Source organism: Neglectibacter caecimuris (genome assembly GCF_034335015.1).
Taxonomy (GTDB): domain Bacteria; phylum Bacillota; class Clostridia; order Oscillospirales; family Acutalibacteraceae; genus Acutalibacter; species Acutalibacter caecimuris_A.
Genome location: NZ_JAWXXK010000007.1, coordinates 57672 through 115342, shown reverse-complemented (window position 1 = coordinate 115342; position 57671 = coordinate 57672). Strand labels below are relative to the sequence as shown.

Annotated in this window: 44 protein-coding genes and 1 tRNA gene (2 of these 45 cut by a window edge); 10 read left to right on the top strand and 35 right to left on the bottom strand. The window is 52.3% G+C overall.

Features of this window, described 5'->3' with window-relative positions:
- The 3 genes from ftsW to U8T64_RS11040 all read right to left on the bottom strand — a co-directional run.
- A protein-coding gene (gene ftsW, locus U8T64_RS11050) for a putative lipid II flippase FtsW (protein WP_322183507.1) crosses the window boundary here: on the bottom strand, positions 1-912 show its 5' portion. Its footprint begins 369 nt before the window's first position; only the first 912 of its 1281 coding nucleotides appear in the window; it begins with the start codon at positions 910-912; the stop codon falls past the left edge of the window.
- A gap of 101 nt (positions 913-1013) precedes the next feature.
- A complete protein-coding gene (gene mraY / locus U8T64_RS11045) occupies positions 1014-2015 on the bottom strand; it encodes a phospho-N-acetylmuramoyl-pentapeptide-transferase (protein WP_322183505.1) in 1002 nt (333 codons plus the stop codon).
- A gap of 57 nt (positions 2016-2072) precedes the next feature.
- Positions 2073-4325: a penicillin-binding transpeptidase domain-containing protein gene (locus U8T64_RS11040; protein ID WP_322183503.1), complete on the bottom strand. Its 2253-nt coding sequence runs from the start codon at positions 4323-4325 to the stop codon at positions 2073-2075.
- Between U8T64_RS11040 and U8T64_RS11035 the strand changes: the two genes are divergently transcribed.
- On the top strand, positions 4309-4716 hold the full coding sequence (locus U8T64_RS11035; RefSeq protein ID WP_322183502.1) for a hypothetical protein: 408 nt from the start codon (positions 4309-4311) through the stop codon (positions 4714-4716). The two genes, U8T64_RS11040 and U8T64_RS11035, sit on opposite strands and share 17 nt — an antisense overlap.
- A gap of 87 nt (positions 4717-4803) precedes the next feature.
- Here U8T64_RS11035 and U8T64_RS11030 read toward each other — a convergent pair whose 3' ends face one another.
- The 15 genes from U8T64_RS11030 to U8T64_RS10960 all read right to left on the bottom strand — a co-directional run bounded on the left by U8T64_RS11030 (position 4804) and on the right by U8T64_RS10960 (position 15717).
- Entirely contained in the window at positions 4804-4986 is a 183-nt protein-coding gene (locus tag U8T64_RS11030; protein WP_322183500.1) for a hypothetical protein, read from the bottom strand.
- Between the two features lie 83 nt (positions 4987-5069).
- A complete protein-coding gene (locus U8T64_RS11025) occupies positions 5070-5588 on the bottom strand; it encodes a hypothetical protein (protein ID WP_322183498.1) in 519 nt (172 codons plus the stop codon).
- A 113-nt stretch (positions 5589-5701) separates the two neighbouring features.
- On the bottom strand, positions 5702-6637 hold the full coding sequence (gene rsmH / locus U8T64_RS11020; RefSeq protein WP_322183496.1) for a 16S rRNA (cytosine(1402)-N(4))-methyltransferase RsmH: 936 nt from the start codon (positions 6635-6637) through the stop codon (positions 5702-5704).
- A 3-nt stretch (positions 6638-6640) separates the two neighbouring features.
- Positions 6641-7060, bottom strand: coding sequence for a division/cell wall cluster transcriptional repressor MraZ (mraZ, locus tag U8T64_RS11015; RefSeq protein ID WP_322183494.1), 420 nt, complete (start codon positions 7058-7060; stop codon positions 6641-6643).
- Between the two features lie 320 nt (positions 7061-7380).
- Positions 7381-7860, bottom strand: a complete 480-nt coding sequence (locus tag U8T64_RS11010) for an ATP synthase subunit B family protein (protein ID WP_322183493.1) — start codon at positions 7858-7860, stop codon at positions 7381-7383.
- 101 nt (positions 7861-7961) lie between these two features.
- Positions 7962-8453 carry a pantetheine-phosphate adenylyltransferase gene (gene coaD, locus U8T64_RS11005; RefSeq protein WP_322183491.1) on the bottom strand — a complete coding sequence of 164 codons (492 nt, stop codon included), beginning with the start codon at positions 8451-8453 and terminating at the stop codon, positions 7962-7964.
- Entirely contained in the window at positions 8450-9016 is a 567-nt protein-coding gene (gene rsmD, locus U8T64_RS11000) for a 16S rRNA (guanine(966)-N(2))-methyltransferase RsmD (RefSeq protein WP_322183489.1), read from the bottom strand. Before rsmD ends, coaD begins: the two co-directional genes overlap by 4 nt.
- Positions 9017-9094: 78 nt before the next feature.
- On the bottom strand, positions 9095-10984 hold the full coding sequence (gene uvrC / locus U8T64_RS10995) for an excinuclease ABC subunit UvrC (RefSeq protein WP_322183487.1): 1890 nt from the start codon (positions 10982-10984) through the stop codon (positions 9095-9097).
- Positions 10985-11155: 171 nt separating this feature from the next.
- On the bottom strand, positions 11156-11419 hold the full coding sequence (locus U8T64_RS10990) for an HPr family phosphocarrier protein (RefSeq protein ID WP_322183485.1): 264 nt from the start codon (positions 11417-11419) through the stop codon (positions 11156-11158).
- A 329-nt stretch (positions 11420-11748) separates the two neighbouring features.
- Positions 11749-12486 (bottom strand): tRNA (guanosine(37)-N1)-methyltransferase TrmD, encoded by a 738-nt coding sequence (gene trmD, locus U8T64_RS10985; RefSeq protein WP_322183484.1) that lies wholly within the window; start codon positions 12484-12486, stop codon positions 11749-11751.
- Positions 12486-13019 carry a ribosome maturation factor RimM gene (rimM, locus tag U8T64_RS10980; RefSeq protein WP_322183482.1) on the bottom strand — a complete coding sequence of 178 codons (534 nt, stop codon included), beginning with the start codon at positions 13017-13019 and terminating at the stop codon, positions 12486-12488. Before rimM ends, trmD begins: the two co-directional genes overlap by 1 nt.
- A gap of 297 nt (positions 13020-13316) precedes the next feature.
- The gene (locus tag U8T64_RS10975; protein ID WP_322183543.1) at positions 13317-13547 is read right to left on the bottom strand and encodes a KH domain-containing protein; all 231 of its coding nucleotides are present in this window, start codon (positions 13545-13547) and stop codon (positions 13317-13319) included.
- Positions 13548-13606: 59 nt separating this feature from the next.
- Positions 13607-13849, bottom strand: a complete 243-nt coding sequence (gene rpsP, locus U8T64_RS10970; RefSeq protein ID WP_322183480.1) for a 30S ribosomal protein S16 — start codon at positions 13847-13849, stop codon at positions 13607-13609.
- A gap of 108 nt (positions 13850-13957) precedes the next feature.
- The gene (gene ffh / locus U8T64_RS10965; protein WP_322183479.1) at positions 13958-15298 is read right to left on the bottom strand and encodes a signal recognition particle protein; all 1341 of its coding nucleotides are present in this window, start codon (positions 15296-15298) and stop codon (positions 13958-13960) included.
- 50 nt (positions 15299-15348) lie between these two features.
- Positions 15349-15717, bottom strand: a complete 369-nt coding sequence (locus U8T64_RS10960; protein WP_322183477.1) for a DNA-binding protein — start codon at positions 15715-15717, stop codon at positions 15349-15351.
- Between the two features lie 214 nt (positions 15718-15931).
- Between U8T64_RS10960 and U8T64_RS10955 the strand changes: the two genes are divergently transcribed.
- Together U8T64_RS10955 and U8T64_RS10950 are read left to right on the top strand one after the other, a co-directional pair.
- Positions 15932-16975: a threonine aldolase family protein gene (locus U8T64_RS10955; protein ID WP_322183475.1), complete on the top strand. Its 1044-nt coding sequence runs from the start codon at positions 15932-15934 to the stop codon at positions 16973-16975.
- Positions 16976-17002: 27 nt separating this feature from the next.
- The gene (locus tag U8T64_RS10950; RefSeq protein ID WP_322183474.1) at positions 17003-17224 is read left to right on the top strand and encodes a hypothetical protein; all 222 of its coding nucleotides are present in this window, start codon (positions 17003-17005) and stop codon (positions 17222-17224) included.
- A 762-nt stretch (positions 17225-17986) separates the two neighbouring features.
- On the opposite strand, the gene U8T64_RS10945 is transcribed toward U8T64_RS10950, so the two are convergent.
- The 5 genes from U8T64_RS10945 to ileS form a co-directional block, all read right to left on the bottom strand.
- Positions 17987-19000 (bottom strand): DUF4179 domain-containing protein, encoded by a 1014-nt coding sequence (locus tag U8T64_RS10945; protein ID WP_322183472.1) that lies wholly within the window; start codon positions 18998-19000, stop codon positions 17987-17989.
- Positions 18997-19557: an RNA polymerase sigma factor gene (locus U8T64_RS10940; RefSeq protein WP_322183470.1), complete on the bottom strand. Its 561-nt coding sequence runs from the start codon at positions 19555-19557 to the stop codon at positions 18997-18999. Before U8T64_RS10940 ends, U8T64_RS10945 begins: the two co-directional genes overlap by 4 nt.
- A gap of 178 nt (positions 19558-19735) precedes the next feature.
- On the bottom strand, positions 19736-19999 hold the full coding sequence (locus tag U8T64_RS10935) for a DUF4160 domain-containing protein (protein WP_322183541.1): 264 nt from the start codon (positions 19997-19999) through the stop codon (positions 19736-19738).
- A 159-nt stretch (positions 20000-20158) separates the two neighbouring features.
- Complete coding sequence (locus tag U8T64_RS10930; RefSeq protein ID WP_322183468.1) at positions 20159-20440, bottom strand: hypothetical protein; 282 nt, start codon at positions 20438-20440, stop codon at positions 20159-20161.
- 13 nt (positions 20441-20453) lie between these two features.
- Entirely contained in the window at positions 20454-23573 is a 3120-nt protein-coding gene (gene ileS, locus U8T64_RS10925) for an isoleucine--tRNA ligase (protein ID WP_322183466.1), read from the bottom strand.
- Positions 23574-24373: 800 nt separating this feature from the next.
- Between ileS and U8T64_RS10920 the strand changes: the two genes are divergently transcribed.
- Positions 24374-25384: an ROK family protein gene (locus U8T64_RS10920; protein ID WP_322183464.1), complete on the top strand. Its 1011-nt coding sequence runs from the start codon at positions 24374-24376 to the stop codon at positions 25382-25384.
- 57 nt (positions 25385-25441) lie between these two features.
- Positions 25442-26836, top strand: coding sequence for an MATE family efflux transporter (locus tag U8T64_RS10915; RefSeq protein WP_322183463.1), 1395 nt, complete (start codon positions 25442-25444; stop codon positions 26834-26836).
- A 90-nt stretch (positions 26837-26926) separates the two neighbouring features.
- Here U8T64_RS10915 and U8T64_RS10910 read toward each other — a convergent pair whose 3' ends face one another.
- The 3 genes from U8T64_RS10910 to U8T64_RS10900 form a co-directional block, all read right to left on the bottom strand.
- Positions 26927-30460: an immunoglobulin-like domain-containing protein gene (locus U8T64_RS10910; RefSeq protein WP_322183461.1), complete on the bottom strand. Its 3534-nt coding sequence runs from the start codon at positions 30458-30460 to the stop codon at positions 26927-26929.
- A gap of 147 nt (positions 30461-30607) precedes the next feature.
- Complete coding sequence (locus U8T64_RS10905; protein ID WP_322183459.1) at positions 30608-35449, bottom strand: right-handed parallel beta-helix repeat-containing protein; 4842 nt, start codon at positions 35447-35449, stop codon at positions 30608-30610.
- Positions 35450-35769: 320 nt separating this feature from the next.
- The gene (locus tag U8T64_RS10900) at positions 35770-40323 is read right to left on the bottom strand and encodes a S8 family serine peptidase (RefSeq protein ID WP_322183457.1); all 4554 of its coding nucleotides are present in this window, start codon (positions 40321-40323) and stop codon (positions 35770-35772) included.
- 301 nt (positions 40324-40624) lie between these two features.
- Between U8T64_RS10900 and U8T64_RS10895 the strand changes: the two genes are divergently transcribed.
- Positions 40625-40700, top strand: a tRNA-Ala gene (locus tag U8T64_RS10895).
- 553 nt (positions 40701-41253) lie between these two features.
- On the opposite strand, the gene U8T64_RS10890 is transcribed toward U8T64_RS10895, so the two are convergent.
- Positions 41254-43476: a helix-turn-helix transcriptional regulator gene (locus tag U8T64_RS10890; protein WP_322183455.1), complete on the bottom strand. Its 2223-nt coding sequence runs from the start codon at positions 43474-43476 to the stop codon at positions 41254-41256.
- 293 nt (positions 43477-43769) lie between these two features.
- Between U8T64_RS10890 and U8T64_RS10885 the strand changes: the two genes are divergently transcribed.
- From U8T64_RS10885 to U8T64_RS10875, 3 genes are read left to right on the top strand one after another with little or no spacing between them, the layout of a single operon-like run.
- Positions 43770-44711 (top strand): ABC transporter permease, encoded by a 942-nt coding sequence (locus tag U8T64_RS10885; protein ID WP_322183453.1) that lies wholly within the window; start codon positions 43770-43772, stop codon positions 44709-44711.
- An 18-nt stretch (positions 44712-44729) separates the two neighbouring features.
- The gene (locus U8T64_RS10880; RefSeq protein ID WP_322183451.1) at positions 44730-45626 is read left to right on the top strand and encodes a carbohydrate ABC transporter permease; all 897 of its coding nucleotides are present in this window, start codon (positions 44730-44732) and stop codon (positions 45624-45626) included.
- Between the two features lie 47 nt (positions 45627-45673).
- A complete protein-coding gene (locus U8T64_RS10875) occupies positions 45674-47329 on the top strand; it encodes an extracellular solute-binding protein (RefSeq protein WP_322183449.1) in 1656 nt (551 codons plus the stop codon).
- Positions 47330-47801: 472 nt separating this feature from the next.
- Here U8T64_RS10875 and U8T64_RS10870 read toward each other — a convergent pair whose 3' ends face one another.
- The 7 genes from U8T64_RS10870 to U8T64_RS10840 form a co-directional block, all read right to left on the bottom strand.
- Positions 47802-48671 carry an SPL family radical SAM protein gene (locus U8T64_RS10870; RefSeq protein ID WP_322183447.1) on the bottom strand — a complete coding sequence of 290 codons (870 nt, stop codon included), beginning with the start codon at positions 48669-48671 and terminating at the stop codon, positions 47802-47804.
- A gap of 16 nt (positions 48672-48687) precedes the next feature.
- Positions 48688-50400 carry a phosphoenolpyruvate--protein phosphotransferase gene (gene ptsP / locus U8T64_RS10865; RefSeq protein WP_322183445.1) on the bottom strand — a complete coding sequence of 571 codons (1713 nt, stop codon included), beginning with the start codon at positions 50398-50400 and terminating at the stop codon, positions 48688-48690.
- Between the two features lie 486 nt (positions 50401-50886).
- Complete coding sequence (locus U8T64_RS10860; protein WP_322183443.1) at positions 50887-52635, bottom strand: Rqc2 family fibronectin-binding protein; 1749 nt, start codon at positions 52633-52635, stop codon at positions 50887-50889.
- Positions 52636-52699: 64 nt separating this feature from the next.
- Positions 52700-53467: a Nif3-like dinuclear metal center hexameric protein gene (locus U8T64_RS10855; protein ID WP_322183441.1), complete on the bottom strand. Its 768-nt coding sequence runs from the start codon at positions 53465-53467 to the stop codon at positions 52700-52702.
- 30 nt (positions 53468-53497) lie between these two features.
- Positions 53498-54187: a class I SAM-dependent methyltransferase gene (locus tag U8T64_RS10850; RefSeq protein ID WP_322183439.1), complete on the bottom strand. Its 690-nt coding sequence runs from the start codon at positions 54185-54187 to the stop codon at positions 53498-53500.
- A 108-nt stretch (positions 54188-54295) separates the two neighbouring features.
- Complete coding sequence (locus tag U8T64_RS10845) at positions 54296-54499, bottom strand: DUF1858 domain-containing protein (protein ID WP_322183437.1); 204 nt, start codon at positions 54497-54499, stop codon at positions 54296-54298.
- Positions 54500-54654: 155 nt separating this feature from the next.
- Complete coding sequence (locus U8T64_RS10840) at positions 54655-55230, bottom strand: sigma-70 family RNA polymerase sigma factor (RefSeq protein ID WP_322183435.1); 576 nt, start codon at positions 55228-55230, stop codon at positions 54655-54657.
- A gap of 232 nt (positions 55231-55462) precedes the next feature.
- Here U8T64_RS10840 and U8T64_RS10835 point away from each other — a divergent pair, with 232 nt between their 5' ends.
- On the top strand, positions 55463-56992 hold the full coding sequence (locus U8T64_RS10835; RefSeq protein WP_322183433.1) for a YifB family Mg chelatase-like AAA ATPase: 1530 nt from the start codon (positions 55463-55465) through the stop codon (positions 56990-56992).
- A gap of 135 nt (positions 56993-57127) precedes the next feature.
- On the opposite strand, the gene U8T64_RS10830 is transcribed toward U8T64_RS10835, so the two are convergent.
- Positions 57128-57671 carry the 3' portion of a hypothetical protein gene (locus U8T64_RS10830; RefSeq protein WP_322183432.1) on the bottom strand. Its footprint extends 191 nt past the window's final position, so only the last 544 of its 735 coding nucleotides appear in the window; the start codon falls outside the window, past its right edge; the stop codon is at positions 57128-57130.

Sequence of the window (57671 nt, the reverse complement as noted above, 5' to 3'; positions counted from 1 at the left end):
CAGCCCAACGCCCAGCAGGCCGCCTGAGCCAATGGCGTACAGAGACTGCCGGGTCTGCCAGGTATCTACCCCTTCCGGCGGGTCAAAGGGATTCAGCCACCCGGCGATACGATCCACCTGATATCCGCCGGAGGAAAGCACCAGAAACAGCAAAGCGCCTACCACCAGGACCCCGCCAAAGGCAAAATAGCGGAATCTTGTGCCGCCCAGGAACATGAGGATCACGCCCAGTCCCAAAACGATGATGGTGGCGGAAAGGTGATTTTCCAAAAAAATCAAAGCGGCGGGCAGGCCGATGATCAGAATAAACGGCGCCACGCCATGGCGAAAGGTACCCATTTCGCCGACATGCTGAGAAATATAGTGGGCGCACAGGGTAATGACCGCAAATTTTGCCACCTCTGAGGGCTGAAAGCCCAGGGGTCCCAGCTGAAGCCAGCGGTTGGCGTCTCCCTCCATAGGGGCAAGCTTTGTCCCCTTAAAGGCCAGCACCATCAGAAGCAGGAGAATCGCCCCGCCGTAAAGCAAAAACGCCATATTGTGAAAACGATGATAATCAAAGGTGGAAATGACCAGCATAGCGATCACGCCCACAATGGCGAAAACGCCCTGCCGCTGGATATAGTAGTAGCTGTTTCCGCCTTCGTTATAATAGCTGTAGGCATAGCTGGCGGAAAACAGCATCACAAGCCCGATCGCCAGCAGCACCATAATGAAAATAAAGAGAGGCATATCCAGGCCCGTGCCCAGGGAGAACAAGCTGAATTTTTTTGCCCGGCGCTGTCTGCGCTCTTCTCTGGTGGGCTTCGGCTGATTCCGCTCGTCCTCAGGCGGAACGTACTGTGGGATCCTGCGCAGCCCGCGTGTGACGCCGCCTCCGGCTTTTCCTATGGTTTTTCCGATGGAAGCCAATTTGGATCCTCCCTTCTGAATGCTGGATTTTCACATAACCCCAAAAATGAATTTGCTCTTTTTAGGGACTGCCTTCAATATTGTGCGCGAAAAGCTTGCGTTTAGCCAATCGCAACGCAAAGAACGCCCAGCGCGCCGCCTAAAAGAGCAACAAATCCAAACACGGCGCAGATCTTTACCTCACTCCAGCCGCACATTTCAAAATGATGATGGATCGGAGACATTTTGAACAGCCGCTTTCCATGGGTCGCCTTAAAATAAGTGACCTGTAGCACTACGGAAAGGATCTCCGCCCAATACACCAGGCCCATGGGCAAAAGCAGCACGGGCATATCTATCCCAAACGCCAGGGCGGCCACCATTCCCCCTAAGAACAGGGAACCGGTATCCCCCATAAACACTCTGGCCGGGTGGAAATTCCATACCAGAAAGCCGATACAGGCCGCAGCAGAAGCCAGGCCCATTGCAGAAAGTCCGGTCATAGAGCGAATTCCGGCACACAGCGCCAAGGCAAGAAACACAAAGAAGGTCACAGTGGAGTTCAAACCGTCGATCCCATCGGTAAAGTTTACAGCATTGACCAGGCCCACGATCAAAATGGCCGCCAGAATATAATAGCCAAAGCCCAGATCAATTTTCCCCAAAAACGGAATGGTGGTGGCGGTATTTCCGCCAGCCAGAGCTAAAGAGCCCAGATACGCGGCGGCAACGGCAAATTGCAGCACCAGCTTTTGCCGCTCTGTCAAACCCAGATTGCGTTTCTTCACCACGCCGATATAATCGTCCATAAAGCCGATGGCACCGAAGGCCAGGGCCATGCCCAGCCCGGCGAAGAGCTTCACCTTCATGAGCAGCGTTTCAGATACTCCCATAGAGTAGAACACAGGTACGCAGGCGCATACCGCCACGGTAATGCCGATGATGAACATCAGGCCGCCCATGGTAGGGGTTCCCTGCTTTCCCTTGTGCCAGCTGGGGCCGATCTCCCGAATGGTCTGCCCGAAGTGGAGCCGATGCAGAAACGGGATCAAAAATTTCCCAAGCAGAGCCGTAAGGCCGAAAGCCAGAGCCGATACCGCCGTGAATAAAATACTGTTGCTCATTCCTAAAACCCCTCTTTACCGCTTCTTTCTTTTTCAGGGTCATCAGACCCTCAAAGGTCAATCCAAATGGACAAAGGTTGCCGTTTCATCAATGTTATCCAGGAAGGTCAGGGTGATCACAGTTCCCTGCTTTACCATTTCTCCCGGGGAAATATCCTGCAGGCTGACGGTAGCGGAATCTGATACCGCGCCGGACAGACTGATCTGCACCTGGCTGACCCCCGCCAGATAATTGGCGTTGGCAATATCCATACCCTTGAAATCCGGGACCTCCACCATGATATCCTCTTCGCTGTACTCCTTGGTGTACAGCACCACCTTGCCGCCCTTGGGAACAGGAGAACCGCTTTCCGGGATCTGCTGGGTCACAATGGCCTTGCCGTCTTCCTCCACGCCGATCACGCTGTAATCGAGCTCCATGGACTTCAGCTGGTCGTAAGCCTCCTCCAGGGTGATCCCGGTCACAGTGGGAGAAACCAGATCCAGGTTCTCATACTCTTCTTCCGTATACTTCGCTTCGATGCCCAGATAGGGCAGCACTTCGCCCATGATCTTGGAGAAGATCGGGCCAGCCACCGCGTTTCCGCCGGTGAGGCCGCCGTTGCTGGCGCCGTCCGGCTCGTCAAAAAACACCAGCAGGGCGTACTGAGGGTCCTCTGCCGGGGCGAAGCCGCAGTAAGAGGCAATATACTGCATGCCCTTGCTTCTGTCTTCGTTATATTGGGCGATCTTTTCCGAGGTTCCGGTCTTTCCGCATACCCGATAGCCCGATACATAACCGCCGTTGGCCGTGCCGGAGGCGGCGTTGTATTGCAGAATGGAGGTGATGGATTCCGAGGTCTTTTCCGAGATCACCTGCCGGCGGTAGCCTGTATCCGCCGTTTTTACGATATTGCCTTCGCTGTCTACAATGCGGTCCACCACATGGGGCTTTACGAGATATCCCCCATTGGCCACCGCCGCGCTGGCGGTGATCATTTGAACAGGGGTGATACTGAAGTTCTGGCCGAAGGCCTCTGTGGCCAGCTCCGCGGGGCCCATATCCTCCACATCGTGATACAGGCTCCCGGATTCGCCGGGCAGGTCGATGCCCGTCTGCTCTGTAAAGCCAAAGGCCTCCCGGTATTTACAGAAGGTTTCCGGCCCCAGCATATCGCCCAGATGGATAAACCAGGGGTTGCAGGAATTGTACAGCCCTTCCCGGAAGGTTTCTGTACCGTGGCCGCCGTGCTTCCAGCAGCTGATACCGTCTTTTACGCCTTCTACGATCATATTTCCCGTACAGGTAAAGGTGCTTTCTTCCGAAATGACACCTTCCTCCAAGCCCATAGAGCCGGTACACATTTTGAACACGGAGCCGGGATAATAAGTATCGCTGACGGCCTTATTTCGCCATTGCTTGTACCAGGCCGCCGTGGTGGCTTCCTCTCGCTTTTCCTCCGGCAGAGCTTCGATCTCCTTGAGCATATTTTCGTCCCGAATGGTAAAAGGATCGTTGGGATCATAGTTGGGGTTGGTGGCAAGGCCGATCACCGCGCCGGTGTTTACGTCCATCATAATGGCCACCGCGCCGTTTTTTACCTTGTATTTTTCAATTCCCTCCGCCAGATATTTTTCCAGAATGCTCTGTACGGTCTCATCGATGGTCAGCACCAGGTTGTTGCCGTCCTGGGCAACGTTATACTGTTCATATTCAAAGGGCATATCGGTCCCCACCGCGTTTTTGGCGGCGACCAGCCTGCCCGCGGTTCCCCGAAGCTCTTGGTCATAGTAGCGCTCCAGGCCTTCCAGGCCCTGAGAATCCGAACCGGTAAAGCCCAGCACGTTAGAGGCCACTGTGCCGTAAGGGTAATACCGTTTGTAATCCGGGATCATTCGAACGCCGCTTTCAATTTCATTTTCCTTCAGGAATTCGTTGATTTCGTCCCGGATATTGGTTTCCACACGCCATTTTAAGTAAGAAAAGTAAGAGCTCTCTCCGGTTTTTTCATAGATTTTTTCCTCGTCCATCTCTAAAATCGACGCAAGTCCGGCAGAAACCTTTCTGCGCAGCGCTTCATCGTCCTTCAGGTAATTCGGTTCCAGTACCACCGTCCACACGCTGGCGCTTTGGGCCAGTACCTTTGTGCCGGTAGCGTCATAAATCGTTCCCCGCATGGCGGGCACGGCAGTGCTTTGCAGGCTTTGATCGATAGCCTTTGCCCGCAGCTCTTCTCCCTGCACAATCTGCCAGCGAAACAGGCTCATCATGACAAAACCGAACCCCACAAAGATCAGGAGCCCAGTAAGCCACTTGGCACGTTTTGTCATTCTTTCCGTTGTTCCCTTTGCCATCGTTATAACCGTTGCTTTTGCGCCGGCAAAAGCATCCTTTCCACACCGAATACCCGAGAAAAAACACCTGAGCTTTACTAGCAAAACGAGAGTCAAGATTCCTCTTGGCTCTCCTCCCTTCCGCAGCGCCGGAAGTAGCGCATTCTCGCAGACCAGCCCCAGACAGCCAAAAGGCGCCGGGGCTTTTCCTCTGCGGATGTTTCATCGGTCGTCTAGGGGTTTGTTTGAAAATAGAGAAAATGCCGGATTTTTGTACAAGGCGAGACGGTTTCAAGGCGGAGGACCACAAGGATTTCCAACACAGAAATCCGTCCGCATTGTGCAAAAAGACGGCGTTTGCGATTTTTCAAACAATCCCGAATCTTAAACAGCCATTTTATCATATTCCCGCCATGCTTTCCTTATGCCACTCTGAGAAAGGAAAGGCGGCCTTCTGAACGGCTGAGCCCCGGATTTAGCAGGCAGCGCAGTAATACTCTCCCACTGCCATCTCCTCCGCGGCATATTCGGCGGCGATGGGCTGGGGCGTCACATCTGTTCCGTCCTTTTCGGCGGAAACAGCGTATACCGTTACCGCGCCGGATATCAGCGCCAAAACCACCACTGCCGCTACGATCATTCTTTTTGCTCTTTTCATAAATCGGACACCTCCTGCTTCCCTTCCGCCGCGGAATTTTTCCGCAATCAAGTTTTATTTTCCAAGTGACCCAGCCAAACGAGCTAGGCGAACCAACACCGTATCGTTGAGAAAAGCTTATCGATCAGCGAGCCTTCCTGAACCGTTTGCATCACCTGGCCCTTATCCTGCTGAGCCACATTGACATAGCTGATCTGACGGCTGGAAACCTTGCTCATGCCCAATTCATCGGCGGCGTATTTTTCCACCTCGGAGCCGTTCATTTTCTGGGCTGCCCTCATATTCAGCTGTACCTCCAGGCTTTGGCTTTCCGCCAGGTCCTGATTTGCCGCGTTGATTTGCTCGGTCAGCATGGCCAGCTGCTCCTGGCTGTACACCATTGCCACAGCGATGATCACAAACACGGAAAAGCTGAGAACCGCCATCATGGCCCGGAGAGGGTGGCGCTTCGGCTTCGCGTTCTTTTCCAGTTCCTTTTGCGGGAGCTCTACAATATTCGGCGCTTTCCGGGGCTGCTCCCGCTTCGGTGCTCTGGCAGGAGCCGTATTGTCATAATGGGATTCAAACAAGGAAAAATCGTATGCTTCTGAACGGCTTGCCATAGTGTTCTCCTTCTTTCCTGAAATTCTCTATTTGCCTGTCTCCCGGAGGAGCAGCCCGGTGCTGCCCGGCTGCTTCAACTGACTGCTGAAGCCCGCTCCCCCGGAAAACTGAATCATTCTACGCTGTTCTTTTCTATCGCCCGAAGCCGCGCGCTTCTGGCTCTGGGATTTTCCTCCACCTCCCGCTGGGAAGGGGTGAGGCCTCTTTTATAAACCAATTCACCCTGAGGCTTTCTGCCGCAGACGCACACGGGAAAATCCTTCGGGCAAACGCATCCCCGGCACCATTCGTTCATCTGCTGCTTGACGATGCGGTCCTCCAGAGAATGGAAAGTGATCACCGCAAACCGTCCGCCGGGCTTCAAAATGGAAAACCCTGCCAGAAGCCCTTCCTGAAGCCTGTCCAGCTCGCCGTTGACGGCGATCCGCAGTGCCTGAAAGGTTTTTCGCGCCGGATGCCCCTGCTCTCTGCGCACCGCGGCGGGCACAGAGGTCTTTATCACTTCGGCAAGCTGACCGGTGGTCGTAATGGGAGCCTGCTCCCTGGCCCGGCAGATGCCGCTTGCGATCCTGTTGGCGTTTTTTTCTTCTCCGTAGCGAAAGATGATGTGGGCCAGCTCCTGCTGGGAAAGGTTGTTTACCAGCTCTCCGGCAGTAACACCCTCCTGACTCATTCGCATATCCAGCGGAGCGTCATTGTGGTAAGAAAAGCCCCGCTCCGGGGTGTCCAGCTGATAGGAAGAAACGCCGATATCCAGCAGAATTCCGTCCACCGCTTCTATTCCACGCTCCCTTGCGAGCTCATCCATACGGGAAAAATTTCCCTGGGCGATAATGGAATTGGGGTAGGGCTTCAGCCGCTCCCCCGCCGCCCGAATGGCGTCGGGATCCTGGTCGATGGAAAGCAATGTTCCGGTGGTGAGGCGCTTTAAGATCGCTTCTGAATGGCCGCCGCCTCCCATGGTGCCGTCAATATATGTTCCATCAGTCCGAAGCTTCAGGGAATCCAGGGTCTCTTCAAACAAAACCGGCGTATGCTTAAATTCCATGGCTTAGAACTCCAGGAAGCTCATGGAAGCTTCCACCGCTTCATCGGTCTGGCTGTCGTTATAGGCGTTCCACCGGGCGGTATCCCAAATTTCCGCTCTGGTCGCCGCGCCGATCACGGTCACGTCTTTTTCCAGCCCCGCGTGATCCCGCAGGTTCTGGGGGATCAGAATACGCCCCTGCTTATCCGGCTCCACCTCGGCGGCCCCGGAAAAGAAGTAGCGCTGGATCGCTTTCCCCTGGGCCATGGGAATGGCAGAAACCTTCTCCACCAGGCGTTCCCATTGCTCGCTGGAAAGCACGAAAAGGCAGCCGTCCAGACCCTTGCTGACGTAAAACTTGTCGCCAAGGTCTTCACGGAACTTGGAAGGAACCGTAACACGGCCCTTCAGATCCATATTATGTTGATATTCGCCCATCAACATAACGCGCTTATCCTTTTCTCTCTTAAAAGTTCAGCCGGGAAAGAGAGCCTTTTGGGATTGAAGTGTTTTTTCAGTCCACTTCCACCACTTTTAAACCACTATGTGGAACTTTCACCCACTTTCCACCACCTGACAGCATTATTATAGCCTACAGCCCATCAGAAAGCAACTGTAAAAAAGAGGAAGAAATTGGGCGGAAAGCCGCACAGAATCTATGTTCGGCACTACTTCAAGGGGAACAAAAATTCCCCTCACAATATCTTGTGAGGGGAAAACCTACGTTCGTTTTTAGATTGTGTAACTTCGCCAAAAATATCTTTTTAGATTTGTGAATTTCGCTGAGAAGCTTTGATGTTTTGTCTGGTTTTTCGCAGCTCTGCGAGGCTTTCCGACAAGGATTCGTCTGTTCTGCGCATCAGATCCTCCACGTAGTCGTTGCTGGCCTTTCGCATTTCCTTAAACTTGGCCTGGGCCTGGGCAAGCAGCTCATTGGCCTTCGCCTGGGCCTGGCGCACGATCTCGTCCTGCTCGATCAAGGCGTCCGCCTTTTCCTGGGCTGCCCGCAGGATAGAATCGGCCTCTCGGTGGGCCTCTTCAATAATCTGGGTGCGGTCTGCCACAATGGCTTTTGCCTTGCGTACCTCAGTGGGGATCTCTTCCTTGATCTCATCCAGGATCTGGCGCACTTCCTCCCCATCAACGAACACCTTTCCAGCGGAAAGAGGCATTTTCCAGCCCTTTTCCAGCACATCATACATTTCTTCAATAAGGTCTTCAATGGTGGACTGATTGTTGCTCATACTCAAAAACCCGTTCCTTTCTTCCGCCCGATCTCAGAATCTGCCCTGGTTTCCGGCGATTTCCTAAAATTTCGGCAAAGCCCTGCTTCCGCACTGGTCACTCAGGGCGTTCTGCACAGCCGCTCCTTAATGGTTTGCAGGATACAGGCAGGCACAAAGTGGGAAATATCCCCGCCAAAGCCCGCTACCTGCTTTACCATGCTGGAGCTTAAAAACATATTTTCCGCGCTGGTGGCCAAAAACATGGTCTCAAGCTCCGGATTCAGCTTCTTATTGGTCAGGGCCTGCTGGAATTCGTATTCAAAATCCGACATGGCCCGAAGCCCCTTGATAATGGTCATAGCGCCCTTTTCCCTGGCGTAGTCCGCCAGCAGGCCTGTGACCTTGTCGATCTCCACATTCTCAAGACGTTCCTCCGCGCATACCCTGTGCAGCAACTCCATGCGCTCTTCCACGGAAAAGCTGGCTGTTTTGCTGGGGTTTACCGGCACCGCCACGATGATCCGGTCAAAAATGCGACTGGCCCGGCTGATGATATCGAGATGGCCCAAGGTGACCGGGTCAAAGCTGCCGGGACAAACTGCGATCCTCATACCGGGTCTCCCCTTTCTTCTTCAGCTTCCTGCCTGTGGTACGCCGTAAGCAGGATCCTTCCGTAGCGGTATTCCCTGCTTTTGCAAAACTCCCCTGCCCGAGAGGGCAGCTCCTCTTCCCGGGGGTGCTCGCAGAAAATGACTCCACCGGGAGCCATATGCTCTGTTACAAGCGGCAGGGCCCGCTGCAGCAGACCCGTTTCATAGGGCGGGTCTAAGAAGGCGATATCAAAAACGCCCCGCTCACGCCGAAGGAAAGCGGAAAAATCGCTGTGAACGATCTTGGCCTGCTCCGAAAAACCGGAGGCGGCCACATTCCTTTCCACCACCCGAATGGAAGCCGGAAGCGAGTCTACGAACACGGCTTCCCCGGCCCCGCGGCTCAAAGCCTCCAATCCGATCTGGCCGGAGCCCGCGAACAGATCCAAAAACCGCTTCCCCCCAAGGGAAAACTGCAAAATGTCAAACAGAGCTTCTTTAACACGGTCTGTTGTAGGACGCACCTGCATTCCTTCCAGGGCGATCAGCTTTTTCCCTCGTTTTGAGCCTGAGATGATGCGCATAACACAAAACGCCTTTCTTCCGCGCCCGGTGATTTCGAAATCATCTAAGCGCTATTATCCCATTATTCCGGCAATCTGTCAACCATTCGGCAGGATTTCCCCAGAATTTTCCTTCTTTTCCGCCGTTTCCCCATGGAAAAAGCGATATACGCGCAGAGCGGCGGGCTTTGTCATGCCCGGAGCATCCTCCAGCTCCTTCAGATCTGCCTCGCTGACGGCGGCAACGGTTTTGAAATATTTCATCAGCGCCTTTGCCCTGGTTTCTCCGATCCCCTCAATGGAGGTAAGAGTAGAAGAAATGGAGGATTTTTTCCGCTGCTGCCGGTGATAGCCAATGGCAAATCGGTGCACCTCGTCCTGAATGGAGGAAACCAGCGTAAAGGCCCGCCGGGTGGTGCTGATGGCGATCTCGCCGCCGGTTTGCGCGATGGCCCGGGTGCGGTGCTTATCGTCCTTTACCATGCCGAACAGCGGCACGGTGATCCCCATTTCGTCCAGTACCGGCTGGACCGCGGCCACATGGCCCTTGCCGCCGTCCAGTAAAATCAGATCCGGCAGGCGGCCGAAGCCCTCGGTATCTCCCTGTGCCTGATGGGCCCGGTATTCCTCAAAACGCCGCCGGATCACTTCTCGCATGGAGCCATAATCGTCCTGGCCGGATACGGTTTTGATCTTAAATTTCCGATAGGCGGATTTTAAGGGGCGGCCATTTTCGAACACCACCATACCCGCCACATTGTCCGCGCCCTGCTGGTTGGAGATATCGTAGGACTCGATATAGGCGGGTGCCTTTTCCAGCCCCAGGAGCCTGCGGAGCTCGTCCAGGGCGGAGGCGTCCCGCCCCGAGGTGCCTGTGTGCCGGGCAATGCTTTCCGCGGCGTTGCTGCGGCACATCTGTACCAGCTGATACTGTTCGCCCCGCTGGGGGACCGTGATCTTCACAACTCTCCCCCGTTTTTCCGAAAGCCAGCGGGTGATCAATTCCTCGTCCTCCACAGGGCCGTCCGTCACAACGACAGGCGGGATCCTGTCCCGGATCGCGTAATACTGGCGTAAAAATTCAGAACGGGCCTCCGGATCCGGCTGGCAGCCCTCAGTGAGAAAGCTTTCCCGGTCGCTGAGTTTGCCGCCGGTAAAGCGAAACACCTCAAAAGCCGTGTGAGTCTCTCCCTGGGCCAGAGCAAGCACGTCCTGCTCCTTCACACGGCTGGCCACTACCTTTTGCCGCTCCTTCAGCTTATTGATGGCGGCGATCCTGTCCCGCAGCCGGGCGGCCAGCTCAAACTCCATATTCTGAGCGGCCTCTTCCATTTTCACGGTCAACGCTTTTACCGAGGTGGTGCTGCCGCCCTTGATAAAATCCAGAGCCTCCTGAAAGGCCTCGTTGTATTCCTGCTCGCTTATCTTTCCCCGGCAGGGGGCGCAGCACTGCTTGATATAGTAGTTGAGGCAGGGCCTGCCTTTGCCGAAATCCTGAGGAAATTTCCGGCCGCAGGAGGGGAGCTTAAATATTTTCTGGGCGGAATCGATAGTTTGCCGAATGGACCAGAAGCTCATATAGGGGCCGATGTATTTTGCACCATCGTCCTCGACCTTTTTGACCTCGCTGATCCGGGGCCAAGGGCCGCCGCTGATGCGGATATAGCTGTAGCCCTTATCGTCTTTCAAAAGGATATTGTATTTCGGCTGGTTCTGCTTGATAAGGCTGCTTTCCAGTATAAGGGCCTCAAACTCGCTGTCTGTCACGATATACTCGAACCAGTCCACATTGGAAACCATGCGCCTGACCTTTTCCTCGTGATTTTTCTCCGAACCGAAATACTGGCTGACCCGGTTCTTCAAGGCTTTTGCCTTGCCGATATAAATGATCTCCCCGGCTTTGTTGTGCATCAGATATACGCCGGGAAGCAGAGGCAGCTTCATGGCCTTCTGCCGCAGCTCCCGCTTTTTTTCTTCCTGCTCCGTCATTGCCTGCCGCCTCCTGTTCCGCGAAAAAGCGGACCCGGCGAAAACCACTCCGCCGGGCCCGGGCAGATCCTGCCGCTTTCGCCTTTTCTCCCTTTGTCTCTACAAAATGAAAGAGGAACCCTAACGGTTCCCTTTCAAAGCATCAAATATTTTGCTGACAGTACTGAAAGATCACTCCGCAAAGCCGGAATTCACCAGATCTACCAGAGAATCCACCGCCTGCTGCTCATCGGAGCCATCGGCAATGATGCGAATGGTCACACCGCCAACGATTCCCAGAGACAATACGCCCAGCAAGCTTTTGGCATTTACTCTTCTTTCTTCCTTCTCTACCCAGATAGAGGACTTGAACTCATTTGCCTTCTGGATAAAAAAAGTAGCGGGACGAGCATGAAGACCTACCTGATTCTGAACCAGAACTTCCTTCGCGCACATGCAGATTCACTCTCCTACATAATTTGAAAACTCAGTTTACAAGACTGCTCTGAAAAAACAGTCTAACGAACAAAAAGCAACCAGAAATCGATACAATTATAGCATATATTTTGCCGCCGTCAACACAGTTTCCAGATTTTTGGATTCCTGAACAGACCCCCAAAAATTTCAAGCCGCCACTTTGTGCAACTTGCTTACTATGTTGAAAACTTTTTGCTCACTTTGTTGTCCTGAAGCCGGCCGCCACTCCATATCCTGTGGGGAAATTATTTCCTCCCACAAAACAGCTTCGGCCGGTTTCCCTGAAATTATGCAGGAGCGCTCCCCCTTCAGGGAAGTTTTTTCTGTTCCCAGAGAAGTTTTCTGTCCTCCGGGGAAAGCGCCGCCTTCTCCAAAAGATCCGGTCTGTTCCGGGCCGTGATCTCCAGGGATTTCCCGCGCCGCCAGCGCCTGATATTTTCATGGTGGCCGCTGAGCAGCACAGCTGGCGCTTCTCTGCCCCGCCACACCTCTGGGCGGGTATACTGAGGATATTCCAGAAGGCCGGAAAAATGGCTTTCTTCCGTATAGCATTCCTGGTCGGAAAGCACGCCGGGCAGCATTCTGCTGACGGCGTCCGCCAGGATCATGGCGGGCAGCTCGCCTCCGGTAAGCACATAATCCCCGATGGAGATCTCTTCCGCCTCATACTCCTCCAAAAGCCGCTCGTCCACGCCCTCATAGTGCCCGCACAGAACAGTCAGGTTTTCCAGAGCCGCCAGCCGCCTGGCGTCCGCCTGAGAAAGCACCCGCCCTCTGGGGGACATATAAAGTATATGCGGGCGTTTTCCCAAATGTTCTGTCAGGGCGTCGATCCCTCTGGCAAAGGGCTCCGCCGTAAGCAGCATACCCTTCCCGCCGCCAAACACGGTATCGTCTACCCGGCGGTTTCTTTCGTCCGGGGAAAAATCCCGCAGCTGGTGGCAGCAGAGCTGCAAAACGCCTTTTTTTCTGGCCCTGCCTACGATGCTGGTTCCCAGTACTGGAGGGAACAGCTCTGGAAACAGGGTGAAAATATCGATCCGCATCAGGCCTCTACCCCTCCTTCATCAAAAATACCGGGAATGGGCAGCAGCTCAATCACGCCCTCCTCCGGGGCGATCCGCCGGATCATGTGGGGCACCGCCGGAAACAGATACTCTTTCCCGTTCTCGTCCACAATACGGTACACATCATTGGCCCCGGTGGGAAGCACCTCCTGAAGGATCCCATAGCGCTTCCCGGTGTTGGCGTCTACGGCGGCAAGGCCCAGAAGATCCTGAAGGAAATAAGTGCCCGGTTTTAAGGGAGCGTCTTCCCTGGAAAGGTACAGAAGCTTTCCCCGAAGGGCCTCGGCCTGTTCCACAGACCCCACCCCCCGCAGGGTAAGCAGCAGCCTGTCCTGATGGATCCGGGAAGAAATCAACCCCGCGTCGGTTTTCCCTTCGTCAAACCAGAACCTTTTGATCTTTTTCAAGAATTCCGCGGAATCCGCCCAGGGCTCCAGGCAAAGCTCGCCCCGCACCCCGTGACTTTTCACGATCCGCCCGGCTTCTAAATACTGCTTGAGCACGGAAACCACACCCCACTTTCCTTTCTGACCGCCTTGCAAATAAGAACTTGTACCAATAGAATAAAATGTACAGCTTTTCGGCAGATTTTATCGGGAACTGTGTTGTAAAAACTTGAAAATCGCAAGATTTCCTACGTTTTCACGCCTTGTTCCCGGTAAAATCCGCTCGTAAATCTGCACATGTAGCCTATCGGTACAAGTTCTAAAAAAGGGCGGCCCTTTTCTCCAAAGCTTTTGGGGAAAACAAGGCCCAGCCCATTTTCAGGAACCCGCATTCACAACCGGGAATACAGGTTCTATGTTCGGTCAGTCGATTTCGACCATGATCTTTTTATTCTCCCGGATAGCGGCAGCACGCATGACCACCCGGATCGCCTTGGCGATCCTGCCCTGCTTGCCGATGACCCGTCCCATATCGTCCTCTGCCACATGCAGATGGTATACGGTGGCGCCGCTTTCCGCTTCCTCCACGGTCACAGACACCTGCTCCGGCTTTTCCACCAGACCGGAGGCGATCACCTTCAGCAATTCCTGCATATTCATCGCATTCATCCCTTTCTGTACACAATGGAAACGCGGTGCACGGTTTTTCCAGATCAGATCACGCCGTGCTTCTTGAACAACGCCTTTACGGTATCGGTGGGCTGCGCGCCGTTCTCGATCCACTTCTTGGCCTTTTCGGGGTCCACCTTCACCACACTGGGCTCCTCCATGGGGTTATAGTAGCCGATCTCCTCAATAAAGCGGCCGTCTCTGGGGAAGCGGGAATCCGCCACCACAATACGGTAAAAGGGAGATTTCTTTGCGCCCATTCTTCTCAGTCTGATTTTTACTGCCATAGTTCTTTCCTCCAATTTTTGATTCTAGCTTCCAAAACAAACAGGTACTAGATTTTTAATATATAGACAACGGGGGATTCCCGTGATCTTCTGTAAAAAAAGCTTCTCTCAAAGCCCCGGGAACCCGCCGCCCATCATGGGGGGCATTCTCCGCCGCTTCCCCTTGCCGCCGAACTGCTTCATCAGCTTTTGGGTCTGTCGGAACTGGTTCAGGAGACGGTTCACGTCCTCCACCTTCTGACCGCAGCCCGCAGCGATCCGCCGTTTTCGGGAAGCGTCCAACACATCGGGGTGGGATCGCTCATAGGGCGTCATGGAAAGGATAATGGCCGCCGTGCGGTCCATGATCCGGTCATCCAGCTCCACATCGTCCAGCTTGTTTCCCATACCGGGGAGCTTGGAAAGAATTCCCTTGATGGGCCCCAGCTTCTTCACCTGCTGAAACTGCTCCAGCATATCGTTTAAGTCCAGCTTATTGCTCATCAGGCGTTCCGCCGTTTTGGCCGCCGCCTTTTCGTCCAGCTTCGCCTGGGCGTCCTCGATCAGGGTGAGCACATCGCCCATGCCCAAAATGCGGCTTGCCATGCGGTCCGGGTGGAACACTTCGAAATCGGAAAGCTTTTCTCCCGTACCGGCAAATTTGATAGGCTTTCCCGTTACGGCCTTGACGGAAAGGGCCGCGCCGCCTCTGGTATCGCCATCCAGCTTTGTCAGGATCACGCCGGTGATATCCAGCAGATCGTCAAAGGATTTCGCCACATTGACGGCTTCCTGACCGGTCATGGCGTCTACCACCAGCAAAATATCCGTGGGAGCCGCCGCTTCCTTCAGCCTGCGCAGCTCGTCCATCAGCTCTTCGTCGATCTGCAGACGGCCAGCGGTATCGATGATCACATAGTCGTTGCCGTAATCTTTGGCGTGCTTTATCGCCTCCTGCGCGGTCAGCACGGGGTCCTGGGTCCCCTTCTCGAAAACAGGGGCTTCCGCCTTTTCCGCCATGACCTGCAGCTGCTTGATGGCGGCGGGGCGGTAAATATCTCCCGCTACCAGCAGAGGCCTGTGTCCCTGGCTTTTCAGCGTATGGGCAAGCTTTGCCGCATGAGTGGTTTTACCGGCACCCTGCAGGCCGCACATCATAATAACAGCAGGCGGGTGCGCGGGACTTTTCAAACGCTCTTCGCTTCCTCCCATCAGGGAGGTGAGCTCCTCATTGACGATCTTGATCACCATCTGCGCGGGGGTCAGGCTTTCCATCACTGCCGAACCAACAGCGCGCTCCGTCACCTTTGCGGTAAATTCCTTTGCCACCTTATAGTTGACATCGGCCTCCAGAAGGGCCAGGCGCACCTCGCGCATGGCCTCCTTTACGTCTGCCTCCGTCAGCTTTCCCTTGCTTCTCAGCTTCTTAAACGAATTGCTCAGCTTATCGGCCAATCCCTCAAACGCCATGCTTGCGCCTCCCTTCTTTCCGTGCCGTGTTTTTCTTTCCTAAGAACCGCTTATTCCTCGTCGGCGATCTCCTGGGCCTGCGTCAGGATCTTAGCGGCGTTTTCATCGATCCCAGGCACTCCGCCGGCCTGCGCGTTTATTTCCTGAATATTCAAAGCGCAGTCGCAGATGGCGGTCAAAGCCTCCTGCACATGCTGGAAGCGCCGGGCCAGGCCCAGCCGCTCTTCCATTTCAAAAAGCTGCTGCTCCGCCCGCTTTACGGCGTCCCGCACCCCCTGCCGGGTAATTTCCCGGTCCAGGGCGATCTCCCCCAGAGAGAGATCCTGATTGTAGTAGGCCTCCACCATTTCCCGCTGGGGCGCGGTGAGCATATCGCCATAAAAATCCAGCAGATACGATACCTTCAAATCCTTTGCCACGGCGCTCTCTCCTTCTCCAGCGGTTTCGACACGAAGCCTGCCTGTAAAGTTTTTCTCTTTACAACGTTTTGCATTATACACTGCCCTGCTGGGTTTGTCAACAGGAAATCGAAAAAAAAGTTATGGAAACCAAGGGGGTTTTTCACGAAGCGGTTTGCCTTTTCCCGCTCCAGATGATAGAATAAGGAAAAATCACAAAAAGGAAGACGGCCTTATGATCTATTTTAACTGCGATTACAATGAGGGCGGACACCCGAAGATCCTGGAGGCCCTTGCCGAAACCAACCTAGACCAGACCCCCGGCTACGGTGAGGATCTGTACTGCGGCCATGCCAGGGCGCTGATCCGAAAGGCCTGCGGCGCGGAACAGGCCGGGGTACATTTTTTCATTGGCGGTACTCAGGTCAATTTCACGGTGATCCGGGCGGCCCTGCGGCCTCATCAGGGGGTGATCTCTCCGGCAACGGGGCACATCAACGTTCACGAGACCGGCGCGGTGGAGGCCACCGGGCACAAGGTGCTTTCGGTTCCCTGCACGGTGGAGGGCAAGCTGACCGCCGCCCAGGTAGACAGGCTTTGCACGGAGCACTACAGCGAAAGCGTTCCCACGGAGCACATGGTGCAGCCGAAAATGGTATACATCTCTCAGCCCACGGAAAACGGCGCGCTGTACAGCAGAGAAGAGCTTGCCGCCCTTCATGACGCATGCAAAAAGTGGGATCTGTATCTCTTTGCGGACGGCGCCAGAATGGGCTATGGGCTTACCAGCGCCCGGGCGGAATACACCTTAGAAGACATGGCAAAATTCTGCGATGTGTTCACCATCGGCGGCACGAAATGCGGGGCGCTGTTTGGAGAGGCGGCGGTGCTCACAAACCCGGAGCTCGACAGGGATTTTCGTTATGCCATCAAGCAAAACGGCGCGATGCTCGCGAAGGGACGGCTTTTGGGACTGCAATTTGAAGCGCTGTTTACGGACGGAACCTATTTTGAGATTTGTAAAAGGGCCAATTTGCTGGCGGAAAAAATCACCGCCGCCTGCCGGGAAGCGGGCTTCCCGGAATATGCCCCTTCCCCCACCAACCAGCGGTTCTTCATTTTCCCGGACGATGTGCTGAAGCGCTTGGAAGAAAACTATGTGTTTTCCTTCTGGGAAAAAACGGACGAAGTCCATACCGCCGTGCGGATCTGCACCAGCTGGGCCACCGCAGAGGAAAATGTGAACGCGCTGATCCGGGAGATCCGGGAAGCAAAATAAAAAACCATCCGCAAAGGGGAACCCTCCATGAAAAAGAAAGTGATCATCGGGATTTGCGTTCTGCTATTACTGGTGCTTCTGATTCCGATTCCGAACCATTTGAAGGACGGCGGAACCGTTCAATACCGTGCCCTGCTGTACACGGCAGAAAAGGTCCATCGGCTCAATCCGGTAGATTCGAAGCAGCTATACCAGGAAGGGATCATTCTGGAAATTTGGGGGATCAAAGTGTTGAACACCGTGAAGTGAAGAAAAAATAGCGCAAAGGAATCGCCGCAAAACACTTGGTTTTGCGGCGATTCCTTTGTGATTCAGATGTTGGCAACAGGGGGCAATAAATTACAGTTTAGCGGACTAGTTGTTAGTCGTTAGAGAAGAGCAAGCCCTCTTCTTTTGTCATTCCGAGGAACGCAGTGACGAAGAATCTCGTCCTTGATTCCGAGAAAAGGGAGAAGGACGAGATTCTTCGCTTCGCTCGGAATGACAGGAGGGTGGTGTGCAGATAACCGCTAAATTCCAATTTACCGAACAGTTCCCCACTGTCATTCTGAGGAACATAGTGACGAAGAATCCCGACCTTTATTCCGGGAAAAGGGTGAAGGACGAGATTCTTCGCTTCGCTCAGAATGACAAGAGGGTGGTGTGCAGATAACCGCTAAATTCCAATTTATAGAACAGTTCCCCACTGTCATTCTGAGGAACATAGTGACGAAGAATCCCGACCTTTATTCCGGGAAAAGGGCGAAGGACAAGATTCTTCACTTCGTTCAGAATGACAGGAGGGTGGTGTGCAGATAACCGCTAAATTCCAATTTATAGAACAGTTCCCCACTGTCATTCTGAGGAACGCTGTGACGAAGAATCTCGTCCTCGATTCCGGGAAAAGGGTGAAGGACGAGATTCTTCGCTTCGCTCAGAATGACAGGAGGGTGGTGTGCAGATAACCGCTAAATTCCAATTTAGCGAACTTTGCCCTTGCCTTTCTAATTGCTCATTCCTCATTGCTAATTTCTAATTGCCCTTGGGTAAGGGAATTTTTTCTCCCTCAATGACAAGCGACTCCACTTCCTCTAAAGATACTAACCGCGCGAACGCCGCTGTGTAAAAGCATTGGAAGCATTCTTCCCGGGGCTCTGAAATCCCCATCGTGGAGGAAAGCAGTCCGGCACTTTCCTGCTGCTGAGTGCTGGAAAGCACTGTGCCGTCCTTCAGCGTGATGGTGAATTCCAGGTTCTCCCGGCGGGAGAGCTCCACCTCCCCTTCTACGGTATAGCCTACGGCCAGAGATAAGGGAGAAAGTGTGATTTCTTCCAAAACGGCTTCTTCCCCTTCTATGGTCACGTGCTGGCCGGCGGGCAGGCTGAGAGACAAGTCCTGTGCCTCCACAGAAAAAGATAGCTTCCAGCTGTCCTCGATCCTGCTTTCCCGGAAAAGCCTGTGGGGATTCAGCACCAGATTTTCCAGAGTAAGCTCCATAGCTCCCGTGGGGATCGGTTCTGCTTCCTGCCAAGTGATCACATACTCCAGCGTGTCGTCTCCCGAAAGCTGGTCGCTTACACCGGCGCCGCCGCCCTCCAAGGCGCGGGAGCCGCCTATTTCCAGCCGACTCCAGTCAAAGGACAGCTCGTTCCCGTCCAGGCCCTTTTTGTAAACGCTGAGCACCGCTACACAGGTGTGGCGGTCTCTCAGTACAGACCTTACCGTAACGGTGACGCCGCTGCTTTCCACACTGACCCCCACCGGCTGGCCCAGCCTTTCCAGCAGCTCCAGCTCCGGCCCGGTTCCTTCCGGATATCCGGCAAACGCCGGAGAGAACAAATCGGCCAGTTCATAAATTCTTCCTCCGGCGGCTCCCGCGCAAACCGCCAGACTCAGTACCAGCGCGGCAGCGACCGCGATCACCCACCGCGGCCTGCGAAAGCCCAGGGGCCTTTTCTTTTCCTCCGCGGCGGACAACACCAGGCCGTTGTTCAGCCCTCCCATGGCCCGCAGCAGCCTTTCACTTTTTCTGTTTTCTTCTTTCACAGCTCTATTCCCTCCTTCGCAAGATATTCCCGCAATTCTTTTCTCATACGAAACAGCATGGATTTCACCTTTCCCTGGCTCATACCGTATGCCCGGGCGATCTCCCGCAGGGAATCGGCATACCAGTACCTGCGCAGAAACACCAGGCGCTTTTCTTCGGGCTGGGCGTACAGAAAGCGTTCCAGGCACTGTGTGACAGCGCGATCCTCCGCCCCCTGCTCCACGCTGACCACGGCGGGAACGCATTCCTCCAGCTCGGAAAGCAGCAGCTCCCTTTGGCCGCCTCCCCGTTTTTTCCGGGCGGAAAGCTTTGCGCGGTTCAGGGCGATATTCCGAACGGTTTTTCCCAAAAAAGCCTTCAGCTGCTCCGGGCAGGCGGGCGGAATAGCCTGCCACAGCGCCAAATAGGCATCGTTTACACATTCCCTGGCGTCGCTTTCATTGCGCAGAATGTGGTATGCAATAGCACGGCAATAGCCTCCATAGGCTTCCTCGGTAGCCGCTATGGCAGCTTCCCTGCGCTGCTGGTACAGAGAAACGATCTCCTGATCCGTCATGTTTTTCCTCCTCTCCGTAGGATATGAAAAAGCCTTTTCACCTCTAAAGACAACAAAACAAGCAAATGGTTTCGCTGAAACAACAAAAAATTTCCCGGCCGGAAAAGCATTTCCGCCGGGGAATTTTTTAGTAAGATCGTGCAAGCACATATCGATCAACTATAAAAGTTTTTGGTATTCAGCAGTAGTACTCAATTTCTCCAAAATACTCCTGCCACTTATTGATAACATCTAAAACACGAATTTCAATTACGTCCATCAAATTTCGCAGAGTACGAGGGGGAATTTGAGAATGGTTATGACACAACAAGCAACGTCCGGCTTTTGTGATCCATATTTTGGTAGCATTCCCGGTAGGCTTTCCCTTTATTACATGAACGTGAACGGGCTCCAAGGGAATGTTTTCATTCGCCCAGAAGTAAACCCGGGCGTGTTCGCACAAACAGGAGGATACGGATTTTGAGCAAAATTTTGCCAGCTTCAAGATAAAAATTTGCAGATGTACTCCCGTACTTCAAGAATTTTTATCGCCGAAGATGACAAAATTTTGCCAAAAGCTGCGTGCTACCGTTTGTGTAAACACGCCCTATAACCGCCTATCTTAAAAATTTGAGGCATTCCCCTCCACTCCTCCTTCCCGGGCAAAACGGATCAGCAAATGTGCGGAGGACGAAACAATTTCATGAATTTTCTCCATCTCCTGTTGGTCAAACCCCTGAATCCCCGTCCATCGATACTCCGGAAGGCTGCATACGGCAGATTTAAATCCGCCCTCACACGGCTTTTCCACATAAACCTTGACCTGTTCTTTTCCATCAATCATTTGAGCTTCCGAATGAACAATCTCCGTGCCATCTGGCAAAGTTAGAAAAGGATACATCATTGCCGCTGCCTCCTCAAATCTTTTTCACACCGAAGCTGGTTTTTTCGCCGTTTACGTCCCACTCGGCGGTGTAGCCGGAAAGCTCGCCGTAATGGCAGGCTTCTCCCAGCACGTCTCCCAAAATGGCGGCTTCGTTTTTCCTGAGGACTTCTTCGATCTTCTTACTGCCGCTCTGGAACACCTCAATGTGATCGGTGACCACAAAGCCCGCGTCCTTCCGCATGGACTGAAGTTTGGAAACGATCTCCCGGACAAAGCCTTCTTCGATCAGGGCCTCGGTCAGGTTCGTATCCAGCGCCACAGTGAGCCCACGGTCGGAAACAGAGGTGAAGCCCTCCTTCTGGGCGGTTTCGATCAGCAGCTCTTCCTCGGTCAGGGAGATCTCTCCACCGGAAAGGGAAAGCTTCAGAGCGCCGGTTTGATCCAGTTCTTTCTTGGCCGCCGCGCCGTCCAGATTTTGCAGGGCGGTTCTGATCTCGCCGATCTGCTTGCCGTATTTCTGGCCCAGAAGACGAAGCTGGGGCTTGAAGGTATAGGCGATCAGATCTGACAAATCGCTGAGGAAAGAAAGCTCTTTTACGTTCAGCTCCTGCAAAATGATATGGCGGTACAGCTCGCCCAAATCGGAGCGGGCGTCAGTATACAGCGTTTGCAGAGGCTGGCGGTTTTTCCGGTTGGAAAGATTTCTGGCGGCGCGGCCCAGGGTGACCACCTTCAGCACCTCGTCCATATCGGCTTCCAGGGCGCTGTCGATCCGGGTTTCCTCGCAAACAGGGAACTCGCAGAGATGAACGCTTTCCGCAGCGCTTCGATCTACGGAACACACCAGGTTCCGATAGATCTCCTCACTCATAAAGGGGACCATGGGAGCCGCCAGCTTTGCCACGGTGACAAGAGTGGTATACAGCGTCATGTAAGCGGCGGTCTTATCCTCCGTTTCGCCCTGTACCCAGAAGCGCTCCCGGCTGCGGCGAACGTACCAGTTGCTCATTTCGTCCACAAAATCCTGAAGCGCCCTGGCGGCCTCCGGCACGGCATAGGCAGAAAGATTCCTGTCTACTTCCCGTACCGTGGTATTCAGCCGGGACAACAGCCAGCGGTCCATCACCGTCAGCTTGCAATCGTCCAGGCGGTATTTCGTGGGATCGAATTCATCGATATTGGCATACAGCACAAAAAAGGCATAGGTGTTCCAAAGGGTGGAGAAAAACTTCTTCTGGCCCTCTATGACGGCCTTTTCATGGAACTTGCTGGGAAGCCAGGGGGCAGAGTTGGTATAGAAATACCAGCGCAGGGAATCCGCGCCGAATTTTTGCAGGGCCTCCATGGGCTCCACAGCGTTGCCCTTGGACTTACTCATCTTCTTGCCCTCTTCGTCCTGCACCAGGCCCTGCACCAGCACATTTTTATAGGGCGCCTTGTGGAACAGCAGGGTGGAAATGGCAAGCAGCGTATAGAACCAGCCCCTTGTCTGGTCTACCGCCTCGGAGATAAAGTCCGCCGGGAACTGCTGCTCGAACAGTTCCTTGTTTTCAAAGGGGTAATGGTGCTGGGCGAAGGGCATGGAGCCGGAATCGAACCAGCAGTCGATCACCTCCGGCACGCGCTTCATCTGCTTGCCGCAGTGAGGACAGGTGATGGTCACCTCGTCCACATAGGGGCGGTGCAGCTCAATGTTCTCCGGGCAGTTGGGCGACAGCTCCCGCAGCTCCTGAATGCTGCCGACAGCGTGGCGATGACCGCATTCGCATTCCCAGATATTCAGAGGCGTGCCCCAGTAGCGGTTTCGGCTGACGGCCCAATCCTGCAAATTTTCCAGCCAGTCCCCAAACCGGCCCTTACCGATGCTTTCGGGCAGCCAGTTTACCGTGTTGTTATTCCGGATGAGTTCTTCGCGCACATCGGTCATTTTAATATACCAGGATTCTCTGGCATAGTAGATCAGCGGCGTATCGCACCGCCAGCAGAAGGGATAGCTGTGCTCGAATTTGGGCGCGGAGAACAACAGGCCCCGCTCCTCCAGATCCTGCAAAATGGGGGTGTCCGCGTCCTTGCAGAAGGTGCCCGCCCATTTGGTTTCGGCGGTCATTTTTCCCTGGCCGTCCACCAACTGCACCAGGGGCAAGCCGTATTTTCTGCCCACCTTGGCGTCGTCCTCGCCGAAGGCCGGGGCAATATGAACCACGCCGGTGCCGTCTGTCAGGGTCACGTAATCGTCGCACACCACGTACCAGCACTTTTCCTTGGGGCTTACAAAATCGAACAGGGGCTCATATTCCTTGTGCTCCAGGTCCGAGCCCTTGTACTCCTCCAAAATTTCATACTCGCCTTCTCCCAGCACGGTATCGCACAGGGCCCTGGCCAGATAATAGGTTTCTCCCTTGGAGGAAACCTTTACATAGTCCTCCCCGGCGTTGACGCACAGCGCCACGTTGGAGGGCAGCGTCCAGGGGGTGGTGGTCCAGGCGAGAATGAAGGCGTCCTCCCCTTTCACCCGGAACTTAGCCACGGCGGAACGCTCCTTCACGTCCTTATAGCCCTGGGCCACCTCGTGAGAGGAAAGGGGCGTGCCGCACCGGGGGCAGTAGGGCACGATCTTAAAGCCCTTATACAGCAGCCCCTTCTCCCAGATCTGCTTTAAGGCCCACCATTCGGACTCGATAAAGCTGTTGTCATAGGTGACATAGGGATCGTCCATATCGGCCCAAAAGCCTACGGAGCGGGAGAAATCCTCCCACATTCCCTTATATTCCCATACGCTTTCCTTACACTTATCGATAAAGGGCGCAATGCCGTAATGCTCGATCTGCTCCTTGCCGTTGATGCCGAGAAGCTTTTCCACGCCCAACTCCACCGGCAAGCCGTGGGTGTCCCAGCCGGCCTTTCTGGGTACCAGGTTGCCCTTCATAGTCTGGAACCGGGGGAACAGGTCCTTAAAGGCACGGGTCTGCAAATGGCCGATATGGGGACGGCCGTTGGCGGTTGGCGGGCCGTCATAGAAGGTATAGACGGGATCGTTTTTCCGCTGCTCCATGCTTTTTTCAAAAATATGGTTTTCCCGCCAGAACTGCTCCGTTTCCTTTTCCCGCTCCACAAAATTCAGATTGGTGGAGACCTCCCTGTACTTGCTCATACCGATCCTTCCTTTCCAAAATTACCGCATAAAAAGGGCCTTCGCCCCGATGACGGGACGAAAGCCGCAGCTTCGCTATACCACCCGATATCCATCAATATGGGCCCCGGTAACGGCGGGGTGCCGTCTCCCCTACTAAGAGGCCAAGGGCCGCCTTTCAGCTTGCGACTTGGGAGGGATATCGAGGAACCTGCTTTCCACGGATACTCGCACCGGCTCGCACCATGAAACGGCCTTTCCGTTTCCCGCCGGCTCTCTGCAGCTTTCCCGCGCCTCGACCTGTCTCCGTCACGGTCTTTTTCCTTTGACTTTGTTTTACCATAAAAGCGCGGAGAAGTCAAGATAGATTCTGGATGCTGGATTCTGGATGCTAGACGGTGATGGTACCGCTATGCGCAATGAGCAATAAGAAATGAGCAATTAGAAAGGCAAGAGCATAGTTCGATAAATTGGAATTTACGGGTGCACCGCTTACTCCCCATCTATCATTCTGAACGAAGTGAAGAATCCCGTTCTTTGCCCTTTTGTCCTGGAATTAAGGACAAGATTCTTCGTCACTTCGTTCCTCAGAATGACAGTGGAGAACTGTGTGCTAAACTACAATTTATTGCACACTCTTTCCCTTTCACTGCTCATTGCTAATTTCTCATTGCTACTTGTGTTCTCCGTCCGGCGTTTCCTTTTTCAATGTTTCGCTTTTCCTGCCTGTCTCCGAAAATTTTTCTTGACAACCGCGGCTATGGGTTTTATAATTTAGGAAACTTAATTAAGAATACTAAATAACAGGAAGAAGGGATTTCTTGGAATCCATCAATCGTCCGGAACTGGTAAAGGAACACAACCTGAATCTTGTGCGCAAGCAGCTATTTGAGCTGCGGCAGGCTACCCGCCAGCAGCTCAGTGCCGCCACGGGCATCAGCAACGTTACCATGGGCAGCCTGCTTTCCCAGCTTTTGGAAACCGGGGAAGCGCTGGAGGCTGAAAAGATCCCGTCCGCCAGGGGAAGGCCCGCCGTGGTATATTCCTATCACGCTTGCCGCCAGTACGCTTTGCTGCTCTCCGTGGGCTTTGAAAAAACGGAATACCGCTTTCGGGCTGTCCTGATCAATCTGTACGGCGAGGTTGTTTGGGAAGAAACACGTCCCGCCGCCTGTTTGGGCTACGAAGAGACCCTGGAATATCTGAACCGCCTGCTCCGGGTTCGGGAGCCGGTAGGCGCTATCGGCATCGGTTTACCCGGCATCGGTTTTGGGGAATATCTGCACAAGGGGAAAGGGGCTGAGTATCTTTCCCTGGAAGCATTGGAAGTGCTGCGGCAGAAAACCGGGCTCCCCATTCAGGTGGAAAACGACGTGAACCTTGCCGCCATGGGCTATGCGGAGCACAACGGGATCGGCCCCCAAAAAACGTTGGCCTACCTCTACCTGATGCGGGGAACCTACGGCGGTTCCGCCGTTTACTTAAACGGCAAGCTGCACTTGGGAAAAGGCCGGTTTGCCGGTGAAATGCTGCCCCCGCCTTACAATTCCGGCTGGTTTCATATGGACCCGGAAAACTCCGAGGCCATAGAGGAGGCTCTTTTTACCACGCTCCTCCCCTATCTTACCATTCTGGCCCCTCACCATTTGGCGATCGCCAGCGATTATATCAGGGAAGAACAACTCAGGTCGGTAGAAGCCCGGCTGTCCGCCCTGGTAGGCCCCCAGCACTGTCCTGAATTTTCCCCGGCGGGAGATTTCAGGCGGGACTATCAAAAGGGCTTGGAGCGAATGACCCTGGAGCAGCTGCCCTTCCCCATCGGAACGCAATAAGGACGCTTTTTCTGTTCTTCTATTACGAGCACTCTATTTTGAAAGGACTATAGACTTATGAGTACAAAACAAAAAAATTTAGACATGACCCAAGGGAACCCCACCAGGTTGCTGGTTCTCTTCGCGATCCCCATGTGGATCGGCGGTATTTTCCAGCTGCTGTATAATCTGGTGGATACCTGGGTGGTCGGAAAATTTGTAGATCTCAATGCCCTTTCCGCCATGGGCTCCGCAGCCACCACCATCTTTTTCCTGATGATGATGGGTCAGGGCGTCACCAACGCGATCTCTGTTATTCTGGCTCAGGCGGAAGGCGCCCGTCAGGAAGGGCTTATGAAAAAAGCTGTGGCCCACGCCTATTATCTCACCCTTGCGTCTGGGCTGATTCTGGGCCTCTTCTCCTTTTTCGGCGCCCGCCCCATCATGGAGCTTTTGCAGACTCCTTCCGAAACCATAGACCAGGCGGTGCTTTACATTCAGATCGTAGGCGGCCTTTCCATCGGGCAAATCGCCTATAATGCCTCCACCTCTGCACTGCGGGCCATTGGCGATTCCAGAACTCCCCTTTATTTTCTGATTTTTTCCTCGCTTCTCAATGTGGCGCTGGATCTCCTTTTTGTACTGGCATTCCACCGCGGCATAGACGGCGTGGCCTGGGCCACAGTGATTTCCCAGATCGCCTCCGCCGTTTTATGCAGCGCCTACATGCTGAAAAAATATAAAAAGCTTTGTCCCGATAAAGAAGCCTGGCGGTTCGACGGCAAAATACTGCGGGAATATTTTCGCATTGGGATCCCCATGTGTGTGCAGAGCGCCGTGTTGTGCGTAGGGGATATGATCATTACCTCTGTCATCAATTCCCATGGCGCGGACGTTATGGCGGCTTACACCATTGGCAGCAAGGTGCAGCAGCTGGCTACCGTTTCCTTCTCCAATCTGGCCTTCTCCTTTTCTGTTTATTCCGGCCAGAACTTCGGCGCAAGGCAATATGAGCGTGTCAAAACCGGCTTAAAAAAGGGACTGCTTCTTATCGGAGGCCTGGCTCTTGTTTCCACGGTAATTATGCTGATTTTTGCCCCGCTCCTGGCCCCGCTGTTTATGAAGGAGGCGAACCCCTTTGTACTGGACGCCTCCATTTCCCTGACCCGTATTCAGGCGGTACTGTTTGTGGCGCTGGGGGCCATTTGGGCGGTCAATTCCACCCTGCGCGGGGTGGGACAGGTAAACATCACCTTAGTCTCCAGCGTTGTGGAGCTGGCCTCGAAGATCGGGCTTTCGCTGCTGCTGCCCTTTGCTTTCGGCAGTATCGGCATGGCGGAATATCTTGGCATTTGGATGGCCGCTCCCATCGGCTGGGTGCTGGGGCTGATTCCTTCCTTCTTCTTCCTGCTCCATTGGTTTAAGCACCCGGAAAAGAAAAAGCAGTTCGAAGCGGCGCCTCAGGCGGAGTAGCCGTTATATCGCTGTCAAGATCATAAAAAAGCCGTTGCAGTTCATTTCTGCAACGGCCTTTTTATGATCTTGAACATTTCGTGGGCTGGTTCAGCCTATTTTTTCACAATACCTCATCAGCACCGAAGCCACTTCAGCCCTTGTGGCTTTCCCTTGGGGATCGAGAATTCCGTTTCCCTTCCCGGAGAGAATCCCGGTTTCCACTGCCCAGCAAAGGGCCGGTTTTGCGTACTTGCTGGCTTTTTTGCTGTCTGTGAAGGCTTCCAGATTTTCGGTAGTTTTCGGACTTCCCGCATAGCGGTACAGCATGCTGACCAGCTGCTCTCTGGTAACGGGATCGTCCGGGCCGAACAGGGTTTCGCTGTACCCGGCCACAATTCCCTGCTCCGCCGCCCAGGCGATGGCTTCGGAATAGTATTCTCCGGGGTCTATATCGGTAAACGACATAGACGCGTCGGTTTCCGGGTTTCCCTCCAGGCGGTATAGAATTGCCGCGATCATGCCTCTGGTAGTGGCCGTATTGGGTGAGAAGGTGGTTTCTCCCGTACCGGCCATTAACCCTTGCTCGTACATGAACTTTACAGCTTCATAGTACCAGCTGCTTTCCGAAACATCGGTAAAGGGTAATTCAACAACAGGCGGGTCTGGCGGTATGAAAATCGGAGGATTAGGCGGTGTGGGCGGCGTTGGTTCTTCCGGTTTTTCCACCTTTACCGTGCGGGTTATCTCCGTAAGATTTCCCGCTTTGTCAGTGGCGCTGTATCTCACTGTGTAGGTTCCAGCCGTTTCAGTATCTAATTCAGAGGCGTCGATCTCCAGCTTGCTTTGTATCTCCGTATCCTGGTTATCTGCCACTTCCGCGCCCGGCTCTTCGTATACTTCCCCCAGCTTAATTGTAAGAGGGTTCTCTCCCAGCAGGGTGATCACCGGCGGCTCTTTATCGATCCAGTCCACCGTGGCGATAGCTGACCCCTTATTTCCTGCTTCATCTTCAAACTCGTAGGTGAAGCTGCCGTTTTCTGGGAAGGTGTGGCTCAGGCCTCCGTCACTTGTTACCGTTACTTCTTCTGATGGAGTAATGGCAGCAATCACGTCCTGGTTCGTCAGCTTGTGGGGGGAATACGTTATGGTGGCGGTGGGCGCTTCTTTATCGATCCAGGTAACTGAGGCGGCTACTGTGCCTTTTGTTCCTGCGGCGTTTTGAATCTCGAATTCAAAGCTTCCGTTCTCTGCAAACACATGGGTATTGCTGCCGCTGTTATTAAGGATTGTGATAGTGGAGTCTACTGTTAGAGTAGCGGTAACATCTTGATTGGTAGGACCAGTGATATCATAGCTTATGGTTCCTGTAGGCAGGGACTTATCGATATTGCTTACGGTAGCGGTAGCTGTGCCCTTGTTTCCAGCTTCGTCCTCAAATTCAAAGGTGAAGCTGCCGTTTTTGGTGAAGGTATGGCTCAAGCTGCCGTTTTCAGTATTTGTCACAGTAACCGGTTCTGAGGGGGTAATGGCAGCTACTACATCTCCGTTGGTGGGCTGGGTAGTGGAATAGCTTACAGTAGCAGTAGGCGCTGTCGTGTCCTGTACGATAACTTCCCTCTCCACGGTGGTTTCATTGCCTGCGTGATCGGTAGCGGTGTAGGTTACGGTATACGTTCCGCACTTTGCTGTGTTTACCTGGGAGGCGTCTATTTCAAGTTTGCCGTCCAGCTTTCCCGCTTTGATATCCGGGTCTAAATTGTCTGTTACTACTGCTCCGAGCTCGGTATAGGATTCTCCGCATTCTATGATTTGTGGAGAAGAGCTTTGCAGTTCTATCTCTGGCGGGGTGTTGTCTACATAAACGATATCAGAAACTACCTCACGGGAATACATGTTGTGATAGGAAATCACGCCGTCTGGAATGATATAACGGAAGATTCCGTCTCCGGTTAAAGAATCGCTATAAGCCCTTCCAGGAATTATTAGAAAAAAGGATTCTGAAGTTCTGCGCATTCCCGTTAGCCTCAAAAACGATTCATTAAAGGTTCCGTTTGCAATTATTTTCGGCGTATTATTATGGCTTATAACGAAATCCCACATAATATCAGGTGAGCCAGGAATAATTTCACCGTTACATTTAGCTGTAATTGCAACTTCCAAGGAAGTCCCCTTCCGAATCGCTGTGTGGCTTTGTACGATCTCCAATTCCGGAATAGGAACAATATCCGGATCACGAAATCCTGCCTTTATCACAGCCTTTTCCGGCGTGATGCTTTCTACCTTCAAATACGCACCTGTGTAGATATCATCGTAAAAGTCGCTGTTAGGTACAGTTTGAGAGGTAAATGTGTCTCCAGTTGAATATACATCGCTGTCGTCATAAAGATTAAGCTTTACATCAAGATCTCTAATTCTTCCGCTCTTATAGACGGGTACAATATAACTCATGCTATTCTTATATTGCCTTGAACCAGTGAGGGTTGTATCACAATGCCAAATTACTATCCCTGGTGAATCTGAGAAAAAGTCTTCCCCCCAGTAGTTTTCTCCCATACCTCCCGACCGATACTCCGCTATATAGAATTCCGTAAAAGGAAGTAAAAGAGGATCTGGTACCAGAACCACAGCTCTATTCGCATCTTCCGGCTGATTTGTGAGTGATTCCACCGCATATAAGTCTATTTCTTTCTCCAGATCTCCAGTCAACCCTTCACAGGTCAATATCTCAGGCTCGATCCAGCCAAGCAACCATTTGTAATAAGCATTAAAGTAATTGTCTCCACTTCCCATTACTTCGTCTAAATTCTTATCTATATAGCAGTAAGAGTAAGGAGGGCGATAGATATAATTGTCCTTTAGCCCCAATAGATGTCCTATTTCATGAATAGTAGTAACAGTGGTAGTGCTCATTGGCTCAACTACATAAAAATTCACTTTAACATTATTAGACACATAATCCAAACCCAACGCTTGTGGACCTAAAGCTTGATGTCCTAACTCCCAAAGAAACTTTGTAGGAAGTGCAAATTCTACTATCAGACAGTCTAAAACGTTATCCTTATTGCTATCATACTCATTCAAATCAAGCCCTTGCGCAACGTTATAGTCCAAAGCCTCTTTCACAAGAGCACTCCAATTATCAAGATTATCTGAATAGAAATACAATTCTTCCGGCGCGGTATACACATCTAAAATATCGCCGGTAATGTTTAACTTCCCGTATGACTGATAATGGTAAAACGCTCTCAGCGATTGTTCACACACTTTCTTGTTGGGATCATACGCACCAAAGAAAAGGCGCGGTATACTATTGTAAGCTTCTTGACAATCGGCCACTTTATGATCCGAAAACTCTATGGGAAGAATAAGCGCTTTCACTTTTCCTGTAGACGGCAAAGGGTGAGCATGCCTTAATTGTTCAACAGCGGCTTTTTTCTCTTGGTTCTTCTCAATGAAATTAGCAGAATTGCTCTGAAGCAAAGAGGAATGTAATTTTTCTGCCAACTCTATATCTGTGTTACAACAAGGAATATGCTCTTTTGGCCGTAGTTCACTTTGTGCCGCCTGCTCCTGTGCAAATACAAAAAGACCTTGTGGTAGTATCAGAACAGAAATAAGCAAAATAGAAAGTAAGCGTTTCATAAAATCACCTTTGGGATAGTTGCTGGGGGATAAGGAAGAGAGCTTTCAAAAGGAACGGGCAGGAAATAGTGCTGGTATTTCCTGCCTGCCTTTTTGTGTTTGGAAATACGTCTCACCGTGAGACGTATTTCCAGTTGTGTCTTTCAATCACTTTTCCTCTGAATACAGAGAAATCACTTCTTCTTTTATCGTACCATCTTTATACTGAAGTTTCAACAAATACTTGTGTTCCACGTACCCTGGTATTTCTTCCGTTTTTGCTTTGACTCTCTTTGGGCCTGCCGCCTTTTCAAACACCTGCTCCATGGAAAGAACCGTGGCTGCCGTATCTACGATGGTAATGTACGCCTTTGGCTGGCGGTTATCCGGGTTTTTCAGGTGGAGAGGCAGCGGCGTATTGAAAGTACCGTTGATAAATTGCCCGCCCAGTTTAGCGGAATTATACTTGCTGTTGTCCCAGGTTGTGGAAAGGAATTCCGTTTCCCCATCGTCCCGTACCGCTCCGGCGGCTTCCGGCAAAGGAAGGTCTTCAAAGGCTGTGCCTTTTGCGATTCCCTTGATCGTTGTAACCTTCGCCGTGGAGATATCATAGGTCATTGTCTTGATATGGATCTCTAATTGCAAGCCTTTGGGGTTCTTGATATTATCAGCGTGCAGAAGATGGGCAACCAAAGCACAAGAGCCGGTTTCCTCCATGGCGGGATCATAATCAGGGTTTTGTTTCGTGCACAATTCAAAGCTCACGTCCTGCTGGCTTAACACCCCATTTGTGCTTTTCAGAGTGAGCTGTACAGTATGCTGCTCCAGCCTGCCATAGATATCCTCCAGGCTTGCCCCCAGCGGCACTTCCAACTCCCCTGTTCCCGGAATTCTGCCCGGCGAAAGCTCTTCTATATCAAATTCCCGGCAGACAGATACCGTCAAAACCGGTTTTTTCCTTGTGGCGGCAATGTAACGAGGCTTATTGACAAGAGTTCCTTCCACATCTACTCCAACACAGGTGTCGTCTGTCAAATCGGCAGGATAGGGCTGATACCCTTCCCCAGTACCCCAGTTTACGGAAATAGCCACTGTTTTGTTCTGGCCGTCCGGGCCAATGGAGGAAAGCTTTGCAGTGACAGAAGCGGGTTTATTGGGAATATCCGCAAAATCCGTGCCTTCTCTGGCAATTACGGTACACGGTACATATTCCAGAATTTCCACCGGGAAGGTGAAAAGCGGTATCATATCCAGCTCACTGTCAGGGGCATAAGTAATATTATCCGGTAAATCCAATGTTCCTGTCACAAAATCCTCATAAGCGTCCATGGGATCATACTGCGGGTTTTTCTCATCTTCCAAGGAAACCGCCACATCTCTGGTCAACGTTAAGCTGATTCCTTCCGTAACGCTCTTGATTTGGTAGGTCAAAACCGGCTGCAAAATCTGTGTGATTTCCGATAGGGTCAAACCGGCGTCCGCCACGAGGGGATCATCGCTGAGCAGCGCCGTGAGCTCATAGGCAACAGGAATCACAGCTGCTTTCAATTTTCCAGTGAATTCCTGTCCCTCCGGCTGTTTAGCTTTGCTGGGAAGATTTACCAGTTCCCCGATAATAAGCTGCTCCGCCGCAAGGTCTGCATTGTAGGCGCTCCAATCCCACACTACGTCCACGGGGATTTTCATTCCGCCTTCCAATATCACATTGACTTGAGAAGGAATGCTGGGGAAACTTTCATGGCCAACTGGAACGCTTTGATACGGGCGGATCGTTTCCAGCTCTACATCAATGATTTCCAGAGGCTCGGAAACATGAACCGTCACCTTGAGCTCCGGCAGTTCTCCTTCTTCCGGAGGAAGAATGTTGTCCGGCCAGGGGATCACAAGCTCATACTCGCCGGGAACATCCTTTTGATAATTGGGACAATGCTCCTCCTTCAGGGTAAGCGGATAGAAGGTGATCATCTGGTCTCCTGAATCCAGATCAAACAGATGCAAGGGGAATTCATGGCTGCCCTCTTCCTTCAGCAGAGCGTTCAGTTCTTCCACGGTGGTTCCCGGCAAGACCTCTAAAGAAATATCGGGAACTGTGGCATCGATGAACATATAATCGCAGGCTTTTACGGTAATTTTCAAATTACCATGTATCTCATCGTTTGAAGTCCAATATTCCGTTCCGGCACAAACAGGGTACCCCTTAATCGTTTGTTCTTTGACTTGAGTAGTATCACATTCCCACACATTCCATTTTACAGGCAGCTCGGCTGTTTTATCGTTCCACAAATTTACGGTCACTTTTTCCGGGAGCTTCGGATAAATAGTAGGCGGACCAAATTCTGTGGTTTTATTCTCCTCATTGGAAAGCATGGCATATTGTTTTACGGTTATCGGTAGGGAATCTTCAACAGAGATAATTTCTAAGTCTGGATTTGGCGGTACTTCCACTTCAATTTCCGCCTGATATCCCTCTGGGTTAAAGAAGGTATTTATTTCGGTTAAATCCAGATCTCCATAAACCGTATATATTCCGCGGGCATCGCCTTTATAATCTGAACCTTCAACATTCCATATTACAGACACTTTTTCGTCTTCGCCATTACTTAATTTTATCCACACTTTAGGGTGTTCCTGTTCCAGTAAGGTTTGCGCATCACTTGTAGCTGTATTATAATGATTTACTGGAAACTTTTCCAATGGCAAAACGTCAACAACGATAGACCCAACATAAACAGTAACATCAGCAGTTAAAGACAAAGGATTGGCATAATCTATTCCAGACAGGTTAAGCTTCCCGTGAATAGTGTATGCTGCACAGCTTTCCCCCGAATACTCAGATTCCGCTACGCTCCAAATAACGGGGATATCTTTTACTGTAGTACCGTTGTTCAAAACACCCTTAACCTTCGGGCGGCTGGATTCCAAAATGGATTGCAGCTCCTCCGCAGTGGTGCCAAGAGGAACCAACACTTTTTCAGGTGGTATTAAAGAAGCTATCGTTGGTATTACTGTGGCACCCTCATAGGCAGCCCAATATCCAACATCATAATTATTTAACGCATGCGCAGAAACGCTAGTACTAGCAAATTTTATATTGCTATACAATTTTGTTATATTAGGGGGAACGCTGTATGCTGTTGATGCTACATTTCTGCGAAACTCCGTTTTATTATCTGTAAAAATGCAAGAAGAATAATCAACACTAAAAATCGCTCCTCCACGCCTAACTGCCATGTTATCCTCAAATAGGCAATTAGAAATTGTAGCAGTTGGATAACCTGATGGCAAGTATATTGCTCCACCGTCCTTTCCTGTTTTATTTCCAATAAACTTAGTATTTGTGAAAACCAAAGGTACTTGCGTTTCTTCCCTTACGAACGCTTTATAAACAATTCCTCCGTTTTCTTGAGAGGAAGCACTTCCATTTCCTGTTATCTCTGAATCTGTTACAGAAATAGGCGCATTGTTTATCACAATACCAGCTTTCGTGTTATTCCTTATTTTAGAGGAAAAAATATTGACTTCACGCAATCCGAAAATTCCATATTCATTGTCGTGTATATCGCAATCGATAATATCTGCGGACACATAATCCCAGCATTCCTTTATTCCGCTGTCAGAATAAGTGGTATAAGCCCCCCATATTCCATCTCTAAAGCCGCTGATTTCCGTATTCTTCAAAGTCATTTTAGTCAACTTATCTCGCCTTCCGGGATTCAGAAAGGAATAGAGGAGTATCCCTTCTCCCGTTGAATAGCTTGACTTTATTGTAGAGTCCTCGATATTGATAACACCGACAAGGTCTACGTCATTTCGAAGACTAATGCCCCAATCCGCGTCAGTAACCGACACATTTATTATATCCACAGAATAGTAATTGCCTATTCCCAACCCGGTATCCATACTGCCGCAGTCGATATTCACATTTTCAATTCGGCATATTCTTCCCACCACGCCAACCCCGCCGCCTGTTACATTGCAGTCCCGAATTTCCACGTTAATGCGGGGAAAAGAATAGTTTGAAATTGAACTGACCCGAATATCACCGTTAGAAACATCAGAATTTATTATCTGAGCGGAGCCTTCATAACCAGGATGAACACCCAGTGTAGCACTGCTGGAGCTAATAATATTGCAATCCTCTACCGTGATGTTCCTGCCGTCTTTCGCAAAAATACCGCCGCCGGTTCCGGCTGTTAAGCAACCTACGAACGCTATGCTTCCATACCCAACAATCGGTTCGGTAATCGTTCTGTACTGCTGCAGATCCACCCCGTTTAGCGTAAAGGCTCCTTCCACAAGCGCCTGACTTGCGGCTCCGGTTTGTTCATTTATGGTATCAATATGTATCGTAAACGCTGTTACCGAAGCGCTGCAATCCAAGATGATATTGGAAAAAACAAATCTATGAGCGGTAGTTAGTGGAGAATCTCCGGTTCCCGCAGAAATCATTGAGAGAACATAATCAAACGCGTAAAAGTCATTGGGATCGGCCTTCGGAATAATTTGAAAAGGAATTTGATTGCGAATGGTTCGAGGCTCCGCTGCCAAGAACGCTATGCTTCTGGATACATTCAAAGGGCTTGTAATATCGAAACTATTTGTTACTACTACAATCTCCACTTCTGAGGAATCAAAAGCAGTTTTCAGCTGCTCTTCGCTTTCCACATACGCAATTCTTGTATCTTCCGCTTCTCCATTCAATATGAAAGCGGCATCGGCCAAAGAATACCCATAATCATCAGTCAAAATGGCTTCCGGATCTCGATACGCTTCATAGGGCGTATCTGGTACCTCTGAAGGAGCGCCTGTTTTAGGTCTAGGAGATAAGTCCTTCTCTGCAAAGTCAATCTCTGTAGACAACATTTTTACCGTAGAAGAATTGTCTACCATTGGAGATTTCATTGCAAGTGGTTTCTCTTCCTCCCTTGCTTCCGCCGCAAATCCTCCTACCGGGAACACGGAAACGATCATTGCCAAGGCCAAGAACATGCTGAATAATTTCTTTTTCATTGTCTTTTTCTCCTTTTCCGTGATTTCATATTTTTCAGGCTTTCGCCTATGGGCCGGGAGTAAAAACCTTAGAAAACCGTTTCCATAAATCGCACAAAACAAATTCACTTTTTACAAATTTTACCTCTATATTATATAATACCTTGTGAAATATATTTTGTCAATAAAAAAGGGGGTTTTCTGGAAATTTTTTACAAAATTACAGCCTGCTGGAAAAATCGAGGATTTTTCCAGCAGGCTGTAACTGAGGAGAAAGGCTTTTTCGATATTGCTCCTGTGAGACAACTTCAAAGCGGTCCATCGTTAGCCTTTTACAAATTCTATTTTATCCCGCAGTACCGCATCAGCATGGACGCTGCTTCCGCACGGGTGGAACGTCCCTTGGGATCCAGAATGCCGTTCCCTTTTCCGGAAAGCACGCCTGCTTCCACCGCCCAACTCAGGGCCGGCTTTGCGTATTTACTTGCCGCGCTGCTGTCCGCAAAGCGGTCAAGGGCGCTTCCCGCCTCCGGACTGCCCGCATAGCGGTGCAGGATCGCCGCCAGTTCCTGGCGGGTGATCGGGTCGTCCGGCGCAAAGATTTTTTCGGAACGCCCGGCCACAATTCCCTGCTCCGCCGCCCAGGCTATGGCTTCCTGGTAATAGGTTCCGGGCCGTACATCGGTAAAGGTCATGGGAACGCCGCTTTCCGGTTTTCCCTCCAGCCGCCAGAGGATCGTCACGATCATTCCCCGGGTGGTGGAAGCTTCCGGTGAGAAAAGCGTTTCCGCGGTGCCCGCCATCAGGCTATTAAAGTAAACATAGCGCACTGCGTCATAGTACCAGCTGTTTTCCTTCACGTCCACAAAGGGAAGTTTTTCCGGCGCGGGCGGATCAGGCTCTACCGGCCCCGGAGCGGGAGGAACGGGCTGCTCCCCCTTGGGGATCACTTCTGTTTCCAGCACCGTATGGCAAACCGTACACGCCTTTTGCTTTAACCCATCCTGAGCAGCCGTGGCGGGCGTTACCACCGTCCAGGCTCCCGGCGTATGGGGAAGCTTTTCCAGGGTGACCTCCGCAAGAGAGACTTCTGTGGTTCCCTGCTCATCTAAGAAAATACCGTCGCATATGGAGCAAGTCCAATAAGCCAGATTTCCCTCCGCGGTACAGGAAGCCGCTTTCGCCTCTGTTTTCGTCATCTCATGGAGATGCGCCAGAGGAGCCATCGTAACAGTGATAGTAAATCTTGTCTGCGCAAAATTCTTGGTATCCCAGTATTCCACCGAAACCGTATTGGCGCCTACCGAAAGCTCCTTGTCCGGCTCCTGCCAGAACCAGCCCACAGGCAAAGCGATGGAAGTAAGCTCCGTTCCATTCGGCACGCTGATATTCTCCGGCAGAACTGGCCGATCTGCTTTGGCAATTGTTACCGGCAGCGATGCAGGCGCAAGGTCGGTATGCGTTTCGTCTCCTTTTATCTTGTACCATACCGTGTAGGTATCCGCGTCCGTATTGACAGGAAGCCGCTGGCTGTATTCGCCGTTCTCGCTCTGGCTGTACAAAAGCGTGCCGCCTGCCGCTTCTCCCGGCTCGATCAGCACCTGGCCTTCTCCTGTATATTTCAGGCCCGTTTTTGCCTTTGGCGCTTTGGTGAGCACCGCAGGAGTAGGGCTTCCGGCATAATCCGGGTTTTCTTTGATCGCAATGCCCTTGTACATGCCGTTATAAGAGTAATTCGGCCAATCAAGCGGACTGCCGGGGTTACAAACCGAGTTGACCAAGCCAGAGGTAGCAACTACAACGATCTGCCCCGGCTGCTTTCCGGTGATCACGCCGTTCTTATCGATTTCAGCACAATTGGACTTTAACATACTGCTCGATGACAGCTTGCGCCAGAAAAGGCCGCTATTTGCGTCAGGCGGAGTTACTTCCGCGCTTAATTGCGCTTCTTCTCCTACCAACAGGGTACTTGGACCGGAAATTTTTATGCTTTCTATGGGAACGATGTCGTTTTCGTTATAGTAATACTGAATATCCTTTATTTTGTAGCCATAGGCGGAATTTGTTCCCTCAGGCCAATAAGCGCCGCAGACCAACCTAAAGTTATTGCCTTTTATATAAATTGTTTGTCCGGCAAGCTCAGTTCCGTAAAAAACGGTAGGATCATAGCCCAAAAAGTCCTTCACGTTTGGAAACACCTGCAAGTCAAGCGCATAAGGCGAACCCTCTTCCCCTAAATCGGTGCTTTCGTCAAACGTGATCCCGATGTACTTTACTCCTAACGGGGCCTCCCAATTCCAAGCGTCTATAAAATAGTATTCTCTTTTTACATTGTGCAGACTTTCCGGATACTTCGAGGAATAGTAGGTTTCCGATACCGCAGCACTTTCTGTGTACCCGTTCTTAAACGCCTTGGCCCGTATCTTTTTCGGCTCGTCCAGAAGAATAGGCCCAGTATACTTCAAAGAATTACGAGTAGGGATAGAGCCGTCCAGCGTATAATAAATATCAGCGTTCTCCGCGCTGCGCAGCGTAACGCTTTTATTTTCCGCATAATCGATCTCGGAGGGGCCCATGATCATAACCTTGCTAAAACTACTCCATGGCCAATAGATATTTCCACAGGGCGTAACAAATTCCGGCGGAGAAAGCCTTTCCTCATAAATCGGCTCCACGCTTTTGACTTTAAAGCCGTAATCACTGCCGGTAAGAGGAAAATTCAGCCGCATAGAAAAGCTGTTTCCTGAAACGATCACACTTTTTCCCTGCAACTCTTCGTGAATAAAATGTGTTCTTTCAATTTCGGCAAACTCATTATTGACAGGCTGCTTCTCCTTATCATACAGATACAGCCCATATTTCCAAAGCCGGGCGTCAAAATACGGGCCGGAGCGGAGCCCCTCTTCCGATGGAGCGGGAAACGGAAGATAGGTCTGCTCGTCAAAGGTAACCTTCAGGCACTTTACATTTTCGTCAGGATAAGTATAGGTCCAGGTATCGTAATAATTATAATTTTTGTAGTGAAGGCTCTCCGGATATTCGGAGATAAAATAAGTTTCTTCCACTTGATAGCTGTCTATGCAGCCGGGCTTAAAAGCCTGCACCCTGAACCGGGCTGAGCCCTGCAGTTTTACAGGCCCGGTATAAACGCGCCCCGATTCTACAGGGTCGCTTCCGTCCAGAGTATAGCGGATCTCAGCACCGGGTGTGTCACAGGTGATCGATACTGTCAGATCCTCCTGATAATACCCGCCGGGTTCACTGATCACGGGGGCCGCCACCGCTTCCTGAACGGCGTCTGCTGTCAGGGAACGCAGCGAAGCCACAGACAACACCTTTGAGTTCCCGGAATGATGCGGGTCCTGAATATCCTTTTCTACCGCATGTTCCATCAAAATGCTCTCGATCTGCCGGGGAGAAAGCTCCTTCTGATAGGTTTTCAGCATCGCGGCAGCGGCGGCAACGTGGGGCGTTGCCATGGAAGTGCCGCTTTTTTCCGTGTAACCCTCCCCTTTTTGGCAGCTGAGGACTTCACTGCCCGGCGCCCAGAGATCCACCGCATCGCCATAGTTGGAATAGTCTGCGTAAAGCCCGGTCTTTTCCAGCGCGCCCACCGTGATCGCCTCGGAATATCTCGCAGGCGCTGTCAGGCCCGCATCCAGGCTTTCGTTGCCGGCCGCTACCACTACAGAAATATTGTGAGAAACCGCCTCCAGCATTGCTTCCCGTTCCAGCTCACGTTTTCCATACCCACCCAGGCTCAGGTTGATTACATCGCAATTCCGCTGTATGGAGAAAAGCATTCCGTTATAAATGGAAAGTTCTGTTCCATACCCATTCATATCCAAAACTCTTACCGGCAAAATTTTCACATTGGGCAAGGTGCAGTCTACAATAATGCCGGAAACATGGGTGCCATGGCCATTCAGATCATTAGAAGAAGTTCCGTTCTCTATAAAGCATTCGTTCACCGGAATAACACGATCCTTCAAAAACTCATGCTTCGCGTATACTCCTGTGTCCACAACTGCCACAACAACTTCCTCAAGGCCCGTGTTCGTCTGCAAATACTCGTTGTAGGTATCGGCTTCAATAAAGTCCGCACCCCAGGAATTGTGGGTCTCCGCCACGGATACCACCGTGTCCGGCTCCACATACTCCACGCCTTCTGTCAGCAGCAGCTTTTCATGGGCGCTTCTGGCCTCCTCCTCTGTTTCGTACTGCAGCACATGCAGGCTTCGAAACCCGGAGATCTCCTTGACCGCACCGTAGGTCTCAAGTTCCTCTTCCTCACTTTTCACAATAAGGCGCTTTGTCTGATAAGGCTTTGTCAACAGTACCTTGTCTTCCACGGCCTCGGTTTCATATCCAAAAAAATCTGCCATGGTATCCAGGGGAACATACAGGGTTCCGTCGATCAGCTCGGGCTCGGTACTCAAAGCGCAAAGACCTTCCTTTTCGCCCTCGCTGACGATGGCTTTCGCTTCTCCGTGCGTAAAGGCGATCTCCCCTTCCTCTGTCTGCACGGTGGCTGTGCCGGTGCGGCGGTCAAAGGAAACCTTCGCCTCCTCCCGCTCTGCCAAAGCCCGTACCGGCAGCATGAGAATATCGTCTTTTGTGACCGGCGTGACCTCCCGGTTTTCCACTACCGGCTGCACTTCGCCGTCCACCACCATTTCAGACTCTCCTACCTCCAGGCAGATTCCGGAAATGTAGTCGTCCTCCATGGTTTCTCCCAGCAACTCACTTACCGCCGAGGAAAACTCCTCGAATCCCAGCCATTCCGACTCCTGCCCTGCCGCAGGAAGCTCACCCTTTTCCGCAAAAGCGGATACAGGTATCGTTAGCAGAAGTATCGCTACCGTCAAAACAATGCTTAAGATCCTCTTTTTCATTCTGTCAATTTTCCTCCATTTGTAGCCTTCAGCCGCTTTCCGGGTATTTCCCAGACCCGGGCGCGAAAGTCACCGGCTGATTTTCTTGCCATAATACTATATAATAAACGCTCAAAAAAAGTCAATAAGTTTCCTGCGCAATTTCCCTGTAAAGAATTGTTTTCAGCTTTCCATATTTTTCCTTAAGTTTTTTTAGAGTGCGCCCTTAAAACAGCAAAAGCAAAATTTTTTCAAAAAAGACTTGCAAAATTTTCTCCCATATGCTATTATCTTAGAGCACCAAAAAGTGCATGTCCTATTTGGGGGTGTAGCTCAGCTGGGAGAGCGCCTGAATGGCATTCAGGAGGTCAACGGTTCGATCCCGTCCATCTCCACCAATAAAAAAGGTCACCGGTAGGTGACTTTTTTTATTTGCTAAAATGACGGCGAGAGAAGTGCTGTGGTTTGAACACCGGGCGCAGATCGCTGGAAAAGCAGGCTTTGCTGCCGCAAAGAATCCCGTCCTTTGGCCTTTTACTCAGAAATCAAGGCCAAGATTCTTCGTCACTGCGTTCCTCAGGATGACAAGAGGGGACTAGCTGCTAAATTAGAGTTTGGCAATTGTCCGCTTACTCCTCTCTTGTCATCCTGAACGAAGTGAAGGATCTCGTTCTTTGGCTCTTTACGCAGAAATTATGGATGAGATCCTTCGTCAAGAAAGCTATAGCTTTCTTGACGAAGGATAACAAAAAGGAAAGCTCACCCTTCTCCAACAACTAAACCAACGACTAATAACACCAAACTATAATTTATTCCCCAACCTTGTCCTTTCTTTCAGGCATTATAGCGCTGTTACTATCTAGGAGCCAACATTCAGAGTCAAAAAGAGCTTGTTTCTTCCACGGAACAAGCTTTTTCTGTTTTGCGGCAAGGCGGGGCGGCCTCTTTTTTCTATCCCCTGCGATATTCTCCCGGGGTGATACCTACAATGCGCTTGAAGCTTCGGCTGAAGCTGGAGGCGTTGGCGTAGCCTAGCTGCTGGGAGATCTCTTCCAGCGTAATGTTTGTTTGTGATAAAAGCGCCTGGGCCTTTTGCGCCTTTTTCTCGGAGACATATTGCTGGAAGGTTACCTGATAGCATTTCTTAAAATAGGCGCTCAGGTTGGAGACCTGCATATAATAATGCTCTGCCACCTCCGCAATGGAGAAATTCGGGTCCAGAAAATGCTCGTCCACATAGGCCTTGATCCCCCGGCGATGGGTGTTGACAGACCGGACCTCCTGCTCGAACATTGCTGACAGCTTTCTTTCCTGATCTGACAGCATCTGGACCATTTGGCTGGCGGAACAGAGCTCTGGGCCGTCTGCCTCCCAGGCGGAGGCTCCCTCAGGATCGGGGTCAACGCTTTGAAACACGAACATTGCCTGGCCGAAAATCAGCTTTGTGATGGCAATGGGAGTAGTCGTTGAGGAAAGGAGGCGAACGATGGAGCCCACCGCCTGGTGCACTCTCTCCATATCCCGGCAGTCCACCGCGTGGGTAAGCTCGTAAATGGCGCCGAAGGGCCGGGGAAGCTCCGGCGTTTCCGCACCGGAAAGCTGTTCCGCCTCTGAGATGGAATAGTCCGGTAAATTCCTGACTAAGGCCGAATCGAGAAATTGATGAAGCAGCTTGACATTTTCTTCCGCTTCAAAAATATCCTCTCCGCTTTTTCCCACCACCGCGTAAAAGGGGCGAATTCCTTTCATTTCAGGCAAGCCGAATACCTCTCGCCGCAAAAATTCCTCCAAACTGTCAAAGAGCGGCTTTTCCACCTCCTTTGCCATACTGACCAGACAAAAGAAAGCGCTTTTTTCCATACAGGCCGAAAATACGATCTGTATTTTTCCGGAGTCCATTCCACGAAAATGCCGGTTCAGTTTATCCACAACGGAAAGCACCGGGCGCTTTGAGGTTTCCCCGTTCTCCCGCGCCAGAATAAAAACCGGAAGTAAGGCTCTGCGGTACAGGTCAATTTCCAGGCGTTCTTCCATATCGGACAGATCATTGACCTCCTGAATGCTTCCCGAGAGGAACTCATAGAGAAACAAGGACTTATAGTTTTCCCGGTATGCCTGCAGCGTCAGCTTCAGCTTGCTGTTACGGCGCTGCATCTGGGAGATCCCGCTTTGAAGCCGTTCGTATTCCGAGCCTCCGCGCGCATTTTCCGGAAGGCCCGGCACTTCACCGATCTCCTTCAAAATTCGGAGAAGGGGCCTGTAATTTGTGCGGAGGATGATCAGCATAGCGGCTATCCCGGCTGTGATAATCAGCAAAACAATAGCAATGGTAAGCCTGTGCAAACGATCCAATTCCCGATAAAGCAGTTCCTTTCCTTCAAAAACCTGATAAGTGAGTCCCAGCGACTTGCATTTTCCCGTATAAGTAATATAGGCATCTTCCTCCACCCCGGCGCGCTGTTTTCGCACCGCGCCCCACATCTCTTCCTCCGACAGGGCCGAGGAAGACGAAAGGTAGATCGTGTCCGCGTCATACAGTAAATAATTGCGGGATTCTCCGCAGAACTCGGAAAGAAAATCACGCACCCCGCTTTCTGGAATAAAAAATATCACGCTGCCCATTTTCCCGGACAACGGATAGGTCAAAACCAGCATGGGCTGTGGTTGAGTCTGGTTGTAAATATTGTAATAAAAATCGGGAGCCAAAAAGACCGAAGGAGCTGTGGAGCTAAGCTCCAGCAGCTCCTTTTCTTCCTCCTTATGAAATCTGTATAAAACGCTTTGAAAGTATTCCAGGCTGATCGTTCCCGTGGGAGAATAGATCTGCCCTCTTTCCGGCTGGTACAGCAGCACCGTTTCCACCAGCTCGCTGCGGCCTCTGACCGCTTTCAACAGATTTTTTATCTGCCGAGAATAGAGATACGTGCCGGACTCCTCCCGTGCTATGTTTTGAATAGAGCTTTTCAGTTCAAGAGAAGCTCCGAACATTTTCAGAAATTCCTCGTCCAGCCGCTCTACCGCCCGCTGTGAGGGCTCGGTGAGCCCGTCTTCGATCACATGGTTTAGAACCTCATAATTCTGCGGATAAAAGAAAGCAAGGATCACCACCACGGGAAGAATTGTGACCCCCAAAAACACAAAAATAATTTTCCACAGTACAGAGCTTCCCTTCATTTCCAACCTGCCTTTCTCCAAAACCACCATAATTCCAACAATTATATTATTGCAATATGCCCCTTTTTTGTCAATACTTCCATCTCTTTCTCCAATCATACAATATTTATATCTCTATAAGTATTGTGCAGCCAACCTTAAGAATTTCAGAAAGACCCACCTGTCAGCATGGCTTTCAAGACATTTTTCGCGCTATAAATAATGTTGATTGCAAAACCTCGACTATCTGCGCTAAAATTTGGTCAGTTAAGAAAATTTTTTGGCAAATCTGCCAGAAGAAAGGCGGGCATTTTATGAAGAAAAAAACAGACGACCCCAGCAGAGCAACAGCCGATTCCCTTTGGAAGAGGTGCTTTCAATGCAAGGAGCTGTTTTTGTTCCTGCTTCCGGCCATTCTGCTGATTCTGGTATTCAACTATTTCCCCATGTATGGCATTCTCATGGCGTTTCAGAATTTTGTGCCCAGCAAAGGAATTTGGGGAAGCTCTTTTGTGGGGCTTCAGCAGTTTGAACGTTTTTTCAGCCTTCCCACCTTCGGAAGCCTGATCGGAAACACGGTAAAAATCAGCCTGCTTTCCCTGGCGGTCAATTTTCCTATTCCCATTCTTTTAGCGCTTCTATTAAACCAGATTCGAGGAGAACGAACCAAAAAGGCGGCGCAAACCTTTGTTTATATGCCCCACTTCATTTCCGTGGTGGTGGCGGTGGGTATGATAAACGTGCTGCTTTCCCCCGCTGGCGGCATTTACGGCGGCGTCTGCAAGGCCCTTGGCATAAAGGCCGTTAACCTGTTCAGCAAGCCCGGGGCTTTTCAATGGATCTATGTTTTATCGGACACCTGGCAGCACGCGGGCTGGAACTCCATTATTTACCTTGCCGCCCTTTCCAGTGTAGATCCTTCTCTGTATGAGGCCGCAACGGTAGACGGGGCCAACCGGCTGCAAAAGATCTTTCACATCGATATCCCCGCCCTGATCCCCACCATGGTCATTCTGCTGATCCTGAATACCGGAAATGTGCTCAGTGTGGGCTTTGAAAAGATCTTCCTCATGCAAAACTCTGCCAACATAGGCGTTTCCGAAGTAATTTCCACCTATGTTTACAAGATCGGCTTGAAATCCGCCCAATACAGCTTTTCCGCGGCGGTAGGGCTCTTTAACACCCTGATAAACTTTGTAGTGCTGCTTCTGGTAAATCAAATCAGTAAAAAGGTTGCGGACACCAGCCTTTGGTAATGGAAAGGAGAAAACGAAATGGCACAAAAAAGCGCGGTTCTCAAAAAGAAACAGCTTTCCGATATTTTGATCGACCTTTTCGTTTACGGGGCCATTGCCTTGACCGTGATCGCCGCGGCATACCCCGTCTACTTCGTATGTATCGCCTCTGTGAGCAGCCCCACGGCGGTTTCCCGGGGAGAGGTTCTGCTTCTTCCCAAGGAGATCAATTTCCGGGCCTACCAGGAGGTTTTTCAGGACGCCAGAGTGTGGCTGGGCTACCGGAACACCATTTTTTATACTCTGGCCGGAACGGCATTGAGCCTGGTATTTACCATTCCCGCCTCCTTCTCTCTTTCCCGGAAAGAGCTGCCCTTCCGGCAGGGACTGATGTTTTTCTTTACCTTTACCATGTTTTTCAGCGGCGGGCTGATTCCCACCTATTTTCTCATGCAAAACCTGAACCTGGTAAACACGGTATGGGTAATGATCCTGCCCTTCTCCGTCAGCGTGTATAACCTGATCGTGACCCGCACATTTTTCCAGAATTCGATCCCGGAGGATCTATTCGAGGCGGCACGAATCGATGGGTGCAGCTATACCCGATTTCTCTTCCAGATCGTTCTTCCCCTTTCCAAGGCCATTATCGCGGTGATCGGGCTCTATTACGCCGTGTGGTACTGGAATGAATATATGCGGGCCCTTATTTATGTACAGGACAAAAACCTGATTCCTTTGCAGCTGGTGCTGCGAAATATTCTGGTAGAAAATCAGGCCCTGGAGGGATCCTCACTGGGCGCTGAATCCAGAAGGCAGCTGGTGGATCTGCTGAAGTACGCTTTGATCGTGGTTTCCACCCTTCCTATGCTGATTTTGTATCCGCTTTTACAGAAATATTTTGAAAAAGGTGTGATGATCGGCTCCATTAAGGGCTGATACTATAAAAAGCTTGTATTCCTACAAGCCCCCAAAAAGGAGATGTCATGATGAAAAAGCACAGAAAACAATCCCTGACACGCCTGATATCCCTGATGATATCGGCACTTCTGGTAGTTTCGCTGCTGGCAGGCTGCGGCACAAGCACCGGAAACAGCTCCAACGCATCGAGCACGCCTGCTTCCAGCAAGACCGCCTCCACAAACGAGGAGCCGGGACAGGAATCTGTTACCCTTACCGCCATTGCCTGCCTGAGCGATAAGACCATCGAGCCCAATGAAATGCCCTCCATTCAGGAAATCGAAACCAACACCGGGATCCATGTGGAATGGGAAACCATTCATTCCGCCGACAGCTGGAATGAGCGTAAAGCGCTGGTTTTGGCCGGTGGAGACTTGCCGGATATGTTTTTCGGGCAGGTCACACTTCTGGCCTCGGACGTTATCAACAACAAAGAGCTGTTTACCGAGTTGACTCCCCTGCTGGACAAGGCCCCCAACGTACAAAAAATGTTTGAGGAAGAGTCCGGGCTTAAGAGCATGGTCACCATGGAGGACGGCTCTGTGATGTTCCTGCCCTCCCGGATGCCCCTGCGCCCCAAAACCTTGACGAATGTATTTATCAATCAGGATTGGCTGGACACCCTGGGACTTTCCATGCCCACCACCACGGACGAGCTGGTCACCGTGCTGGAAGCCTTCCGGGACAAGGATCCTAACGGAAACGGTATTCAGGACGAAATTCCCATGGGAGGGATCGGCGCTGAGTACAACAATAATCCGCTCACCGCTCTGCTGGGCGCTTTTGGCGTGACCTACAACGAATTTTCCTACAACAATGAATTCCTTATGATCAAGGACGGCAGCCTGCATTTCGTACCTACCATGGAGGAATACAAGGAATGCCTGATTTTCCTGAACGATTTGTTTGAAAAGGGACTGATCGATCCTGAAGCCCTTACACAGGACAGCTCTCAGTATTACGCAAAAATGGGCGCTACCGATCCGCAAATTGTCGGAGTTGGCTCCGCCTGGACTATTTCCGGCGGCATAGGAGACGCGAACAAGGATTCCTACGCCACTATGCCTCCGCTGAAGGGGCCCCACGGAGACCAGCTGTGGAGCTCGAACCCCACAACTTTGGCGGCCGTACAGTGCAGCTGGGCTATGTCCGCTACCTGCAGCAATAAAGAAGCCGCCATGAAATACGTCAACGAATTCTATAACCCTGAAACAGGCGTGCAGTTCTACTTTGGCTCCTATGGCGTCAGCCTGGAAAAACAGAACGACGGCATGATCCAGGTGCTGGAAAGCGGCGATCCTGAGCTTCCCTTTGACGCATGGCTGTGGAAAAACGGCTTTGGAGACCGAGGACCCTACTACATCAGCCAAGAGTTTGACAAAAAGCTGATCCCCAACAGCTGGGCAGAAGAAAAGGTTCAGATCGACGCCATCTACACGCCCTATATCCCCTCTGAGGACGAGATTTATCCTGCTGTGCTCTACAGCGCCGAGGACAACGCGGAGCTGAGCATTTTGCAAACCGATATTCAGAACATCACCGATCAGAATTTTGCCAGGTGGGTCGGCGGCGAGGGCGATATCAACGCCGAATGGGACAATTACCTGGCCTCTCTGGAAAATGTGGGCCTTTCCCGGGCCATGGAGATCTACAACAAATACTGGGAAAATTCCAAAAAGTAATTTCAGCTCACTTAGCAAAGGGTCATTATCAGTTATTCGTCGTGAGTAGTTAGTTGTTAGAAAAGGAAAAGATCTCTCTTTGTCATTCTGAACGAAGTGAAGAATCTCGTCCTTTGTCCTTTTAGTCAGGCATTAAGGACGAGATTCTTCGTCACTTTGTTCCTCAGAATGACAAAGTAGGAGGCAAGCGGGGAACCGGTAAATTGGAATTTGGCGGGGTGGTTAAGCCTTCCCTTGCTTGCAAGGGAAGGGGGACCGCCGAACGGCGGTGGAAGGGATAGTTACACGCAGAAAGTGGGATAAAACCGCCAGTTTTGATCCCCTCAGTCACGGCGAAGCCGTGACAGCTCCCCTTACTCGCGCAAGTGGAGCCTAAGGGCGTAAAATTATCATTTCTTGTTCTCCTAACAGCAAAGACGTCTCCCGCTTTGGGAGACGTCTTTGCTGTTTTCTCTCAGCGCTATTCACAGTTCTAAAAAAGGGTGAGCTGAAGCTGCTCTCTTTCCTCCGGAAATTCAGATAAATACCGGAAAATTTGGTCGTTATCGTGGACAATGCCGTTTCTCTCACAGGTGCTGTGAAACAACCGCGTCAAACGGGCGGAATGGGGGCTTCCCACCTCATAGCGGTCTCCATAGTGTTCCAGATACCTTTCCTTCAGCCCTGGGAACAAACGATCCAGCTGAGCATAGAAATACTCCCGGTTTCCTTCCCGAAGGGTAAGACCCATGCCAAAACAGATCACACCGTACACCCCGGCCTCGATACACAGCTTGAGAATACCGGAAATATTTTCTTCCGTGTCATTGAGAAAGGGCAGGATCGGCGAAAGCCAAACCACGGTGGGAATTCCCGCAGCCTGAAAACGCTTCAGCGCCTCAAAGCGTTCTTTCGTGGTGCTGACCCTGGGCTCCAGCTTTTTGCAGAGCTCCTCGTCACAGGTGGTGAGAGTCATCTGTACGACACATTTTGTTTTTTCGTTGATTTTTCGCAGCAGATCAAGATCCCGCAGGATCAATGCGGACTTTGTCTGCACAGTGAACCCGAACCCGTATCGCAGGGCCAGCTGCATGGCTTTTCTGGTATACTCCAGCCGCTCTTCTAAAGGAATATAGGGATCTGTCATGGCGCCGGTGCCCAGCATACATTTTTTCCGCTTGTGTTTCAGCGCGTCTTCCAGCAATTCCAGAGCGTTTTCCTTGACTTCGATATCCTCAAATTCGTGCTCCATATGGTAGCATTTGCTTCTGGAATCGCAATAAATACAGCCATGGGAGCAGCCGCGGTACAGGTTCATTCCATTGTGGGCGGAAAGAATCCCCTTTACCTTTTTGTAGTGCATGGCTCCCTCTCCCCTTTCAGCGCCGGTTTTCCTCCAGCAGCTTACAGACCTCCGCTTCTGTTTTCAGCTTCAGCGCCTGCTCCGCTAAGAGAGACGCTTCCCCTTTCGTCCACTGAGAGAGCGCCCGGCGGGTAGGCAGCAGGAAGGAAGGCTGCACGTTGAGCTCCTCCGCCCCCAGGCCCAGCAGGAGAGGCAGAAATAAGGGATCTGCGGCGGCCTGGCCGCACACGCTTATGGGAATTCCGGTTTCCCTTCCACAGGAAAAGATCCGCTGAAGAGAGCGGAGCAGTGCGGGGTCATAATGGGAATACAGGTGGGATACCTTTACGTTATCCCGATCCACTGCCAGAATATACTGGGTCAGGTCGTTCATGCCAATGCTGAGAAAATCCGATTCTTCGGCCAGAAGCTCCACGGTAAGGGCCGCGGCGGCGGTTTCCACCATGGCCCCCAGCGGCATATCCTCCCGCAGACTTTCCCCTTTGTTTCGCAGCTCTTCTTTACATTCCGCAAAAACCTTCTTTACCCAGCGAAGCTCCTCCACCCCGGTGATCATGGGGATCATCAGGCGTACATCGCCATAGGCCCCGGCACGGAGGATCGCTTTCAGCTGGGTGCGGAACATTTCCTCCTGCTCTCTATAGAGGCGCACGCCCCGGCAGCCCAAAAAGGGATTTTCCTCCTGCTCCCAGAAGAGCCCCGGCAGCCGCTTGTCGCCGCCGATATCCAGAGTACGGATCACCAGGGGCTTTCCGCCCACGGCCCTGACAAGAGAAGTATACATTCGGAACTGTTCTTCCTCCCCGGGGAGAGTGGAGCGATCCAGATACAAAAATTCCGAGCGCAGCAGACCCACGCCGTCACAGCCGTATTTCCCGGCCTGCCTTATCTCCCCTTCGCTTCCCACCCCGGCGGTGAGCCGTATGCGAAGCTGATCCGCCGTTACCGCGTTGTGGCCGATATAAGTATTCAGCGCCTCCTTGCTTTGCAGATAGATCTCTCTCTTTTTTTCACTGCTTTGCAGCTCTTCCGCTGTGGGAGAAAAAAGCACGGTTCCCTCGGTACCGTCCACCACAGCCCATTCCCCGTTTTTCACCTGGGAGGCTACTTCTCCGGTTTCCACCACGGTGGGGATCTCCATGGCCCTGGCCAGGATCACACTGTGGGAGGCTTTGCCGTCCTTGCAGAAAACGATGGCGGCTATGGGGTGGGAAATCAGGGCGGTCATGGCGGAGGGCGGCAGAGAATCCGCAATCAATACCGTATCGGGCGGCAGGGCGGAAAAATCTGTTTCCGGCAGCCCCAGCAAAATGCGGAGCAGTCTGTCGCGAAGATCCCGCACGTCCGCGGCGCGCAGACGGATCACCTCGCTTTCCGATTCCAGAAGGCTGCCAATAAATTGGGCGCAGGCCGCATCCAGCGCCGCTTCCGCGGACTGGCGGGAAGCAATGCGCGCTTTCACCGCCTCCTCCAAAGCGGGGTCCCGCGCCATGGCAACCTGGCTCAGCAAAATATCCGCCTGCTCCTGGCCTGCCACCGGCGCAAGCCGCGCCGCCCTCTCCCGAAGCTCTCCGCAGAACCGCTTCACAGCATGCCGATAGCGCCTCCATTCCTCCGCCTGGCCCCGTGCCGGTTTTTCCTTTGCGGTGATCCGGGCCGCATGGTACAGAAATACCCGGCCCATGCCGATCCCCGGCGAGGCCGCGATCCCGTGTAAAAGCGTTCCCATGGCGGTTTCCTCCTGCTTTTATAGTAGTTAGTCGTTAGTAGTTAGTCGTTAGAAAAAGACCAAGCCCCCGCCTTTTTGTCATTCTGAGGAACAAAGTGACGAAGAATCTTGCCCTTAATTCCAGGGAAAAAGGACAAAGGACGAGATTCTTCACCGAGAAAGCAAGGCAGCCTTGCTTTCTGTTCAGTAATGACAGGTGGGAAGTGAGTGAGTAACCGCTAAATGATAGTTTATCGCCCTTAGGCTCCCCTTATTTATAAGGGGAGCTGTCAGCCGAAGGCTGACTGAGGGGATTGGAAGCCAGCGATTTGATGCAACTTTCCGCGCAAACCCGATCCCTTCCGTCATGCTTACGCATGCCACCTCCCCTTGTAAACAAGGGGAGGCTAAGGGCAAATAAATTCCAATTTAGCGCATTCTTCCTTTGCCCTTAAATTTCTCATTGCTAATTGCTCATTACGCGTCGCACGACGTGCGACGCGCTGCCTAGCGTCCGGCAGCTGAATTCGGGTCAATGAAAATCGTTTTGTAGGTATCGTAGATCACCATGCCGGGCTTTGCGCCCTGGGGCTTGCTGACGTGGCGCACCTGGGTATAATCCACCGGCACCTGGGCGGAGTCCTTTGCCCGGCTGTGGGTGGCGGCCAAAGCCGCCGCTTCCTCCATGGCCTTTGGGGTGGGGGTTCTTCCCTCTGTGACCAGAATGGTATGGGAGCCGGGGATATTTTTGGTGTGGAACCAGATATCGTTATTGTTCGCCAGCTTCATGGTGAGCTTATCATTTTGCCGGTTATTTCTGCCCACCAGCACGGTAAAACCGTCGGAGACTGTAAATGTCATGGGCTCGCTGATTCCGGCTGGCCTTTGCTTTTTCCCCCGCGGGATCCGCACATAGCCCTGCTCTCCCAGTTCTCCCCGGATCTCCGAGAGATCCTGCTCTGTTTCCGCACGGGAAAGGGCGTCCAGCACGGTATCCAGGTATTCCAGCTCCCGCCCGGCCAGGGCAATCTGCTCGGTGAGCTTTTCCTCGGCGGTTTTCGCTTTCCGGTACTCCTTATAATATTTCTGGGCGTTCTGCGAGGGAGAAAGTGCGGGATTCAGCTTGATGGAAACAAGGGGCTGGCCTTCCTCGTAATAATTGGGCAGCTCGGCATGCTCCGCTCCTTTCGGCAGGGCATAGAGATTGGCGCTGATCAGGTCTCCCGCGATCCGCAGAGCGTCCCGCTGGGCACACTGCTCCAGCTCCGCCCGCTGGGCGTTGATTTTTCGGGAAAGCCGGTCGGAATGGTTGGAAAGCAGGCGGAGAAGATCCTGCTCCCGCACCCGCATGCGTTCCTGCTGATCCCGCTCCCGGTAAAAATCGTCCAGCAGAGCGGAAAAGCTTTCCCCTTTCTTCACCACTGCGGCGGTACCGTACTGGTGGATCTCCACAAAAGAAAAATCCATGGGCTTTTTCTGGGCGTTTACGGCCATAAAAGGCTGTCCGGAAACGGCTTCCGCTGTTTCCTTCAGCTGCTGAAAGAAAAAGCCCGTTCGGAAATACTGTTCCTCGTTCATGGTTTTTACCGTAAGCTCCACACCCCGGCCCGCCTGATGGGCCAGTTCCCTGCACACGATGGGCGACACGCCCTGAAGGACAGAAAGCAAAGCCTTGGAAAGCTCCATATCTCCCGGCAGGGCCTTTAAGAGAGCGATAAGCTCCTGAGAGGTGATTTCCAACACGCTTTTTTTCTCCTGAGGCGGGGGCAGGTGATAGGTAAGCCCCGGCAGCACCAGCCGCTGGGAGGACATTTCCGCGTCCACCCGCTTTAATGCGTCTATGATCTTTCCCTCCTGGTCTGTTAAGATCACATTGCTGTACCGGCCCATGATCTCCATGGTAAGGGTGAGCACCACATGATCTCCCAGATCGTTTATGGCGTCAAAATCGAAATGAAGCAGCCGCTCCAGCCCCGGCTGGCGAATGGCAATAAGCTTTGCCCCCAGCAGCTTTTTTCGCAGCAGCATGCAGAGCATGGGCGGCTGCTTGGGGTTTTCCAAGGCAATGGAGGTGAAATGTACCCGGGCACTGTTGGCCCGGGCGGAAAACAGCACCTTATAGGCGGCCTCCCTGGTACGGAACGCCACCATCAATTCCTCCCGGTTGGGCTGATGGAGCTTATCCACTCTGCCGCCCAGAAGCTTCTCTTCCAGCTCCTGCCTGATATGCCGTAAAAAAATACCGTCTAATGCCATGACGCTTTCCTTTCCTTTAGGCAACTTGCTCACAATCTTTGTGCGGTGTTGCCTTTACAAAACCTTATCGAAGCTCCACCGGCCCGCGCTCCGCCTGAGAGGGCAGAAACGCCGTGCTGGGGATCCGTTTTTTCAAATAGGAGATCAAAAACTCGGCAAAGGGCTTTTCCGTTTCGTAATGGCCCGCCACCACACAGGTCACGCCCGTGCGGGCAGCCTCCAGCGCCTCGTGGTGCCGCATTTCTCCGGTGAGATAGGCATCCGCCCCCCGGCAGGCGGCAAAAGAAACGTAATCTCCCCCCGCCCCGCTGCACAGAAACACTTTCCTGATAGGGGTTTTCCCAGGGATCAGCCCCACCGTTTTTCTTCCCAGACGCTGCTTCACAAGGTCCGCGAATTCCTCCGGGGAAGCCTCCTGCTCCATCTCTCCGGCAAAGAGCACGCACTCTTCACCGAACACGTCCTCCGGGTGAATGTTTTTCAGCCCCAGCTTGCCCGCCAGCGCCGTATTGACGCCGCATACCGGGGAAAGATCCAGATTTGTGTGACAGCACAGGGCGGCGATCCCCTTTCTTGCCAGCAGATAAGGGATATCCCGTCCGCCCATCGCCTTCAGGGGGTGAAAAATCACCGGGTGGTGACTGATGATGAGCCCCGCGTTCATGGAGGCCGCCTCCTCCACCACGGCCTCTGTGATATCCAGCGCCACCAGGGCTCTGGACACCTCTGTACTGCCTTCCCCTACCAGAAGGCCCACATTGTCAAAGGTCATGGCGGAGGCAAAGGGAGCCGCCGCGTCGATGCAGTCGTAAATATCCTGGATCCTTGCCATTGCTGATCGTCCTTTCCAAATCCATTCCGGTTATTTCAGATAACGGGCTTCGATCTGCCCTATGATTTTTCGCAGCTGCTCCGGCGTTTCCTGCCCCCGGCCCCGCAGAGCGCCCTCCAGGCGGCCCCGCAGCTCCCGCAGCACTTTTTCCCCATACAGCCGGACAGCGCTTTCCCCCGGCTTCAGCTTTCCCAAATAAGGGTACAGCTGGTCTGTTTCCGGTTCTGCTCCTATGTATGCGGCGGCAAAGGCGGAATAGACCTTTCCGGAATCCTCCACAGCCCGTTCCTCCAGTACGGAGAAGCCCAGTCTTTTCAGACCCAGCCGCAATTCTTCGACGGAGCTCATGGGCTGAAGCACCAGCCGCTTTTCCGCGTCCGTAAGCCACCGCGTTTCCTCGATGATCCGCAGCATCAGCTTCCCGCCCATGCCGGCGACCACGATATCCTCTGCTTCCTCCGGCCGCACCTCCTGCAGGCCGTCGGACAAGCGCAGGATAAGCCTGTGCTCTTCGCCGTATTTGCGGGCGTTTCCCGCGGCGGCTTCCAGCGGGCCGGGGTTGATATCACAGGCCAGCGCCCCCGGGATTCTGCCGCTTTTCAAAAGCCAGATAGGCAGATAGGCGTGATCTGTCCCCACATCGCACAAGAGCCTGCCTTCCCGCACCATCTCCGCGCACAGCGCCAGGCGGGGGCCCAGCTGAAAAAGCGGTCTTGCCATATCTTTTTTCCTCGCTTTAAGACCTCAAAAGTCTATTATTTCTAAAAAAACTGCCGCCGCCCGGCAGAAGTCGTGCGGCAGCAGAACGATCTCTGGTTTTTTCTCAGGTTACTTGCCCTGAAGATGCTGATTCAGCTTTTCCACCATTTCATTGGGATCGACACCGTGTACCGCGCAGGCCTGCTCCAGGGTCTCGCCCCGTGCGGAGGGGCACCCCAGGCAATGCATTCCCATTTCCAGGAAGAACGGAGCGGTGGAGTCATCCAGATCCAGAATATCGCCGATGATCGTGTCCTTTGTGATCTCTGCCATTTTTACTTTCCCCCTTTTTCATGCCGCGGCTTTTTTGCCGCTGCGTCTATTATAATACCCTTTTCGCCGCTCCGCAATACCGAGGGCAAAAAAAGAAAAATGTTTAGGAGATCCCTCGCAATTTACAACGCCGCTTGGAATTGCGCGAAACGCCCTTACTTTGCGTCCTGAAAAAATTTCAATTTATTTCGCACCCGGTACAGGGCGTTGTCAAAAGCCCGCAGGCTCATGCCGGAACGATTTTCCACCTCAGAGCGCTTACAGCCGCTGAGGTACAGCAGCAGCGCCTTTCTTTCCAGGGGCGTCAAAACCGTGTCCATTTGCCGAAACAGCGCCTGAAGGCGCTCCCGCAGCTCCAAAAGATCCTCCGGCCCGCTCTCCAGCGCCAGATGCGCGGCCTCGCTTTCCAGAGAAAGTGACTCGTTAAGCGGCCTGTTTTTCGTGCTGCCATGTCTTCTGGCCGCGTCTGTCATGCGGCGGGACACGCAGATCCCGGCATAGGTGCGGAAAGAAGCGCCGCCCGCCTCCTCGAAGGAAACTGCCGCCGCGTACAGGCCTAAAAAGCCCTCCTGCAGCAGATCCTCCTTCTCCGGGGCAGAAGGGCCGGCAAACTGGGCGGCCTTTGCCCGGATCAGCCGCAAATAGCGTGAGCTCAGCTCCGCAAAGGCATCGGGAGAGCCTTCCCGAACCAGCAGGCAAAGCTCCGCGTCGCCGCACGCGCTGTATTCCATGGCCGTCCCTCCTTCCGCTTTTTGACCTTTTTCAAATTTACTCTACACGCAAAAGTGTTTTTCGTCAAGAAGTATTTGTGTTTTTCACAATTTCTCCGAGTGGAGCTTTACAGGAAAACAACATAGCCCGGAATAAATTCTTCACCTTCCCGCTTCTCCCGCTTGTAAGCTTTCCCATTTTGCCGTATAATAAAATATATGGAAAAATATCAGAAAGAACGAGGTCATTATTATGGTGGCAAAAACCCACAGCATGGGAATTTTCGGAATGGAGGCCTTCCCCGTGGAGGTGGAGACCGACCTCTCCTCCGGCCTGCCCGCCTTTGAGCTGGTAGGCCTGCCGGACGCGGCGGTGAAGGAATCCAAGGATAGAGTTCGTGCAGCTATCAAAAACTGTGGATTTCAGTTTCCGGTGGGGCGCATCACCATGAACCTGGCCCCGGCGGACCGGAAAAAGGCCGGGCCGCTTTATGACCTTCCCCTGCTGGTTTCCCTGCTCACCGCCTCCCGGCAGCTTTCCTGCCAAACAGACGACGCCGTGTTTCTGGGGGAGCTTTCCCTTTCCGGCGAGGTACGGCCCGTGCAGGGAGTCCTCGTCATGGCCTGCAAGGCAAAGGAAGCGGGCTTTACCCGGATCTTTGTGCCGGAGCGCTGCGCGGCGGAGGCCGCCGTGGTGGAGGGGCTTGCCGTCTATCCGGTGCGGGATGTTTTGCAGCTTCTGGCCCATTTGCGGGGGGAAGCTCTGATTGCCCCCGCTGTTCCGGTAGAGCTTCCGGCGGAAGCAGGCCCCCGGCTGGATTTTTCCGACGTCAAGGGTCAGCCCGAAGTAAAGCGGGCCATGGAGATCGCGGCCAGCGGCGGGCACAATATTCTGCTGCTGGGCCCGCCCGGCTCCGGAAAAAGCATGCTGGCTAAAAGGCTTCCCTCCATTCTCCCGGAAATGACCTTTGAGGAGGCGCTGGAAACCACCATGATCTATTCCATTTCCGGCAGCCTGCCGGAGGGGGCCTCCCTGCTGCGGGAAAGGCCCTTCCGCGCCCCTCACCACACCACCTCCACCACTGGGCTCACCGGCGGCGGCACCGTGCCCCGCCCTGGTGAAATTTCCCTGGCCCACAACGGCGTGCTGTTTCTGGACGAGCTGCCAGAGTTCCCTCACGCCGCTTTGGAGGCCCTGCGCCAGCCCCTGGAAAACGGCACAGTGGAGGTGGTGCGAGCCATCGGCTCCGCCAGCTTCCCCAGCCGCTTTATGCTGGTCGCCGCCATGAACCCCTGTCCCTGCGGCTACTTCGGCCACCCCACCCGGCCCTGCACCTGCCCGCCCCACGCAGTGGACCGCTATCTGGAGCGTGTTTCCGGCCCGCTGCTGGATCGAATGGACCTGCACATTGAGGTGCCGCCCGTGGAATTCGACCAGCTTTCCGGCGGCGGAGACGGCGAGCCCTCCGCCGTGATCCGCAAGCGGGTGGCCGCTGCCAGGGCTCTTCAGGCAAAGCGCTACGCGGGCCTGGGCTTTTCCTGTAACGCCCAGATCCCCGATTCCCATTTTCCGGAATTCTGCCAAGTCACCGAGGATGCCTCCCGCCTGCTGCGGCGCACCTTCGAAAAATTCGGGCTTTCCGGGCGTGCCTACCGCCGGGTGCTGAAGGTGGCGAGAACCATCGCCGATTTGGACGGCGGCGGCCCTATCGGCACAGCCCATGTGGGCGAAGCGGTACAATACCGCACGCTGGACAGGAAATACTGGCAGCGGGGCATTTGAAGTTCTGTTACAGGTTAACAAGGCAATCTTTACGAAAAGCGAAGCGACCCGTTTTCGGGATCGCTTCGCTCGTTTTTTGTGTCGCTTACAGGAAAGTCTGTCTCAAATTGTTGATGTTAAAACATCTGGTCAGTATCACTCAGAAACAACATTGTTCTCTTCACCAGTATCTTCATTGACATAGGTGATTTGATCCCCTATCTGCAGGGTCACATAGCGGTCATAAAACTTGTCAAATGTTGATAGTAAATCAGTCCCCTCCTCTCTCAACACCAGCGCATGAACTAGTTCAGCCAATATTTCATCATCGATTTCTTCCTCTTCCTGCAAGGAGATTAATACCTGAGCCATAAACCGGCACTTAGCAATGTTTTCAATTCTTTGTTGCGTCATCCATGCAATCAATTCGTCCTGAGTGAACCCAATCTGTGTGCAAAGCTCCAAATTTTCTTCCAGGTTTGCTTGGAATGATTCAGTTTCTGCAACAAATGCTTCGTCCATCTCCTCTTCTGAAGGATAGAGCCCTAAATTTTTTGCCTGCTCAAAAGTAAAGAGATCCTGAGCGACTGCAAAAACAGTCTCTTTTTCAGTCTTTTTTGGATTTTGATTGAGTTGATCCATCGCTTGTTTGTAGGCAACTTGATTTTGAGTAATAGGAACATCTTTATAATATCCTACA

Excerpts from the sequence above, each read along its gene's own strand:
- mraY (WP_322183505.1), bottom strand. The coding sequence starts at position 2,015 with ATGAGCAACAGTATTTTATTCACGGCGGTATCGGCTCTGGCTTTCGGC.
- U8T64_RS11040 (WP_322183503.1), bottom strand. The coding sequence starts at position 4,325 with ATGACAAAACGTGCCAAGTGGCTTACTGGGCTCCTGATCTTTGTGGGG.
- U8T64_RS11030 (WP_322183500.1), bottom strand. The coding sequence starts at position 4,986 with ATGAAAAGAGCAAAAAGAATGATCGTAGCGGCAGTGGTGGTTTTGGCG.
- U8T64_RS11025 (WP_322183498.1), bottom strand. The coding sequence starts at position 5,588 with ATGGCAAGCCGTTCAGAAGCATACGATTTTTCCTTGTTTGAATCCCAT.
- rsmH (WP_322183496.1), bottom strand. The coding sequence starts at position 6,637 with ATGGAATTTAAGCATACGCCGGTTTTGTTTGAAGAGACCCTGGATTCC.
- mraZ (WP_322183494.1), bottom strand. The coding sequence starts at position 7,060 with ATGTTGATGGGCGAATATCAACATAATATGGATCTGAAGGGCCGTGTT.
- U8T64_RS11010 (WP_322183493.1), bottom strand. The coding sequence starts at position 7,860 with ATGAGCAACAATCAGTCCACCATTGAAGACCTTATTGAAGAAATGTAT.
- coaD (WP_322183491.1), bottom strand. The coding sequence starts at position 8,453 with ATGAGGATCGCAGTTTGTCCCGGCAGCTTTGACCCGGTCACCTTGGGC.
- rsmD (WP_322183489.1), bottom strand. The coding sequence starts at position 9,016 with ATGCGCATCATCTCAGGCTCAAAACGAGGGAAAAAGCTGATCGCCCTG.
- uvrC (WP_322183487.1), bottom strand. The coding sequence starts at position 10,984 with ATGACGGAGCAGGAAGAAAAAAAGCGGGAGCTGCGGCAGAAGGCCATG.
- U8T64_RS10990 (WP_322183485.1), bottom strand. The coding sequence starts at position 11,419 with ATGTGCGCGAAGGAAGTTCTGGTTCAGAATCAGGTAGGTCTTCATGCT.
- trmD (WP_322183484.1), bottom strand. The coding sequence starts at position 12,486 with ATGCGGATCGATATTTTCACCCTGTTTCCAGAGCTGTTCCCTCCAGTA.
- U8T64_RS10975 (WP_322183543.1), bottom strand. The coding sequence starts at position 13,547 with ATGCAGGAATTGCTGAAGGTGATCGCCTCCGGTCTGGTGGAAAAGCCG.
- rpsP (WP_322183480.1), bottom strand. The coding sequence starts at position 13,849 with ATGGCAGTAAAAATCAGACTGAGAAGAATGGGCGCAAAGAAATCTCCC.
- ffh (WP_322183479.1), bottom strand. The coding sequence starts at position 15,298 with ATGGCGTTTGAGGGATTGGCCGATAAGCTGAGCAATTCGTTTAAGAAG.
- U8T64_RS10955 (WP_322183475.1), top strand. The coding sequence starts at position 15,932 with ATGATCTATTTTAACTGCGATTACAATGAGGGCGGACACCCGAAGATC.
- U8T64_RS10950 (WP_322183474.1), top strand. The coding sequence starts at position 17,003 with ATGAAAAAGAAAGTGATCATCGGGATTTGCGTTCTGCTATTACTGGTG.
- U8T64_RS10940 (WP_322183470.1), bottom strand. The coding sequence starts at position 19,557 with ATGACGGATCAGGAGATCGTTTCTCTGTACCAGCAGCGCAGGGAAGCT.
- U8T64_RS10930 (WP_322183468.1), bottom strand. The coding sequence starts at position 20,440 with ATGATGTATCCTTTTCTAACTTTGCCAGATGGCACGGAGATTGTTCAT.
- ileS (WP_322183466.1), bottom strand. The coding sequence starts at position 23,573 with ATGAGCAAGTACAGGGAGGTCTCCACCAATCTGAATTTTGTGGAGCGG.
- U8T64_RS10915 (WP_322183463.1), top strand. The coding sequence starts at position 25,442 with ATGAGTACAAAACAAAAAAATTTAGACATGACCCAAGGGAACCCCACC.
- U8T64_RS10910 (WP_322183461.1), bottom strand. The coding sequence starts at position 30,460 with ATGAAACGCTTACTTTCTATTTTGCTTATTTCTGTTCTGATACTACCA.
- U8T64_RS10905 (WP_322183459.1), bottom strand. The coding sequence starts at position 35,449 with ATGAAAAAGAAATTATTCAGCATGTTCTTGGCCTTGGCAATGATCGTT.
- U8T64_RS10900 (WP_322183457.1), bottom strand. The coding sequence starts at position 40,323 with ATGAAAAAGAGGATCTTAAGCATTGTTTTGACGGTAGCGATACTTCTG.
- U8T64_RS10890 (WP_322183455.1), bottom strand. The coding sequence starts at position 43,476 with ATGAAGGGAAGCTCTGTACTGTGGAAAATTATTTTTGTGTTTTTGGGG.
- U8T64_RS10885 (WP_322183453.1), top strand. The coding sequence starts at position 43,770 with ATGAAGAAAAAAACAGACGACCCCAGCAGAGCAACAGCCGATTCCCTT.
- U8T64_RS10880 (WP_322183451.1), top strand. The coding sequence starts at position 44,730 with ATGGCACAAAAAAGCGCGGTTCTCAAAAAGAAACAGCTTTCCGATATT.
- U8T64_RS10875 (WP_322183449.1), top strand. The coding sequence starts at position 45,674 with ATGATGAAAAAGCACAGAAAACAATCCCTGACACGCCTGATATCCCTG.
- U8T64_RS10870 (WP_322183447.1), bottom strand. The coding sequence starts at position 48,671 with ATGCACTACAAAAAGGTAAAGGGGATTCTTTCCGCCCACAATGGAATG.
- ptsP (WP_322183445.1), bottom strand. The coding sequence starts at position 50,400 with ATGGGAACGCTTTTACACGGGATCGCGGCCTCGCCGGGGATCGGCATG.
- U8T64_RS10860 (WP_322183443.1), bottom strand. The coding sequence starts at position 52,635 with ATGGCATTAGACGGTATTTTTTTACGGCATATCAGGCAGGAGCTGGAA.
- U8T64_RS10855 (WP_322183441.1), bottom strand. The coding sequence starts at position 53,467 with ATGGCAAGGATCCAGGATATTTACGACTGCATCGACGCGGCGGCTCCC.
- U8T64_RS10850 (WP_322183439.1), bottom strand. The coding sequence starts at position 54,187 with ATGGCAAGACCGCTTTTTCAGCTGGGCCCCCGCCTGGCGCTGTGCGCG.
- U8T64_RS10845 (WP_322183437.1), bottom strand. The coding sequence starts at position 54,499 with ATGGCAGAGATCACAAAGGACACGATCATCGGCGATATTCTGGATCTG.
- U8T64_RS10840 (WP_322183435.1), bottom strand. The coding sequence starts at position 55,230 with ATGGAATACAGCGCGTGCGGCGACGCGGAGCTTTGCCTGCTGGTTCGG.
- U8T64_RS10835 (WP_322183433.1), top strand. The coding sequence starts at position 55,463 with ATGGTGGCAAAAACCCACAGCATGGGAATTTTCGGAATGGAGGCCTTC.